This window comes from Halolamina rubra (assembly GCF_000739555.1).
Taxonomy (GTDB): Archaea; Halobacteriota; Halobacteria; order Halobacteriales; family Haloferacaceae; genus Halolamina; species Halolamina rubra.
On record NZ_BBJN01000011.1, the window covers coordinates 1 to 53,640 of the forward strand.

Below are 53,640 nucleotides of genomic sequence, written 5' to 3' on the forward strand. Positions count from 1 at the left end.
CACGTCGACCACGGGAAGACGACACTCGTGCAGGCGCTGAGTGGTTCGTGGACCGACAAGCACAGCGAGGAGATGAAACGCGGGATCTCCATCCGCCTGGGGTACGCCGACGCGACGCTGCGTCGGTGTCCCGAGGAGGAGGAGCCCGAGTGCTACACGGTCGCGGAGCACTGCGACGAGCACGACGTGGACACAGAGATCGTCCGCGAGGTGTCGTTCGTCGACGCGCCGGGCCACGAGACGCTGATGGCGACGATGCTCGCCGGCGCGGCGATCATGGACGGCGCGGTGCTGGTGGTCAGCGCCACCGAGGACGTGCCCCAGGCCCAGACCCAGGAGCACCTCATGGCGCTGGACATCATCGGCATCGAGAACGTCGTCATCGCCCAGAACAAGGTCGACCTCGTCGACCGCGAGCGCGCCCAGGAGAACTACCGCCAGATCCAGGAGTTCGTCGAGGGGACGGTCGCGGAGGACGCGCCGATCGTCCCGATCAGCGCCCAGCAGGAGGTCAACATCGACCTGCTGATCGACGCGCTGGAGCGGGAGATCCCGACGCCGGATCGCGACCCCGACGCCGACTCCCGGATGTTCGTCGCGCGGAGCTTCGACATCAACAAGCCGGGGACGACCGCCGACTCGCTGCTCGGCGGCGTCGTCGGCGGCTCGCTCGCGCAGGGAACCCTGAGCGAGGACGACGAGATCGAACTCCGCCCCGGCCGCGAGGTCGAGGAGGGCGGCCAGAGCGAGTGGCAGCCCATGACGACCGACGTTCGGTCGATCCAGGCCGGCGGCAACCCCGTCGAGGAGGCGAGCCCCGGCGGCCTGCTCGGCGTGGGGACGGGGCTCGACCCGTCCTACACGAAGGGCGACGCGCTGGCGGGACAGGTCGCCGGCGAGCCCGGCACGCTGCCGCCGACGCTCGAGGGGTTCGAGATGGACGTGGAGCTGCTCGACCGCGTCGTCGGCGAGGACGAGGACGAAGTCGAGGAGATCTCGACGGGCGAGCCGCTGATGCTCACCGTCGGCACCGCCACCACCGTCGGCGCCGTCACCAGCGCCCGCGGCGGCGAGTGTGAGGTATCGCTCAAGCGCCCCGTCTGTGCGGAGCCGGGGGCGAAGATCGCGATCAACCGCCGCGTGGGCGCGCGCTGGCGGCTCATCGGCATCGGCACGCTGAAGGAATGAGCGCGACGGCGGTGCTGGACACCAACGCCCTGATGATGCCGGTCGAACTCGACGTGCGCGTGTTCGACGAGCTCGACCGGCTGCTCGGGACGTACGACGCCGTCACCCCCCGAGCGGTCGTCGCGGAGCTGGAGAAGCTCCGGGACGGCAACGGGACGGAAGGCACCGCCGCCGCAGTCGGTCACGATCTGGTCGAGCGCTGTCGGATCGTGGAGACGGACGAACCGTACGCCGACGACGCCGTCGTCGCGGTCGCGGAAGCGACCGAGGGCGAGGTGTACGTGGTGACCAACGACCGCCCGCTGCGTGACCGCCTGCTCGACGCGGGCGTTGACGTAATCGGTTTAAGGGGGCGGAACACACTGGCGATAACTGAAACCTAGCATGTACAAACGGGTACGACTCAAGGACACGGTCGAGGTGCCGCCGCGGAACCTGGCCGACGTGACGGAGGAGCGGGTGCGAGCCCTGCTCCAGGATAAACTCGAGGGACGGATGGACGAGGACGTGGGCAGCGTCGTGAGCGTCGTCGAGGTCCACGACATCGGCGACGGCGCCGTGCTGCCGAACCGACCGGGCGTCTACTACGAGGCGGAGTTCGACGCCATCACCTACGACCCGGACATGCAGGAGGTCGTCGACGGCACGGTCGTCGAGGTCGTCGAGTTCGGCGCGTTCGTCGGGATCGGCCCGATCGACGGGCTGCTCCACGTCTCCCAGATCTCCAACGAATACCTCGCCTACGACGGCGAGAACCAGCAGCTGGCGTCCTCGGACTCCGACCGCACGCTCGGCGTCGACGACGCGGTGCGCGTCCGCATCGTCACCAAGAGCATCGACGAGCGCAACCCCCGGGACTCCAAGATCGGCCTGACGGCCAAGCAGCCCGGGCTCGGCAAGCACGAGTGGCTCGCCGAGGAGTACGACAAGCGCCAGGAGGAGGAAGCGTAGATGGCCGACCCGCGACTGGCGTGTCGGGAGTGCCACTACGTCAACGACCCCGACAGCCAGAGCTGCGACTACTGTGGCTCCTCCAGCCTCACCGAGGACTGGGCGGGCTACGTGATCATCAACCACCCCGAGGAGAGCGACGTGGCCGACGAGATGGAGGTCACCGAGCCGGGGAGCTACGCGCTGAAGGTCCGGTAAGGTGCTCACGCTGCCGCCCGAGCTCCGCGAGGCGTTCAAGGAGCCGTTTGGACCGCTCTACACCGACATTGACGAGCTGCTCGCCGACGCCGGGGAGCCGATCATCGCCGTCGGCGACGTGGTCACCTACCACCTCCGGGAGGCGGGCCACGAGCCCCACGTGGCGGTCGTCGATGGCCTCACCGAGCGCGCCGCGATCTCCGAGGAGATCCGCGCGGGGCTCGAGGGCGCGGGCGAGCACCGCATCGACGTGGTTAACGACCCCGCGGAGCTCTCCCGCGACCTGCTTCTCTCGCTCCGGGAGGCCGTCGACGCCGAGGCGGACACCCTGCTGGTCGTCGAGGGCGAGGAGGATCTCGCGACCCTGCCGGCGGTGCTGGCGGCGCCGCTGGGCGGGAGCGTCGTCTACGGCCAGCCCGGCGAGGGGATGGTGCTGATCGAGGTGACCGAGGCCGCGCGGGCGGAGATGCGGGATCTGCTGGTCCGGTTCGACGGCGACGCCGACGCGGCGCTCGCTGCGCTGGGCGTGTAGCGTCGGTCCGACAGGTCGGGACCGCCGACAGTAGCCCTTCGAAATCCTTTTGCCGTTTTCCGGCGCATCTTCGGGCAACTGACCATGGAGATCGAAATCGTCGACGAGGAGGAGAACCCGATGTTGCACCGTACCGACGTCCGCTTCGAGCTCACCCACGACGAGGCCACGCCCTCGCGCCTGCAGGTCCGCGACAGCCTCGCGGCGAAGCTCGACAAGGACTCCGCGGAGGTCGTCGTGCGCAAGCTCGACACCAAGTTCGGCATGCGGAAGACGATCGGCGACGCGAAAGTGTACGAGTCGCCCGACGACGCCCGTGACGTGGAGCAGGACCACATGCTCGAGCGGAACAAGATCGAGGCCGACGCGGAGGCCGAGGAAGCGGCAGCCGACGGCGAGTAACGCCGGATGCGCGTTCTCGGTGTCGAGGGGACGGCGTGGTGTGCGAGCGCCGCCGTCCACGACACCGAGACCGACGAGACGTTCATCGAGTCCGACGCGTACGAACCCGACAGCGGCGGGATTCACCCGCGCGAGGCCGCCGAGCACATGGGTGACGCGATCCCGCGGGTGATCGAGACGGCGCTCGACTACGCCGACGGGGATATCGACGCCGTCGCGTTCTCGAAGGGCCCCGGACTGGGCCCGTGTCTGCGCGTCGCCGGCACCGCCGCGCGCGCGCTCGCCGGCACGCTCGACGTGCCGCTCGTGGGGGTGAACCACATGGTCGCCCACCTCGAGATCGGGCGCCACGAGTCCGGCTTCGACTCGCCGGTCTGTCTCAACGCCTCCGGCGCCAACGCCCACCTGCTGGGCTACCACGACGGCCGCTACCGCGTGCTGGGCGAGACGATGGACACCGGCGTCGGCAACGCGATCGACAAGTTCACGCGCCACCTCGGCTGGAGTCACCCCGGCGGCCCGAAGGTCGAGGAGGCCGCGAAAGACGGCGAGTACGTCGACCTCCCGTACGTCGTGAAGGGGATGGACTTCTCCTTCTCCGGGCTGACGAGCGCGGCGAAGGACGCCGTCGACGACGGCGAGCCCGTCGAGAACGTCTGTTTCTCGCTGCAGGAGCACGTCTTCGCGATGCTCACGGAGGTCAGCGAGCGCGCGCTCTCGCTGACGGGCAGCGACGAGCTCGTACTCGGCGGCGGCGTCGGGCAGAACGCCCGCCTGCGGGAGATGCTCGCGGAGATGTGCGAGCAGCGCGGCGCCGAGTTCTACGCGCCCGAGCCGCGGTTCCTGCGGGACAACGCCGGGATGATCGCCGTCCTCGGCGCGAAGATGGCCGCCGCGGGCGACACGATCGAGATCGCCGACAGCGCGATCGACCCGAACTTCCGCCCCGACGACGTGCCCGTGACGTGGCGCGAGGACGAGTCAGTCGCGGTCGGCCGCGGCGCGAGTGGCAGTCGGGCGGGCGCGGGGCTCACCGACCCCCGGCGCGGCGCCGAGGCGATCGTCAACCAGCAGGACGGCGTCGTGGTGAAGCGCCGGATCCCCAAGAGCTACCGGCACCCAGAGCTCGACCGGACGCTCCGCCGCGATCGGACCGTGCTGGAGGCGCGCCTGCTCAGCGAGGCCCGGAAGGCGGGCGTGCCGACGCCGCTGGTCCACGACGTCGACGTGCCCGAGGCGACGCTCCGGCTCCAGCACGTCGGCGACGGCGACCTCGCACGCGGGCTCACGACCGAGCGCGCGCGGACGCTCGGCGAACAGCTGGCCCGGCTCCACGGCGCCGGGATCGTCCACGGCGACCCGACGACGAAGAACGTCCGGGTCGGCGACCGACTGTTCCTGATCGACTTCGGGCTGGGCTACCACTCCGGCCACCCGGAGGACCACGCGATGGATCTACACGTGTTCGAGGGCTCCGTCGCGGGGACGGCGACGGACGCGGCGGCGATCAGCCGGGCGTTCGAGGAGGGGTACGCCGCCGTCGGCGAGGAGGCGGTGCTGGAGCGGCTGGCGGAGATTCGGGGACGCGGTCGGTATCAGTAGCGTACCAAAACGATTTATCGCCGCCGACCAACTGTTCACCCATGGTAGACAACGAGAGCGGCAAGCCCCAGTCCGGCGAGCTGTTCGGCGTCCCGTACAACTTCGAGCAACCGAGCATCAGCCGGATGCTCTCGTCGTACTGGCAGCCCGGCGAGGGGATGCTGGTCGAGAAGCCGTTCGGCGTGGGGTACACGCTCAACCTCGCGAACTGGCGCTCGTGGGTCGTGGGGCTCGTCGTCGTCGGCCTGCTCTGGCAGGAGAGTCAGAAGGACCGCGACGGCGAGGCGGGCGGCGACGAGGAGCCCGTCGAAGTCATCGTGGACGACGACTGAGCCGCGGCGACGGTCAGCCGCGGCTCTGTGACGACTGACGCACACGCGAACCGCACCCTTCTTTCCCGAACCACTCCCAGCCCCGGTAGATGCTGCGCTACGTCACCACCAACCCCGGGAAGGTCCGCGAGGCCGAGGAGTACCTCGGCGGCGGCGTCTCCCAACTCGACTACGACTACACCGAGATCCAGAGCGACGACCTCGGCACCATCGCCGCCCGCGGCGCGCGCGAGGCGTACCGCCACGCCGGCGAGCCGACGCTCGTCGACGACGCCGGGCTGTTCGTCCGCGCGCTCGACGGGTTCCCCGGCCCGTACTCCTCCTACGCCGAGGAGACCATCGGCGTCGAGCGCACGTGGGAGCTCGCCCGCGCGGAGGACGACCGAGCGGCGTCGTTCCGCTGCGTGCTGGCGTACTGCGACGGCGAGGGGTTCGACGCCTCGCCCGACCCCGTCGACGTCGACGACCGCGTCGCCGCCGCCGCTGCGGGCGCGGACCCCGACAGCGACGACGAGCGCGAGGCGCTGCCCGTGAAGCTGTTCGAGGGGCGCGTCCGCGGCCGGCTGGTCGAACCCCGCGGCGAGGGCGGGTTCGGCTTCGACCCCATCTTCGAGCACGAGGGGACGACGTTCGCCGAGATGGACGAGGCCGAGAAGAACGCCATCTCCCACCGCGGGCGGGCGCTGGCGAAGTTCGCGGAGTGGCACGCCGACCGGTAATGGAGATCCGTCCGCTCCGGGAGGCGGAGGCCGCCGCGTTCGTCGAGGCGCTGTGGCTCCCCTACGCCGAGTCGCTCGCGGATCACGACCCCTACGGCGGGCTCGTCGACGAGCCCGTGGCGGACGCGACCGAGCACCGACGCGAACGCGTCCGGGGCGACGACACGTTCGACCGGGTCGCGGTCGTCGACGACGAGCTCGTGGGCTACGTGGCAGGCGACCACCGCCCGGCGCCGCCGGTCGTCCGGCACGGCGACACCGCCCACGTCAACGAACTCTTCGTTCGCCCGGCGTATCGCCGGCAGGGGATCGCCGACGCGCTGCTGGCCGACGCCGAGGCCTGGGCCGAGCAACGCGACTGCGTCTACGTCACGCTGCACGTCCACCGGGAGAACGAGTCGGCGCGCGCGCTGTACGAGCAACGGGGGTACGACGTGACGCGCCACGAACTGCGAAAACCACTCGACTGAGCGGCTACGCCCGCGGATCCCGGTCCGGTCCGGGGTACTCGCCGCCGACCACTTCCGGGTAGAGCTTCGCGGGGTCGAACAGGGTCGCGAACGCGTCGGGCGTCCGGACGGCGGTCTCGACGCGGTCGCGAACCATCGTGTTCCCTTTCGCGCCCGTGAGCCGCTCGTCGAAGGAGAGCACGTGCATCGCGCCGCCGTGGAACGCCGACGCCAGCGCGGGGTGGTCGCCCGCGGGCTGCTCGACGGGCTCGCGGAGCTCCTCGATCCGTTCGCGCCAGTCCGCCGCGAGATCCGGGTCCGCGAGGCGCTCGATCACCGCTTCGGCGTCGTCGAGCAGCGGATCGCTCGCGACGAGCGTGAGCCAGGAGTGGCTCCGGACCTGGTCCAGACACGCCCGGGCGGCGCCGTCGGTCAGGAGATCCGCCGCCAGCACGTCGCTGTCGGCGACGATCCGGGCCGGCGTGGGCTCACTCATCCCTGACCTCCGCGAGCGCCTCGCTCACGGCCGTCTCGTCGACCCCGTACTCGGCGGCGCGGGCGAACAGCGACTCCCAGCGTTCGGGCATCGGTCCCACGTCGGCCGCGCGCGGTATCGGTGTTGCGGGTCGACGCCACGGGCGGGTGGAGCCGGCGCCGTCAGTCGATCGTCTGACGCGGCTTTAAGTCGGTCCGACGGCTGGATCCCCGTGGGCGCACACCCGTCGTCCACTGTGCGGTGCGCCCGGCACGGCTCCGGACGGACGACGCCGGCCGTCGATCTCTCCCCACCTCCCCCGGTGACGGCCACGGGCGTCGTCGGTTTTCCCCGGCGTGAGCGTTATCAGCGCCGAACGCCTACTTTCTCTAGATGATGGTCACTACCCACGCGCTGGCGGGGCTGCTGCTGGCGGTTCCGGTCGCGTTCGTCGCGCCGGAGCTCGCCGCCGTCGCCGCCGCCGCGGGGTTCGCGGGCGGGGTGTTCCCGGACCTGGATATGCCGGGCCAGCACCGCCGGACGCTGCACTTCCCGGTATACTTCTCGCTGGCGGCGACCGCGGCCGTCGCCGTCGCGGTGGCGCTCCCGAGCGCCTGGACCGTCGGCGCCGCGCTGTTCCTGGCGGCCGCGGCGCTGCACGCCGTCAGCGACGCCGCGGGCGGCGGGCTCGAGCTCCGCCCCTGGGAGGCGACCGGCGACCGCGCGGTGTACAGCCACTACCACGGGCGCTGGTGGCGGCCGCGCCGCTGGATCCGCTACGACGGGGCGCCGGAGGACGCCGTCGCCACGCTCGCGCTGGCGGTGCCCGGCGTCCTCGTCTACGACGGCCACGTCGAGACGGCCGTCCTCGGCGCCGTCGCCGTCGGGGTCGGGTACGCGGCCGTCCGGCGACCGATGATCGACTGGGCCGAACGGGTGGTCGACCGCCTCCCGCCGGCGCTGCTCGACCGCGTGCCGGGGTCGCTGCTCACGGATCTCCGGTGATGGGGGCTGATCCCCCGGCCGCCCTGATCCTCGCCGACGCGCTTTTCGCTCGCAGGCTCCTCCCTCGCGTATGGACACCGTCGACCTCGACGACGCCTTCGACGCGTTCGAGGAGCGCTGGGCGCCGCGGCTGGTCGCCTCGCTCAACGGGCAGGAACTGAAAGTCGCCAAACTCGAGGGGGAGTTCGTCTGGCACAGCCACCCCGAGGCCGACGAGCTGTTCTGGGTGATCGACGGCGAGCTGACGATCGAGCTCCGCGGCGAGCCCGACCAGCGGCTCTCCGACGGCGAACTCGGCGTCGTCCCCGCGGGCGTCGAACACCGCCCGGTCGCCGACGGGCTGGCGGAGGTCGTGCTGTTCGAGCCGGCGGGCACCGAGAACACCGGTGACGCGGCGGATACCGGCCGCACGAGCGAGGTACAGCGACTGGACGAGTAGCTCAGCGCGGATCGGTCCCGGCCGTCGACGACCGCGGCAGACGATCGAGCGCGAACGCAGCCCCGAGGACGACGGCCGCGACGAGCAGCCCACCCGCGGCTTCGCCGACGGTGTGGGCGCCGGTGGCGATCCGACTCCAGACGAGCGCCGGCGGCACCGCGACCAGCGGCGCGAACCGCCGGTCGGCGGCGACCAGTGCGCCCGCGGGGACGGCGGCGTAGATGACGTGACTCGACGCGTCCCACAGCGGCACGACGACGAGGTGGAGCAGCGAGGTGCCGACGAGCAGCGCGGCGTAGAGCGGCACCAGCGACCCCCAGCCCAGGCGGCGCCACGCGATCGCGATGGCGCCGAAGGCGACGATCAGCCCGAGCGCCGCGAAGAAGTCCTCGCCGCCCGGGACGCCCGTGCCGACCACTCCTGGGCCGCCCTGGTAGACGGCGAAGGCGAGCACCCACGCGCCGACGACGACGCCGACGCGGCGGGCGAGCGGGCCGAGCGCGGGATCGGTACGGCGCTCGTAGCCGACGAGCAGCAGCGTCGCGACGAGGACGAACAGCTCGGGGGCGAAAACCGTGGAGACGGTGGTGGCAACGCTCATACCGGAGGCGTGGAGCGCCCCGAAAAAGGCGTTTCGTCACGGGTCGAGGTCGCCCGTCCAACCGTGCCGGACGCAGCCGCCCGCGACGCCGAAGGCGATCAGGTGAACAACCACGCGGACCAGGTGTCGACCATGGTAACGTACCCGTGTCTACGGGAGTTGAAAACGGGTGGGGAAGGAAACGGTGCAAGCCTAGGCCGGGATTTGAACCCGGGCTCTCGTCCTTACCAAGGACGCGCTTTACCGCTAAGCTACCCAGGCGCGCATCTTCTCTTACCGCGGTTTCGTCTTTAGTGGTTTCGATTCGGCCCGGGGTCAGGCATCCGTTCCCGTGCCCCGCGCCGTCTCCGGTTCGACGACGCCGTCTGCGAAGCCGTGGAGGCGGTCCCGCGTCGACTCGGCCAGCAGCTCCGCCGCCGCCGGGAGCGACCCCTCGTAGGAGTGGGCGATCTGGCCCGCGAACGCGAGCAGCTCCTCCGAGGGCGTGGCGTCGACGGCGGCGGCGCCGGCGACGACCGCGAGCTCGAACACGTCGCCCTCGAGGTTCCGGTCGATCGCGGCGGTCTCCTCGGCCGTCTCGCGGACGGTCTGATCGCGGCCGAACGCCCGGACGGTTTCGACCGCGCGGTCGGCCGCCGGCGTGCGAGCCAGCAGCGAGAACCCCCGCGAGACGAGCACGTCGGCGGCGACGACCGAGAGGTCGGCCTCGATGTCGGCGTCGGGGTCGGTCGCCCACGGCTCCTCGTGGGCCAATTGGCGGGTCAACGAGAGCCCCTCGTAGATGAGCTGTACCCCGGCGGCGAGTTCGCCGAGTGCGGTCACGTCGGTCCCGGCGTCGAACGCGCGGGCGGTCGCGAGCGTCAGCGCGCCCGGCGCCATCGACGCCGTTGCCAGCCGCTGGTCGAGCGTCTCACGGAGGGGATCCGGCTCGATCTCCCCCAGCGCGTTCCGGGCCGAGCGGCGGGCCACGGCGGCGTCGTCCATCGTGTAGGAGAAGCCGCGGCGAAGCCAAAGGCCTTTGGAAAGCACACCAAAGCGCCAGCAACGCCGGAGAGCGCTCCCGGCGTCGCCGGTCCGCTGGACCGCCCGAGAGCGAAGGGTTATGGGCGACCGGATCGGTGTGGGGGTATGGTCGAGTGTGAGTACTGCGGGGCGGCCTTCGACGACGAGGCAGCCTACCTCGAACATCTCGGCGACGAGCACGCCGGGGAGCTCGGGCCGATAGACCAGCGCCGGGTCGAGTCGGCGCGGGACGACGGCGACGAGCGCGTCCCGATCGCGGCGCTGCTCTCCGGCGTCGCGGTGCTGGTCGTGCTCGTCGTCGCCATCTGGTTCTTCTTCCTGACCGGCGGGAACGGCGTCGAGGGCGTCGACGCCGAGCCGACGGGTCTCGAGGACGACCCGCTCGACGAGCACGGTGACGACGAGTGGATCTCACAGGTCGAGACGTTCGAGAGCAACGGCGCCGAGCACCGCTCGGGCGAGGTCGACTACGAGCGCGACCCGCCGCTGTCGGGCCCGCACTGGGACGGCACGGTCGCCGCCGGCTTCTACACCGAGACGCCCCAGCTCGAAGAGCTCGTCCACACGCTGGAACACGGCGCGGTCGTGATCTACTACGACCCGGCGACCCTGAGCGACGAGGAGGAGGCCAGCCTGCGGGCGTGGAGCTCGAACTACCAGGGGACCTGGCAGAGCGTCGTCGTCGCGCCGAACCCCAACGACGACCCGCGCGGCGACTACGTGCTGACGGCCTGGACCCACCGACTCGTGCTGGAGGACTACGACGCGGAGGCCGTCCACGCGTTCGCCTCGGAGTACCTCGGCCGCGGGCCGGAGAACCCCGTTCGGTAGATAGCTACGGTTATTCTCGCACCGAGAGGCCCGGCGCGGGCGGCATCGACCGCTTGTGCGCGCTCCCCTCGACGAGTTCCTCGACGCGCTCGACGTGCTCCTCGGTGACGCCGTCGACGTAGCGCACCGTCGCGGCCGTCGACAGCGGGCCGTCGACGTGCAGCGCCAGCACGGCGTCGAGGTGGTCGTAGTTGAGCCCCATCTCCGCTTCGTCGGTCTGGCCCTCCCACATCTCGGCGGTGGGCGTCTGCATCACCAGTTCGTGCGGGACGCCGACGTGGGCGGCGAGCTGGCGGACCTGCTGCTTGTACAGGTCGCCGATGGGGTTGCAGTCGACGGCCTGGTCGCCGTACTTCGTGAAGTAGCCGGTCATCGCCTCGCTGCGGTTGCCGGTGCCCAGCACGATCCGGTTCTCGACGTTGGCGACGTAGTAGTTCATCACCGCCCGGGTGCGAACGCGGACGTTGCCCGCGGCAGTCCGGTCGTCGACGCCCTCCGGGAACGCCTCGTCGAACTGCTCGGCGATGGGCTCGATCTCGATCACGTCGTAGGGGATCGAGAGCGACTGGGCGACCGCCTCGGCGTCGCTCATCAACTCGTCGTCGCTGACCCGGGCGGGCATGGTGAGTCCGTGGAGGCCCTCCTCGCCCAGCGCCTCGACCGCGAGGTAGGCGGTGAGCGTCGAGTCGATGCCGCCCGACAGCCCCAGCACCGCGCCCTCGGCGCCGGCGGCGTCGACGGTGTCCCGGATGAACGAGACGATCTCCTCGCGGGCGGTTTCGAGTTCGGCCTCCGAGAACCGGAGGTCCAGCGGCGCGTTCTCGGTGAGGACGTCTTCAGGCATACCCGGGCGTTCTGTCGCCGTCGGCAAATAGGCACGCACCGATTCGGGGCACTGGACGCGTGTCCGGTTCCGGCGGCGACGTCGGGGTGGGCGAATCCGAAACCGACTTACCCAGGGACGGTGTTCTCTCGAACACGAGCGCCATAGGCCTCGTGAACGAAAGACCACGAAGGCGGATGTGGTCCAGTGGTAGGACAGTAGCTTCCCAAGCTACCGGCCCGGGTTCAATTCCCGGCATCCGCATTCTGTTTCCTTCTCTTGTGTATTGTCGTGGGGTCCAACCGAGAGATCTGATGACGGGGCCAGAGAGTGTTGAACTGCGGTTCCTTGAGGGGGAAGAGCACTCGAATCGAGGCGACTGTCCAAATATAAGTAGCAACATGTCCCCATTGAAACTGTGGCAGACGATTACGTGCGTCGGACAGCAATCACTCGTCTCGATGTGACGGACGAGCAACGAGACCTTCTCGAAGAGACGATTTCTGCGTGGAAGAGTGGTTGCCAAATCGCCACGGAGATGGCGTGGGGCAACTGTAACGCCAAGAGCGACGTACAGCCCCTCGCCTACGACGACGTGCGAGAACATACCGACCTCGGTAGTCAGCACGCGATCCTCGCCACCCATCAAGCCGCCCAAGCTATTACTGGCTGTATCGAACGCAGGTCCAAAGACAAGCGAGTCAGCAAGCCCACCTTCACCGCGCCCACGGTGAAGTACGATACCCGGACGATGACGCTGTTTGACGACGATACGGTATCGCTCTCCACAACGGAGAGTCGCATTCGGTGTGAACTCGCTCTGCCCGATGCCGACGACGGCTACCAACGGCAGTACCTCGATTCTGACGAGTGGAGCGTCACGGAAAGCACTCTCACCGCTCGTGAGGGCGACTACTTCCTGCATATCGCTTCCGCCGACCCAGGAACGACACCGAGCGGAACACCGCCGAGGACGGAACGGTTCTCGGGGTCGACCTCGGTATCGAAAACCTTGTCGTCACCAGTACTGCCTACTTCTTCAGCGGACGGGAGCTAACCCACGATCTCAATGAGTTCGAGAAGGTCCGTGCGGGTCTCCAGCAGACTGGGACACGAAGCGCGCATCGAACGCTCGAACAATCGAGTGGCCGCGAACTTCGCTATATCCGTGATGTGCTTCATCGGGCGTCGAATGCTATCGTCGCTGAAGCAATCCGGTTCGAGTGTGATGTGATCGCGTTCGAGGACTTGACGCATATCCGCGACCGAACACGCGCATCGTGGGGGCACAAATGGGCGTTCCGAACGCTCTACGACCAAGTGGAGTACAAAGCCGAAGCGGAAGGCATCGCGGTGAAGCAAGTCGGCTCAGCGCACACGTCCACGCGGTGTGCCGAGTGTGGGTTTACGGCGAGCGAGAATCGCCCGAATCGAACCCGCTTCCGGTGTATGAGCTGTGATTCGGAAGCGAATGCGGACTACAACGCGGCGAAGAACATTGGGATGCGGTACGTCCGTCGAGGCCAACAGTCGTCTCGGCGGACGGGCAACAGTCAACTTGCCCTGAAGTCTGGAACGGTGACACCGAGCGGCGGATTTACCGCCCACCCGAAAGGGTTCGAGGCCGAGTTCATGGACAAGCGCCACGCTACCCGAGTGAACCAATCAGGGTGACGGAAGTAGGGTGGTGTAGTTGATTTCCCGGACGGCGCATTTTCTGCATTCCTCAGTAGCCTGGAGTCGCTGCTGTCCACTCCTCGCGGTTGCTTCGCAAGCAACTTGACGTTCGCAGAGACTTCGCCGCCGACGGTCGGATAGCTGACAGCACGCAGTAGAAACACAGAATCGATTCTGAAAAGTCAAAACCCGCAGACTGAAACCGATTATGAAGATTGAGCCCCTCGGCTTCAGGTCTGTCGCACCGTCATAATCGGTTAAAATCCCCGCAAGTACCCCCTGTATTGTGGAGAAAAACTGATTATGAATCGGCATCGTCGCACCCCCGTATCGGCTGAAAACGCAGGCTAAAAGCTGTCTGGCGTCCAACGACGCCTCACCGCCGAGACCGGATCGGCCCTCTATTGGGGTGGAAATTCTTCATAATCGGTTTCCCTCTTGCGATTCGCCGTTTCGGATACTCCATCGGTGTCCCTACGAAACCGCCGAATTTGGGGGTTTTGACCACCGAAGACGCGATCGGTGCCGTCGGCAGCGATGCGTTGAGCAAAATCAGTCATACTTGATTCCCCGTATTCCACAGGGACGCCCCTTGCGGGGGCCGAATCCGATTATGAAACCCGCGAGCCGACCAGGGACTGGCTGCTGAGGTGATATCGAGGGGAATTCTGAGTATGACTCGGCTCTCGTGAGCATGCACACGCCAGTCCCAGTAGAGGCCCCCTCGCCGAAGAGGAGATCTAGTGAGTGATGCCCGATCGAAGCCGGTCGCCCGCCGTTGAGAACGAGCCGCCGAACTCCCCGTTCTTCGGGTATAGGGGGGATATCGTTGAACTCCGTCTTCAGGGCGCTTCTCACCCTCTGAACCCTTCGATCATGGCGGACCGTGAGTTCTTCGACGTTTTCGTCGAGCCCCATACCGACGCTTTCCGAATACACGAAGGTGCCCCATCGCGTACTGGCTCTCGTGCACACCGTCTACCACGTCTCCAGCGTCGACGCCTACCGCACCGCCGAGGCGAAAGTCCGGAACCTCCTCGACGACGAAACGCTCGAACTCGACGGCGTCGCAGTCGTCGTCGACCGACCCGCGGTCATCGACGCCGCGGCGGGGGAGCTACAGGAGACGACCGACGCGCTGGTCGAGATGGGTGCGACGGTGAAGCTCTGCTCGAACGCTGCGCAGGGCGCCGAGGCTGGCGAAGATGATTTCGGCGAGGGCGTCGCGTTCGTCTCCTCTGGTGTGGGCGAGTTGACGCGGTTGCAGGATTCGGGCTGGGCGTATATTCGGCTCTAGCGCCCGTCGGGCGTCGGCGACCCGGGCGGCTGCAGGTCCCGCTCGAACTCGTCGAAGGCGTCCAGATCGTCGGGCAGGTCGTACTCGATCCGTCGTTCCTCTTTGTTGCGCTCCAGTCGATCCTCGATCGGCTCGGCCACGTCCTCCCAGCCCGGTTTCACGCGGACCGACTTCGCGGGCTGGCCGACCGCGACGTGGTGGGCCGGCACGTCGCCGTCGACGACCGCCTTCGCGCCGACGACGGAGTTCTCGCCGAGCTTCGAGCCGGCGCGGACCATCGTGTCGTAGGTGAGCCGGGCGTCGTCCTCGACGATCGTGCGGTAGTTCTCGACCTCGGTCTGGTCGACGATGTCGTGGTCGTGGGAGAGCACCTGCGCGGAATCGGAGATCGAGACGCGGTCGCCGATCTCCAGCGCGCCGCGGTCGTCCAGATGGACGTCGTCGTGGACGACCACGTTGTCGCCCATCGTGATGTTGTGGCCGTAGGTGAACGTGATCCCCTTGAAGAAGCGGCAGTTCTCGCCGACCTCGTCGAACAGGTGGGTCGCGAGCATCTGTCGGAACCGCAGCGCGAACTCGACGTTGTCGGCCATCGGCGTCGCGTCGAACTGGCGCCAGAGCCACTGGAGGTGTTTCGAGCGCTCGAAGCGCTCCTCGTCCTTCTCGGCGTAGTACTCCGACTCCAGCGTCGCGTTACACGGGTCGTACCCCTGGAGGCGCACGCGCTCGGCCGGGGTCACGTCGCCGCCCGCCTGCCAGTCCTCGTAGGCGTCGCGGTCGCCGAACAGATCGACCAGCACGTCCTGCACCACGTCGCAGGTGTCCTCGTCGGACGCGAGTCGCTCGTCGACGGAGTCGATGAAGGCGTCCACCCCCGCCTCGGCGTCCGGTGGGAGGGAGGCGTGACGTTTCGTCATGCCCGGAATCTGGGGAGGCGCGGGCATATGGGTTCGGGTGTTCACATGCCGTGCAACACCCGCCGGCCGGGGGCGTCGATCGGCGGCGCCGAGTCGACGCCGTGCCGGAAACTCAACGAGAGCCAGTCGGTCGGTTGTTCAGGCGAGGAACACGTGTCGCGGCCGGTCCGCGAGCACGTCACGCCCCCACTGGACGGTGTCGCGGAACGCGTCCGAGCGGAAGAACGCCATCGCGTCCTCCTGGGAGACCCACTGGCTCGCGATGAACATGTCGTTCTCGTCGGCGCGGTTCATCATCAGGTCCGTCTCCATGTGGCCATCCATGTCCTCGAGCAGGCCGCCGACGGTGTCGAACTTCTCGACGAACTCCTCGTGGTAGTCGGGCTTGACGGTGTAGAACATCCCCATCGTGCCGAAGCCGGACTCCTCGCCGGCCCGGGAGACGACGCCCGGCAGGTCCGAGAGGAACCCCGCCGCGGTCTCGGCGGCGCTGGCGGTGTCCCAGATGCTCACGACCGCGACGCGGTCGGTGTAGGTCCCCTCGTACACCGCGGTCTTCACGTGGGTGTCGTAGTGCTCGAAGTTGCCCCGGAGCCCGTCGACCTCGTCGGCGACCTCGTCGGCGTCGGCCTCGCTGTACAGCACCGTCGCGTACACGTCCTCGCCGTGGGGCTGGCCCGCGTAGATGTCGAGATCCTCGAGCTGGCCGCGGATGTCGGCCTCGTCGGCGTCCTCCCCGCCGTCGTCGTGATGGCCGTCACCCTCGCCGTGCTCGTCGTCGCCGTGGTGGTCGCCGTCGCCGTGGTGGCTGGCACCCTCGCCGTGGTGGTGGGATTCGTCGGCGCTCTCGGCGTGGTGGCCCTCGGTGTCGGTGGTCGGCACCGTCTCGCCTCGTAGATAGGCGCCGAGGTCCGCGGGCGGGAACCGGCGGCCGACGTAGAACGAGCCGAACTCGCCGTACTTCGAGGTGGCGTCGTCGAAGCGGAGCTCGTAGACGATGTCCTTGATGTCCGTGGCGTCGCCGGCGAACAGCGTCACGCCCCACTCCCAGTCGTCGAGGCCGAGCGAGGAGGAGATGATCTGGTCGACTTTCCCGCCCCACTTCCGGGCGGTCTCGCCGTGGCCGGCCATCAGGTCCGCGCGCTCGTCGAACGGGAGGTCGTACCAGTTGACCTCCTCGCCGCGGCGCTTGTCCATCGGGTAGAAGCAGACGTACTCGTCGTCGGGCAGCTCGGGCTTGATCTTCCCCTCGATGTACTGCTTGAGCCCCTCGTCGACCTCCTCCTCGTCCTCGGCGAAGTAGGCGTCAGAGACGTAGCCCGACACCTCCGTCACTGAGACGTAGGCGGTGGTCTGCTCGGTGTACTCGCCGAGGGCGGTGTGTTCGAACCGCCGCTCAGCCGTCGAGAGGTGGTCGAGCGTCGGCCGGAGATGCAGCACCATCAGGTCGGCCTTGTCGCCGACGACGCTGAACACCGCCGACGTGCCCTCGTCGGCGTCGACGACGGCCTCGTGGTCCTCGAGGTAGTCGACGCCCTCCGAGATCGCGCGCTCCCGTTCCCGGTCGGGGGCGTCGCGCCAGGCGTCCCAGTCCACGTTCCGGAAGTCGTGGAGGACGAACCATCCCTCTTCGGTCTGCGGTGGCTCGGTCATACTCGTCGTTGGGAACCGGGGGGCTTGGGCGTTGCGTGTTACCGCGCTCCCACGCCCGAGCGTGGCGGTCGCGCGCCGGCGGGTCGGCCGCGAACGTGTCGCACGCCCACACGGACGGCCGCGTGCGCGGCTGAGGCGCCGATTGCCGGACCGAAACCCTTTCGACGTGCCCCCTCGGTACGCTGAACGATGCGGAAGAGCGGCCCCCCGAAAGGCCTCATCTCGTACATCGTGCTCGAACTCCTCGAGGAGAAACCCCGCTACGGCTACGAGATCCTCAAGGAGATCGGCGACATCAGCGGCGGACACTGGGAACCCTCCTACGGGTCGGTGTACCCCATCCTCTACAAGTTCGAGGAGAACGGCTGGGCCGAACGGATCGAGCGCGAGGACGAGCCCGACCGGAAGTACTTCGAGCTCACCCCCGAGGGCGAGGAGGAGCTCGCCGAGAAGCGCGTCGACACCGGCGCCAAAGCCCGGGAGTTCGCCGACGTGATCCTCGGGTTCTACCACGTCTACGTCGCCTTCGCGACCGACGAGCGGTTCGACGTGGAACAGCCCGAGGAGCACTGGCGGTTCGACGAGACGTTCTCCCGGTGGATCTGCGAGCAGGTCGTCCGCCACCACGAGTACTACTTCGACGACTTCCAGCGCATCGAGGACACGCCCGAGGAGTTCTACGAGCGGATGGGCGTCGAGGAAGACCCCAACGAGTAGTCGGCGCGCTTAGGTAGTTCCGGCCACACCGGTCGGAGTAACGTGTCCCGACACCGGCCACGGAGGATCCGATGAGCTTCGAGTCCACCTTCGTCGACGTCGTCGGCGGCGACCCGGTCGTCCAGGGGCTCGCCGGCGGGCTGTTCATCGCCCTCCTCAACGCGCTCGGCGCCAGCGTCGTGCTGGTCTGGCGGGACCCGAGCCGGAAGTGGCTCGACGCCTCGCTCGGCTTCGCGGCCGGCGTGATGGTGTCGGCGAGCTACACGAGCCTGCTCGTCCCCGGCATCGAGTTCGCCGCCGCCCCGGCGTACCGGGGGCTCGGCCTCGGACCCGTCGAACTGCGCGGGATCGTCCCCGTCCTGATCGGCTTCGCGCTCGGCGTCGCGCTGCTCGACAGCGGCGAGCGCTGGGCGCCCTCGTTGAGTTTCCTCGTCAGCTCCCGGCTGACCGGGAGCGGCTCGGAGTCTCAGGAGCACGATCCGCGGCTCACCTCCGTCCTCCTGTTCACGCTCGCGATCACGATCCACAACATGCCCGAGGCGCTGGCCGTCGGCGTCGGCTTCGGCAGCGGCGACGTGGCGGAGGGGCTCTCGCTGATGCTGGCGATCGGGATTCAGAACGTCCCCGAGGGGCTGGCGGTGTCGGTCGCGGCGGTCAACGCGGGGCTCGGCCGCCGCTGGTACGCAACGGTCGCCGGGATCCGCGCCGGGCTGGTCGAGATCCCCCTCGCTGTCGTCGGCGCGTGGGCCGTCGTCGTCGCCGCCCCGCTGCTCCCGTACGCGATGGGGTTCGCCGCCGGCGGGATGCTGTACGTCATCGTCGACGACATCGTCCCGGCGACGCAGGAGCACGGCCACGGGCGGGTCGCCTCGCTCGGGCTGATGCTCGGCGCCGCGGTGATGCTCACGCTCGACGTGGTGCTCGGCTGAACCGGCACGCGTCCGCGATCAGTTGAGCAGCTGCGGGCCGAACACAACGAGCAGCAGCGACGCCAGCATCGCCAGCCCGACGCTCGTCGTCACCGCCCGCGTGGCGGCGTGTTTGTCCTCGATCGGGAGCCGCGACACCACCGCCTCGACGCAGGCCCGGAGGATCCGGCCCCCGTCGAGCGGGTAGCCCGGGATGCAGTTGAAGAAGGCGAGGTTGAGGTTGATCCAGCCGGTCCAGAACAGCAGGTTCGCGAGCAGGAACACGCCGCCGCCGAGCGGCTCCAGCGGCCCGGTCACCTCGTAGAAGTTCCGGTTGACCGCGACGAACCCCGCGAAGTTGTACCCCGCGCCGCCGACGGCGCCGATGAAGGGGAGCAGCAGGATCACCAGCGTCGCCCCGATCACCGAGCCGCCGCCGACCGCCGTCTCGCTGCCGCCGGTCAGCAGCCCGAGGAACTCGGCGGCCGGGTAGCTGTCGACGCCGAGGCTACTCGTCTGGATCCCGCCGTAGCTCGCCAGCGGCGAGATGCCGAGGTAGCCGCCGGTCTCGCCCTCGCGGTAGTCCGCGGCGAGGGTCACCGTCTCGGTCCGGCGCTCGCCGTCGACGACGGCGACGACCTCGACCGAGTCGCCCGCCTCGCGCCCGTCGAGTGCGGCGGTCACGTCCGCGGGGGTGTGCGTCGACTGGCCGGCGATGCTGAGCACGGTGAAGGAGTCACGCGCCGGGAACCCCGAGGCGTTGAGCGGGTGGTCGTCGGCCGAGCCGCCGACGCCCGGCAGGTCGGGCGAGGTCGCGCGGACGATCACGCCCATCGGCGCGGTCGTCGTCCGCCCGTCCTCGGTCCGGAGTTCGACGACCGGCCGGTTGCCGACCGCCTCGCGGAACCCGCGCTCGGTGTCGACTTCGGTGCCGTTGACGGCGGTGATCGTGTCGTTCACGTCGATCCCCGCCGCCCCCTCGCGGTCGAACGGCGAGCCGCCGTGGAGCCGGGTGACGAGCAGCGAGCGCTCGACGGTCGTCTCGGTGCCGTCGCCGAGTTGGACGGTCAGCTCGCCCGCGGTGCTCGTCGCGAGGTAGGCGTCGAGCTCGGTCGCGTTCTCGATCTCGCGGTCGCCGGCCATCACGATCCGATCGCCGGGCTCGATGCCGGCGTCGTCGGCCGCGGAGCCGGGGAGGACGCCGCCGACCGCGGCGCCGGAGGCGACGCCGATGGAGCCGACGACCGGGCCGAGCAGCAGGGCGAAGGCGAGGATCGTCACCGCGTAGTTGTTGGTGACGCCGGCGGCGAACATCCGGGCGCGGGCGCCGCGGTCGGCCTCGCGCTGGCTCTCCTCGTCGGGCTCGACGAACGCGCCGATGGGGAGGAAGCCGAGCGTCACCAGCCCCATCGACTCGATGTCGATGTTCCCGACCCGACAGAGCAGGCCGTGGCCGCCCTCGTGGACGACGAGGCCGATCAGCAGGCCGGCGAGGATCTCGGGGGCGACCGACAGCGGGAGGAACTCGTTGACGCCGGGGATCACCAGCACGTTCGCGGGCTCGTTCACCGGCGTCGGCGCCGGCGGGTTCTGGAGGATCGAGCGCCCCTGCCGGAGCAGGAGGACGAACATGCCGACCATGATCACCAGGGTCACCCCTAGCCCGACGTTGGTCCAGGCCCGCCAGAACCGCTTGGGGCCGGCGAGCCAGTCGAGGAACGCCCGGCCGCGCTTGGTGTGGATCGTCGTGATCGGCCCGGAGACGCTGACCGACTCGGGGAGGTAGCCCTGGCCGTCGAGCCAGTACGCCACCAGCGTGTAGGCGGCGACGCCGATAACCACCCACGTCAGCGGGCCGAGAGCGGGGAGAGCCTGAAGCAGCCCGTCGATCATCTGCTCGAGAGTCGGGTCCGCCCGGGCAAATGCGTTCGGGTCCCGGGGCGTCGATCAGCTCTCGCGGCGGAGCCGCGCGACGACGAACGAGCGGTCGAGCTCGCCGAGGAACTCGCCGAGCCGCGGGCCCTGGGTCTTGTCGAAGAACAGCCGGTAGCCGGCGGCGAACAGGTCGGCCGTCTCCAGGCCGTGCTCGTCCGCGAGCTCGTAGATCTCGCCCTGGATCGCCTCGCCGTCGTGGTCCGCCTCGACGAACTCGGCGAGGTCGGACAGCGCCGCTTCCTCGGCGTCGGTCAGCTCCACGTCCGGCAAGTCGGTCTGGAGTCGGTAGTTGTAGGCGTTGTCGCACCGCTCGGCCCACGCGCGGGCCTTCTCGACGCGGTCGAGCGCGTCCTCGATCGCGTCGTCGTCGGCGTCCTCGGGGATGTGCCCCTCGTTGCGGGCCATCTGGACGCGCAGGTCGCGGTCGTCGACCATCCCCAGCACCGCGGCGAACGTGTACGGCAGGCGGATACGGTCCTCGCGGACTTCGTCCACTACGAACGGGTACGCCCGCTCCGCGAACCGCGTCAGCTCCTCGTCGTCGACCTCGCCGAAGTACGCCCGCTCGAAGCGGTCGAAGTCGTCGACGAGCTGGTCGAGCCGCGAGACGTCGAAGTCACGGGCCTTGTTCGGGTCGAGCGCGAAGAAGTACCGCAGCACCTCGGGCTCGAGCAGGTCGAGCACCTCCGGCACCGTGACGACGTTCCCCTCCGAGGAGGAGAGCGGCTCGCCGTTGAGCGTGAACCACTCGTACGTCATCGGGACCGGGGGCTGGATCCCCAGCACGTTCCGGGCGATGTCCTCGCCGGACGGCCAGGACCCCTCGGCGTGGTCCTTCCCGAACGGCTCGAAGTCGACGCCGAGCAGGCTCCACTGCGCGGGCCACTCGAAGCGCCAGGAGAGCTTGCCCTCACGCAGCGTCGCCTCGCCGTGGTGGCCACAGCCCTCGATATCGCGGTCGCCCGCGGTGATCCCGGTGCAGTCGTACTCGACGACGCCGGCGTCGAGGTCCGCGACGGTCACGTCGGCGGTGACGATGCCGCACTCCTCGCAGACGACGCGGAACGGGGAGTAGCTCGCGTCGACGGAGTCCTGGTACGCCGAGAGCACCTCACGCGCGGTGTCGACGTTCTCGAGGATCGTCCGGATCTCGGGCTCGAACTCGCCGGTCTCGTACAGCTCGGTGTTCGAGAGCACCTCGACGGGCACGTCGACCATCTCGGCGGCCTGGGAGAGCAGGTCCGCGAAGTGGGCGCCGTAGGAGTCGTGGCAGTCGCCGAAGGGGTCGGGGATGTCGGTGTACGGCTTGCCGAGGTTCTTCCCGAGCGCGCCGGCGTCGACGGCGCCGAGTTCGACGACGTTCCAGTCGGCGTCGGCCAGCCGCCGGGGGAGCTTCCGCAGCGGGTCGCGGTCGTCTGAGGTGAACACCTGCCGCACCTCGTGGCCGCGCTCGCGGAGCACCTCGGCGACGAAGTGGCCCCGGAGGATCTCGTTGAAGTGGCCGAGGTGGGGGATCCCCGAGGGCGAGACGCCGCCCTTGATCACGATGGGGTCCTCGGGGTCGCGGGCCTCGATCTCGTCGGCGACCGCGTCCGCCCAGAACGCGTGGAACTCGTCCTCGCCGCCGCCCTCGCCGGCGTCGCTGCCGGCGGTCGGGCCCGATGAGGGGCCGACGGCGTCGGCGTCCGGGTCGGGCGTCCGTTCGCTACTCATGCTGGGTCCAGTACGTCGGCTCGTCCGTCTCGCCGGTGGGGACGATGTCGGTGCCGGTGTGCTCGCCGCGCAGGACGGCGTCGACGACGGCCTGGGGGTCGGTGCCGTCGAGGACGATCGTGCGCAGCGAGGAGCGCTGGATCAGCTTCGCCGCCAGCAGGTCGACCGGGGCGGAGGCGCCCGCGCCGCGCTCCATCGGCGCGATCACTTCGACCAGTTCGCTGGGGGTGAGCTGGCCGTACTGCTCGGCGTCGTCGTCCTCCTCGGGGTCGGCGCTGTACACGCCGTCGGCGCTGGTCGCGAACACGAGCAGCTCCGCGTCGACGTACTCCGCGAGCGCGGCCGCGACGGCGTCGGTGGTCTGGCCCGGGGTGACGCCGCCCATGACGGTGGTGTCGCCCCGGCGGATCGCCTCGCCGGCCTCGTCGTAGCTGGTCGCCGGCGTGCGCTGGACGCCGTGGCCCATCGCCGCGATGAGCAGCCGGGCGTTCAGCCGCGTGACGCCGATCCCCAGCTCGTCGAGCTGGAACTCGTTGGCCGCCAGCTCGCGGGCGGCGCCGATGTACTGTCTCGCGACGGTGCCACCGCCGACGACCGCGCCCAGCTCACAGCCCTCGGCCGAGAGCGTCTGCAGGGCGTCGGCGAACCCTTCGACGCGCTCGGGGTCGAGCCCGGGCGCGAGCACGCTACCCCCGATAGAGACGACGACTCGCATTAGGTGAGGTTCCGGCGGTGGCGTTCTTAAGGCCGGTGGTCGGCCGGCGCCGCGAGAAAAGGTCTAAGCCCGTCCCCGCCCGCCACACGGGTATGCAGACTCTCTCCATCGTCGGTTCCGGCGCCGCCGAACTCCGGGACGCGGTCGCCGCCACCCTCGACGGCCGCGTCGCCACGGTCGGCCGAGCGGAGTCGGTCGACGACGCCCCGGACGACGCCGACGGCCGGTTCGAACTGACCGAGGGCGGCGACTGGGCCGCCGCGGGCGGGGACCGATCGTTCGCCGACCTGCTCGACGATCTCGCGGCCGACTACGAGTACGCCGTGATCTCCGGCTTCTCGAAGCTCCGGCTCCCGACGGTCGTGATCGGCGACGAGGACGTGCCGGGCGACGTGCTCCGGCGCGTCGACGACGCGGGCGAGCTCGATCCGGCCGATCTCGCGGCCGAACTGGACGAGCTCGACCCCCACGTCACGCTCGAGTCGCTCGTTCACGAGGCCAAGCAGTCGCCGCTCGCGGAGCGGTCGGGCGCCATCGCGACGTTCACCGGCCGCGTGCGGGCGAAGGACTCCCCGGACGACAGCCGCACGACCCACCTCAAGTTCGAGAAGTACGAGGGCGTCGCCGCGGAGCGCATGGCCGAGATCGCGAGCGAACTCGAGGCGCGCGAGGGCGTGTTCGAGGTGCTGTTCCACCACCGAACCGGCGTCGTCGTCGACGGCGAGGACATCGTGTTCGTCGTCGTGCTTGCGGGCCACCGCCGCGAGGCGTTCCGGACCGTCGAGGACGGGATCGACCGCCTCAAGGACGAGGTGCCGCTGTTCAAGAAGGAGACCACGGAGGACGAGGAGTTCTGGGTTCACGACCGCGCGTGACGCCGCGCCGGCGCGCCGAGGCGACTCGCGGCCCGGTTTCGACGGCCGAACCGGTCGAGATCACGTTCTCGTGAAAGGTGGTCGATAACCGTCTCAAAACTGTTTGTAAAAGGTCTAAGTGGATTTCAGGTACTCGTTAACGACTCGTTTTACGCCGATTTCACGCCTCAATCCGTCTGAAACGGTTCGAATTCCGGTGGACGGTCTGGAATTTATATCCCCCCCAAGGCCGTGGCCCTGAGTGAGGCGAACACCAATGAGCGCAACCCGGAACCCCTCCACCGACGGCGTGACCGCGACCGACGACCTCTCGAAAGAGGAGCGCCTCACGCGCTACCTGCGCGAGAAGGCCGAGGACGGCGAGATGTACTTCAAGTCGAAGTTCATCGCCGACGACGTCGACCTCTCGCCGAAGGAGATCGGCGCGCTGATGGTGAAGCTCAGCGACGCCGCCTCGGATCTCGAGGTCGAGAAGTGGTCGTACACGAGCGCGACCACGTGGCGCGTCGAGACGGCCTAACCGATCCGTACAGCCTCGAAACCACGCCGCCGGGCGCGCGACGCCGGCGGTCCCCGCTGACAGTCCCCGAACGCCCTCCGTTCGGTTCTCCCGTACCAAGCCTTATGCGCGAGCGTCGGTTATCGCGACCGATGGCAGATAGGTCCGGGTCCGACGAGGTCCCCCACCCGGAGGCGCTCGACGCGTGGTTCCACCTGACGGCGGTCCGGCGCGACGGCGAGATGATCCGGTACCACGGCGAGTCGCTGGTCCCGCGATCCCGGCTCGCCGAGGAGCTCCGCCCCGCCTTCGAGGCCGCGGGGTACGACCTCCGGTTTTCGGTCGACGACGCGGGCAACGACGTGCTGATCGCCCGCCCCTTCGGCGCGACCACCGCGTCCGAGACGAACCCCACCACCAACATCGCGCTGCTGTTCGCGACGATCGTGTCGACGATGTTCGTGGGGGCGACCGTCTGGTACTACATCCCGCTCTCGGCGATCGCCGACAACCCGCTGCGGGTGCTGGAGGCGTGGCCGTTCACCGCCGCGGTGCTCGGCGTGCTGCTGACCCACGAGATGGGCCACTACGTCGCCGGGCGCTGGCACGGCGTCGACGTGAGCCTCCCGTACGTGATCCCGTTCTACATCCCGTTCGGCACCATGGGCGCGGTGATCCGGATGCGCAGCCGAATCCCCGACCGCGACGCGCTGCTGGACATCGGCGCCGCCGGCCCGCTCGCGGGGCTGGTCGCGACGATCGTCGTCACCGCCGTCGGCGTCTCGCTGGACCCGATGTCGGTCCCAGAGCGCGTGCTGGCGGGGAGCAGCGAGGCGATCGTCTTCCACAACCCGCCGCTGCTGACCCTGATCGCCGACGCGCTGGGCCAGCCGACGAACTACGGCGACCCCACGAAGGCGGTCCACCCCGTCGTGATGGGCGGCTGGATCGGGATGTTCTTCACCGTGTTGAACCTGCTCCCGGTCGGCCAGCTCGACGGCGGCCACATCACGCGGGCGCTGCTGGGCCGCCGCCAGGAGACCGTCGCGGCGCTGGTTCCCGGCGCGCTGTTCGCGCTCGCGGGCTACCTCTGGTACGTCGAGGATATGGGGATGCAGAACTCGGTCGGCCTCTGGATCCTCTGGGGGTTCATCACGCTGCTCGTCTCCTTCGGCGGCTCCGCCGACCCCGTCGACGAGACGCCACTGGGCTGGAAGCGCACCCTCGTGGCCGCGCTGACGTTCGGGCTCGGCGCGCTCTGTTTCCTCCCGGTGCCGATCGAGATCGCGACCGTCTGAACCGGGCGCAGTCGGTCGGTTCCGACACTCAGTTCTCGCCGTGTGTGTAGCCACGGTCCGGGAGCGCATCGCCGTCCGCGAGCACCCCACTTTCGGTCACCTCGCCGATCACGGTCGCGTCGGTGCCGGTCGCCTCGACGGCCGCGACCGCGGCCGCCGGTTCGGGCGTCGTGAACACGAGTTCGAAGTCCTCGCCGACGTGGGCCGCACACTCCCGGCGGTCGGCCTCGCTCTCGGCGACGGCGTCGACGGCCGGGTGGACCGGGAGGCGGTCCCACTCGATCGCGAACCCGCAGTCGCTGGCGTCGGCCAGCTGGTGGAGCGAGCGCGCGAGCCCGTCGCTGGAGTCCATCATCGCGCTCGCGTGGCCCCGGAGCGCGCGCCCGGCGGCGACGCGGGGGGTGAAGCGGAACAGCTCGTTTCCGGCGTCGGTGTCGCCCGCGGCGAAGCGCCGGAGCGCGGCCGCGGTCCGGCCGAGCTCGCCCGTCACGCAGACCGCGTCGCCGGGGGCGGCACCGTCCCGGTAGATCGGCTCCTCGACGCGCCCGACGGCGGTCGTGGCGGTGGCGAACTCCGAGTGCTGGTCCAGGTCGCCGCCGACGTACTCGGCGTCGACGCGCTCGCAGACCTCGCTCGCGCCCCGGACGAACGCCGAGAGTTCGGCCTCGTCGAACGCGGGGGCGGCGTACACCGCGACCGCGCAGGTCGCGTCGGCGCCCATCGCCGCGAGATCCGAGAGCGAGGCGCCGACCGCGCGCCAGCCGGCGGTTCCGCGGGTGGTTCCCGCGGGGAAGTCGGAGCGCTCGTGAAGCATGTCGGTCGTGATCGCGAGCTCGTCGACGACGGCGGCGTCGTCGCCGGCGCCGGGGAGGGCGGTCGACAGCATCGCCAGCGCGCTTCGCTCGTCCATACGGTCGGCTGGTCGTGAGCGCCGATAAAGGGCCGGCGTCGACGGCCGTCATCGGAGGCTTGAAACGCGCGCCGGGAGTTCTCGGAGCCATGGAAACCGACCAGCTCAAGACGACCCTGGTTGGCTTCGTCGCGGCGATCGCCGTGCTCGCGGCACTGCTGTATCTCGTCGGCGTCGGCGACCTGCTCCGCTACCTCGGCGACGCCGACGCCTCCACCGTGGGGCTGGTCGTCGTCGTCACCGTGGGCTGGCTGTTCGCGTGGGGGATGGCGCTGCACACCGTGCTCGACGTGCTCGGGACGGCGGTGTCGCCGCTCAAAACGTTCCTCGTGTTCGCGGGCGCGACGTTCAACAACAACGTCACCCCGTTCGGCCAGGCCGGGGGCGAGCCCGTCACCGCGCTGCTGATCTCGGAGGTGACCGACACGGAGTACGGCACCGGGCTGGCCGCCATCGCGAGCGTCGACACGCTCAACTTCGTCCCCTCGATCACGCTGGCGCTGCTGGGGATGGGCTACTTCGCGACCGAGACGACGTTCAACACGCGGCTGGAGTCGGCGGCGGTCGTCGTCGTCGGCCTCACCGTCGGCGTCGTCGCCGCCCTCGCGTTCGCGTGGCGGAACCACGAGCGCGTCCAGGCGGCGGTCGTCGGCGTCGCCGCCCGCCTCTCGCGGGTCGCCGGCGAGTACGTCCCGCGCGTGACCGACCCGGGGCGTGCGGCGATCGAGCGCCGCGTCGGCCACTTCTTCGAGGCGATCGAGCGGGTCGCGACCAGCCCGCGTGGGCTCACGCTCGCGCTGGGGTTCTCCGCGCTGGGCTGGTTCCTCCAGATGTCGGGGCTCTGGTTGGCGTTCCAGGCCATCGGCGTCCCGGTGAGCCTGCCGGTGGTGATGTTCGTCGTCCCCATCGGCGCCATCGCGGGGATGACGCCGCTGCCCGGGGGCGCCGGGGGGATCGAGGCGGTGCTCGTCTTCCTGCTCGTCGCGGCGCCGCTGCCGGCGGTGACCGAGTCGGTCGCGCTCGCGGCGGTGGTGATCTACCGCGGCGCGGTGTTCTGGGTGCGATCGCGATCGGCGGCGTGGTGATGGGGACCGTCGGGGCGGGCGCCCGTGCCGGCGCCTGACACCCGGCGTGGACACCGATACGATGGGTTTATCCGGAACAGGGAAGAAATCCTCCCTATGGCAACCCTCTACGACGTTCCGGCAGAGGACCTCCTCGAGGCCCTCGCCGAGGAGCTCGACGGCCGCATCGAGGAGCCCGACTGGGTGGAGTTCACCAAGACCAGCGTCGACCGCGAACTCCCGCCCCAGCAGGAGGACTTCTGGCAGGTCCGCGCCGCCAGCCTCCTGCGGAAGGTGGCGATCCGCGGCCCCGTCGGCGTCGAGCGACTCGCGACGGAGTACGGCGGCTCGAAGTCCGGCACGACGCGCTACCGCGTCTCCGGCAACGAACACACCGGCGGCTCGCGCAAGATCATCCGGACCGCGCTCCAGCAGCTCGAGGACGAGGGCCTCGTGGAGACGGCCAAGGGTGAGGGTCGACGCGTGACCGACGAGGGGCAGAGCCTCCTCGACACCGTCGCGAGCGAGACGCTCGAGGACCTCGACCGGCCGGAGCTCCAGAAGTACGCCTGAGGACGCCGCAACCGTTTTGCGCGGAGAGCAGTAACACACACGTATGAGTGGCAACCCCGACGAGGACCGGCTCGAAGAGCTTCGACAGGAGCGACTCGAGGAGCTGCAGGACCAGGCTGGGGGCGAGGAGGCCCAGCAGGCAGCGAAGGAACAGCAGGAGCGGGCCCAGGCCCAACAGGACGCGCTGCTGAAGCAGCATCTCACCGACGACGCGCGACAGCGGCTCAACGCCGTCGAGATGAGCAAGCCCGAGTTCGCCCAGAAAGTCAAACAGCAGGTGACCGCGCTGGCCCAGAGCGGCCGGATCCAGGGCCAGATCGACGAGGAGAAGATGAAGCAGATCCTCCGCGAGATGAAGCCCGAAGAGAAGAGCTTCGACATCCGCCGGCGCTGATGGAGCTGGCGCTTCTCTACAGCGGCGGGAAGGACTCCTCGCTCGCGGCGCTGACGCTCGATCGCTTCTACGACGTGACGCTCGTGACCGCCCACTTCGGCGTCTCCGACGAGTTCGAGAACGCCCGGGGCGCCGCCGACGCGCTGGGGTTCCCGTTCGACACGGTCGAGCTCGACCGCGAGGTCGCCGAGGAGGCCGTCGACCGCATGCTCGAGGACGGCTACCCCCGCAACGGGATCCAGCGCGTCCACGAGCACGCGCTCGAAGTCGTCGCCGAGCGCGACGTGGTCGCCGTCGCCGACGGCACCCGCCGGGACGACCGCGTGCCGACGGTCTCCCGGGCCACCGCCCAGAGCCTCGAGGACCGCCACGGGATCGACTACCTCTCGCCGCTCGCGGGGTTCGGCCGCGGCGCCGTCGACCGGCTGGTCGAGCAGGAGCTCGACGTGGAGACCGGGCCGAGCGAGGAGATCGCCCGCGCCGACTACGAGGGCGAGCTCCGGGAACTCATCCGCGAGCGCGGCGGCGAGGAGGCCGTCGCGACCGTGTTCCCCGAACACGACCAGACGATCGTCCGCGGGCTGGCCTAACACAGGATTCAAGCGCGGGCGCCCGGAACGCTGGGGCATGTACGACCGGCTGAAGGGGTTCAAGGATTTCTACCCCGACGAGATGGCCGCCCGGCGGGCGGTGATCGACACGACCGAGGGGGTGGCCCGCCGCTACGGGTTCCGGGAGATCGCCACGCCCGCGCTGGAGGACGTCCAGATGTACGTCGACAAGTCCGGCGAGGGGATCGTCGACGAGCTGTACAACTTCACCGACAAGGGCGGGCGGGAGGTGTCGCTCACCCCCGAACTGACGCCGACGGTCGCGCGGATGGTCGTCGCCAAACAGCAGGCGCTCTCGAAGCCGATCAAGTGGTTCTCGACGCGGCCGTTCTGGCGCTACGAGCAGGTCCAGCAGGGCCGGTTCCGCGAGTTCTACCAGACGAACGTCGACATCTTCGGCTCCGAGGCGCCCGAGGCCGACGCCGAGATCCTCGCCTTCGCGGGCGACATGCTGACCGAACTCGGCCTCCCCGCCTCGGAGTTCGAGTTCCGGGTCTCCCACCGGGACATCCTCGGCGAACTCCTGCGCTCGTTCGACGAGGACGTCGACGTGCAGGACGCGATCCGGGCGGTCGACAAGAGCGAGAAGGTCGACCGCGCGGAGTACCTCGGGCTGCTCGCCGACGCCGGGCTCTCGATCGAGGACGCCGAGGCGTTCGACGACCTGCTCGCGGCCGGGAACGAGGACCTCGACGCGCTACTGGCCGAGGTCGACCGCCCGAAACTCACCGACGCGGTCGAGAACCTGCAGGCGGTGCTGGCGGCGACCGAGGACTTCGGCGTCCGCGACCACTGTGCGGTCTCCCTCCGGACGGCCCGCGGGCTCGACTACTACACCGGCGTCGTGTTCGAGTGTTTCGACACCCAGGATCGGGTCTCCCGGGCGATCTTCGGCGGCGGCCGCTACGACGACCTGATCGAGTCCTTCGGCGGCCAGCCCACCCCGGCCGTCGGCGTCGCCCCGGGCGTGATGAACTCGACGCTGCCGCTGCTGCTGCAGGAGGCCGGCGTGTTCCCCGCGGAGGAGCTCTCGACGGACTACTACGTGCTCACGGTCGGCGACACTCGCTCGGTGGCGTCCCGGATCGCCCGCGAGCTCCGGGCGGCGGGGAACGTCGTCGAGACCGACGTCTCCGACCGGAGCTTCGGCGCCCAGATGGGGTACGCCGACTCGATCAACGCCGAGACGGTCGTGATCGTCGGCGAGCAGGACCTCGCGAACGACGAGGTGACGATCAAGGAGATGGAGAGCGGCGACCAGACGACCGCGCCCGTCGACGAGTTCCCGGGCGATCGCGAACAGCCGCGCTACGAGGACTTCGCGTAGGCGCCGCTGTTCGTCGGCGAACAGGTGACGGATCGCTCCACGCGGGGGTCGTCACGCTTCCGCCTCGTACCCCGCGCGGTTGTGGTCAGCGCACGCGGGGGCTGGTCACGTCATCCTACTTGAACTCGGCCCCCAGAGTTATGCCTCGGCCAGATCCATCTCCGGGTATGTCCATCACACTGCCTGCGCTGTCGCTGGCGCTACTCCAACTCCCGATCCCGGAGGACCCGATCGGACAGGCACTGGTGCTGCTGCTCGTCGTCGCCGTCGTCATCGTCGTCGGTCGGGTGGTCCTCAGTATCGCCTGGAAGCTCGTACTGATCGCGTCGGTGATTCTCGGCGCGCTCTGGATCGTGACGACGTTCCTGGGCTGACCCCGTCGTCGTCACTCCAGCGCGCCGTCGAGGAAGTTCCGGATCACGTCGTGGCCGACGGCCGTGAGCACCGACTCGGGGTGGAACTGCACGCACTCGATCGGGTGCTCGCGGTGGCGGACGCCCATCACCAGTTCTTCGCTGTCGCCGTTCTCGGGGCCGTCGACGGTCGTCGCGGTGATCTCGAACGCGTCGGGCACCGCGGTCGCGACGAGGGAGTGGTAGCGCCCGGCCTGGAACCCCTGTTCGAGCCCGCGGTAGACGCCCTCGCCGTCGTGCTCGACGGGGAACGCCTTCCCGTGGATCGGTCGCGGCGCGTGGCCGACCTCGCCGCCGTACTCGTACACCGCGGCTTCGAGGCCGAGACAGACGCCGAGCGTGGGGGTCTCGGGGCTGACCTCCCGGAGCACGTCCATCGTCAGCCCCACGTCGCGCTCGTTCTTCGGGTGGCCCGGACCGGGGCTGATGACGACGGCGTCGGGGTCGACCTCCCGCACGTCCTCGAGCGAGGCCGTGTTCCGGAGGACTTCGACCTCGGCGTCGGGCGCGCCCTCGCCGACGTACTCCACGAGGTTGTACGTGAACGAGTCGAAGTTGTCGACGAACAGCACCGTCGGCGCGTCGCCGTCGTCGGCGCTCGGGGTGCTCATTCGGCACCCCCTTCGATCCGCTCCAGCGCGTCCAGCACGCCGCGGACCTTCTGTTCGGTCTCCGCGTACTCGCTGGCCGGATCGCTGTCGGCGACGACGCCCGCGCCGGCGCGCACTCGCACCGCGTCCGGCTCGTCGCCGTCGCCGTGTTCCACAGTCGCCGTCCGGATCACGATCGCCGTGTCGGCGTCGCCGGTCCAGGAGAAGTAGCCGACGCCGCCGCCGTACACCCCGCGGGGGTTCACCTCCAGCTCGTCGAGCAGCTCCATCGCCCGGACCTTCGGCGCGCCCGTGAGCGTCCCGGCGGGGAACGCGGCTCTGGTGGCGTCGAACCCGTCGAACCCCGGCGCGAGCCGCCCGGTGACGGTCGACTCGATGTGCTGGACGTGGCTGTACTTGAGCACGTTCATGAACTCCTCGACGCGCACGCTGCCCTGCCGAGAGACCTGCCGCACGTCGTTTCTCGCGAGGTCGACCAGCATCGTGTGCTCGGCGCGCTCCTTGTCGTCGGCGAGCAGCTCGCCCGCGAGCCGGCGGTCCTCGACGGGGCTGGCGCCGCGGGCGCAGGTGCCCGCGATGGGGTTCGACACGACACGCTCGCCCGTGACGGAGACCAGCGTCTCCGGGCTGGCGCCGACGACCGAGCGGTCGCCGAAGGAGAGCAGGTACATGTACGGCGAGGGGTTCACCTCCCGCAGCGACTCGTAGAGCCCGAGCGCGTCCAGCTCCCCGGTGATCTCGTGGCTGCGGGAGACCACCCCCTGGTACACGTCGCCGTCGAGGACGTGCTCCTGCATCTCGGCGACCGCCCGCTCGTACTCCTCGCGGGGGCCCGAGTCGGTCGAGTCGCGCTCGAACCCGCCGGTTTCGGGGGCCGTCGTGGCCGCGAGGTCGCCCGCGACGGACTCGGCCTCCGCGACCAGCCGGTCGTAGACGGCGCCGGCGTCGTCGTCGTCGCCGACGATCGGCGTGAACACCAGCTCCACGGTCCCCTCGCGGTCGTCGAACGCGAGCGTCCGGGTCGTCAGGACGAACTGGGCGTCCGGCACGACGGGGTCGGGGCGCTCGACGCCCACCTCCGCAGGTGGAGGTCGTAGACGGCGTCGTAGGCCAGGAAGCCCACCAGCCCCCCGTCCAGTCGCTGGCGGTCGCTCGCGCCGAAGCCGACGCGCTCCACGTCCGGGAGCGCGAGCCGCAGGCGGTCGAGCGTGTCGGGGCCGTCGCCGGTCGCCTCTGGGCCGTCGCCGCAGGCCCCCACCTCGTCGCCCGCCGCGGCGTCGAGCCCCTCGAGGAAGCGCGCCGCGGGGCCGAACCCCTCGACTTCCGTTCGGTCCGGGTAGACCGAGACCAGCGCCTCGGGGTCGTAGCCGACGAAGGAGAAGCGCGCGTGGCGGTCGGCCTCGCCGTCGCCGGCGGCCGGGTCGCTGTGCCCGTCGGCGGGGGCGAACGCGCCCGCGGGATCGCTGGAGGCCACTTTTTCGGCGCTCTCGAGCAGGAACGTGTGGTCGCTGCGGTCGGAGAGCGCCGCGTAGGCCGACAGCGGCTCGGTGGCCACGTCCAGCGTCGCGGTGAGTCGGGCGACTGCGGGCCCGTCGGCGCCGGCGAGCAGCGCCGCGAACTCCTCGCGGGAGCGGTCGAACGCCGGCATCAGGCGGTCCCCGTCGGTCGGGTGGCCTCGCGGACGAACGCGGCCAGCGCGTCGTGGTCCTTCCGCCCCGGTTCGTCGTCGCGCTCGACGCCGCTCGCCACGTCGACGGCGAAGGGGTCGACGGTCTCGACAGCCGCGCCGACGTTCTCGGGTGTGAGCCCGCCAGCGAGCACCAGCGGCGTCGAGAGCGCCTCGCGAAGCTCGCGGGTCGCGGCCCAGTCGTGGGTCTCACCCGTGCCGCCCGCGCCCTCGTCGGTCAGCGAGTCCACGAGCAGCGCGTCGGCGACGCCGTCGAGGTCGCGGGCGCGGTCGGGGTCGTCGGCGCCGAGGGCGACGATCACGTCGACGCCCGCGCGGTCGCGGATCGCGCGGACCTCGTCGGGGCCGAACTCGCCGTGGATCTGGAGCGCGTCGGGGTCGACGCGGTCGGCAACGTCGACGGCCGCGTCGACGCTATCGGGGATCGTGACGGCGACGGTGGTGACCAACGGCGGGACCGACGCGGCGAGGTCGGCCGCGCGTTCGGGAGCCACCTCGCGGGGGGTGTCCACGTCCACGTCGGTGATGAACCCCAGCGCGTCGGCGCCGGCGTCGACCGCCGCGCGAACGTCCGTTTCGGTCCCCAGACCACAGAGCTTCGTCCGCGCCATCACTCGGCCTCGATCGGTTCGCCACAGAGCGCGGCGAACTTCTCGGCGGCGTCGCCGTCGTCGATGGCCGCTGCGGCCCGGTCGACGCCGTCGCGGAGGGTGTCGGCGAGCCCGGCGACGTAGATCGCGGCGCCGGCGTTGGCGAGGATCACGTCCCGTTTCGGCCCGGTCACGTCGCCGCCGACGATCCCGCGGAGGTCCGCGGCGTTCTCCCGGGGGGTGCCGCCCGCGATGGCGTCGACGGGCGCGCTGTCGAGCCCGAGGTCTTCGGGCGTGATCGTGTACTCGGTCACGTCCTCGCCCTCGACCTCCGCGACCGTGGTGGGGCCGTGGAGCGCGATCTCGTCCATCCCGTCGCCGTGCACGACGAGCGCGTGCTCGACGGGCATGTGGGTCAGCGCCTCGGCGATCAGCGGCACCAGCTCCTCGCTGTACACGCCGAGCACCTGTGCGTCGGCGCCCGCGGGGTTGGTCAGCGGCCCGAGCACGTTGAAGATCGTCCGCATCCCGAGCTCCTTGCGCGGGCCGATGACGGCCTTCATCGCGGGGTGGAACACGGGCGCGAGCATGAAGCCGATGTCGTCGCGCTCGATCGCGTTCTCGACCGCCGGCGGCTCGGCCTCCACGTCGGCGCCGGCGACCTCGAGCACGTCGGCGCTCCCGGAGGAGGAGGAGACCGAGTAGTTGCCGTGTTTGGCGACGGCGACGCCCGCGCCGGCGGCGACGATGGCGCTGGTCGTCGAGACGTTGATCGTGCTGTAGTCGTCGCCGCCGGTGCCGCAGGTGTCGACCAGCGGGCCGCCCTCGGGATCGATCGTGCGCGCGGCGTCGCGCATCCCCTGGGCGAAGCCGGCGATCTCGGCCTCGGTCTCGCCTTTGGCCCGGAGCGCGGCCAGCAGCGCGCCGATCTGTGCCTCCGTCGCCTCCTCGAAGACCAGCGTCGCGGCCTCGCGGGCCTCGTCGACGGTCAGGTCCTCGCCCTCTGTCACGCGTTCGATGAGTTCCTGCATGGGTGGGGGTCCGAATGTACGGATCGGGTGTATAGTGTACAACTTTGTTCATCGACTTAAGCCTGTCGCGAGCCGCTGGTCGGCGAGCGCGACGCTGAACCACCTGCCGGAGCCGACTTTCGAAAGCTTCAACTAAGGCCGCGGGGTATCTGGGAGTGCGAAGTAAGCCCGGTCGGTTGGTAGTCTAGTCCGGTTATGACACCTCCTTGACATGGAGGAGGCCGGCGGTTCAAATCCGCCCCAACCCACTTTCTGATTCCTCGCAACGACGAGCGGCAGCGAGGAGTCCGTGGAATCGAAAGTGGTCGCGAAGGATTTGAACCCAGAGGACGAGCGCAGCGAGTCCTTGTGGTTCAGAATCCGCCCCAACCCATCTTCTGACGGCGCAACGACGAGGAGCGTAGCGACGAGTCCGCGCCGTCGAAGTGGTCACGACGATCCAGCGTGGCGGCCTGACGACCACCCCGGAGTTTATCCGACTGTTGAAACAATCGGCCCGTATGGGCGACCAGCCTGTCGACGTCGAGCGGGCGGGCGAGAACGTCGCCGGTGAGACACCCGTCACGGAGCCGGACGCCGTCACCGACGACACGACTGTCCACGACGACGACGTCGAACTCGAGCGGACCATCGGGCTGGTCGGCGGACTGGCGATCGGGATCGGGACCATGATCGGTGCGGGGATCTTCGTCTTCCCGGGTCTGGCGGCCGACAACGCCGGGCTCGCGGCGACGCTCTCGTTCGCGATCGGCGGACTGATCGCGTTGCTCGTGGCGCTGCCGACCTCCGAGCTCGCGACGGCGATGCCCCGAAGCGGCGGCGGCTACTACTTCATCTCCCGGGGGATGGGGACGGCGTACGGCGCGATCGTCGGCCTCGGGCTGTGGCTGGGGCTGATGTTCGCCTCCGCGTTCTACCTGGTCGGACTCGGTCACTACGCGAGCGCCGTGTTCGCCGAACTCGGGATCGGGCTCCCGTTCAGTCCCGTCGTCGGGATCGGCCTGCTGTTCGGCGTCACGCTCACGGCGCTGAGTATCGGCGGGACGGAGAACACGGCGAAGATTCAGAACGTGGTGGTGGGCGTGCTGCTCGTGGTGCTCACCGTCTTCCTCTCGTACGGTATCCTCGACGCGGTGGGCGTGTTCGGTGGCGGAACCGTCCCGGAGCAGTTCTTCTCCAGGGGGTACTTCCCGGTACTGACGACGGCGGCGCTCGTGTTCACGTCGTACCTGGGGTTCGCCCAGGTGGCGACCGTCGCGGGCGAGATCAAGCAGCCGGGTCGGAACCTCCCGCTGGCGATGGTCGGCTCGGTGCTGATCGTCACCGTGTTCTACGTCGTGACGATCTTCGTGGCGACCAGCGCGTTCGGCGCGGACCGGCTGGGGGAGTTCGGGGAGACGGCCATGGTCGAGGTCGCCCGCGAGTTCCTCGGGCTGCCGGGGGCGATCGCGATCCTGGGCGCCGGGCTGTTGGCGACGTTCTCGAGCGCGAACGCGTCGATCCTCAGCGCCTCGCGGGCGGTGTACGCGCTGAGCCGCGACGCCCTGCTCCCGCGGAAAGCGAGCGCGGTCAACCTCCGGTACGGCACGCCCCACGTCGCGTTGCTCGCCGCCGGGGGACCGATCCTCGTCCTCGTCGCGACCGGGAAGGTCGAACTGCTCGCGGAGGTCGCCTCGTTCCTCCACCTGGTCATGTACGGGCTGATCTGCGTCGCCCTGATCGTGTTGCGACGACGGGACCCCGAGTGGTACACGCCCAGCTACCGCGTGCCGGGCTATCCGGTGGTTCCGGTCGCGGGCGCGCTGGCCAGCTTCGGACTGATCGCCTTCATGCAGCTCGAGTCGATCGGGATCGGCACCGTGGTGATGATCGCCTCGTACCTCTGGTACCGTTATTACGCTGGGGACGTCACCCTCAAGGGAGACATCTGATCATGACGGACCGACCCACGATACTCGTCCCGATCCGCGTGCTCGAAGGGGAGTCCGTCCCGGAGGGCGTCCCCGAGCTCCTCGCGCACGCCCACGTCGTCCTCCTGGGCTACCACGTCATCCCGGAGCAGACGGCGCCGGGACAGGCCCAGATGCAGTTCGAGGACCGCGCCACGGACCGGCTCGACGAGTACGAGCGGATGTTCGAGGAGGCGGGGGCGACCGTCGAGCGGCGGCTCGTGTTCACCCACGACGGCCAGAAGACGATCGACCGGATGACGACCGAACACGACACTCTGGCGGCGCTCGTCCCGAACGCGACCGGCCCGGTCGAGAACGTGCTCGTCGCCGTCCGTGGCGCCGTGGGGATCGACCGCCTCGCCCGTGTCGTCGCGGGGCTGTTCAAGCGGACCGACGCGACGGTGACGCTGTACCACGTCGCCGACCCGGACGAGACGGACGAGGACGTCGAGACACTCATGAACGGGCTGCTGAACCGACTGGAGAGCCTGGGGATGGACGCCGCGACGATCGAGACGCGCATCGAGCGCGATCAGGGGCCCCTCGACGCGATCGTCGACGCGGCCGACGCGTTCGACGTCGTCGTCATGGGCGAGTCCGACCCCTCCCTGGCGACGTTCGTGTTCGGGATGCCGGCCGACCAGGTCGCCGACCGGTTCCTCGGCCCCGTCCTGGTGGTGCAGCGCGAACCGGCCGCAGAGCCGGACGAATAGCCGTCGCCTCGGCGACGGGGCGCGGTCGCGCCGGTGCTCGTCGGGCGGGACCGCTGGGGGTAGGCGGCTGTGTACCGTGGAAGCTTTACCCGCGCCCCCGCTCCGTATCCAGTAATGCAGGGCGAGGACTCCGCGACCGATCGGCGCACGTTCCTCTCGGCGGTCGGCGGCGCGGCCGCGGCGGCGATGGCGGGCTGTACCGGCGACGGGACGCCGACCGAGAGCGCGTCGACGACGGTGCCCCCGAGCAGTTCGACCGACGTATCGACGCCCGAGGGCGGCCCCCAGCCGGGCGGCACGCTCCGCGTCGGCTTCGAGTCCGAACTCACGGGGCTGGACCCTCACCGAACCGAGAGCGTCGTCTCGTGGGTCGTCGTGTTCAACGTCTGCGAGACGCTGATCAGCTTCGAGGACGGCGCGCCGGCCGGCCGGCTGGCGACCGACTGGGAGATCGGCGACGACGGCCGAACCTACACGTTCACGCTGACCGAGGACGCCCGCTTCCACCCACCGGTCGATCGCGGGATGACCGCCGAGGACGTGGTGTACTCCTTCGAGCGCATGAACCAGGACGGCGCGATGGGCTCGGACCTCGCCGCCGTCGAGCGCGTCGAGGCGACCGGCGAGTACGAGGTCACGTTCACGCTCGCGGAGACGTTCGCCCCGTTCTTCAACTTCCTCGGCCGGGTCCCGTGGGTAATCGTCCCCGAGGAGGCCGTCGAGGAGCAGGGCGGCGAGCTCGGCGACTTCCAGGAGCCCGTCGGGACGGGTCCGTTCCAGTTCGACGAGTACGAACCCGGCGACCAGCTCACGCTGACGGCGTTCGACGAGTACCGCGCCGACGACACCCCGCTGCTCGACGCCGTCGAGATCACGCCGATCCCGGACGCCGACTCCCGCGTGGCCGCGCTCCGCGGCGGCGACGTGGACATGGTCCGCGGCGTCTCCGGCAGCGACGCCGAGACGCTGCGGGAGGACGCGGAGACGAAGCTCTCCCGCCAGCGCGGCACCCAGTGGGGCCAGCTCCACATCAACTGCAGCGAGCCGCCGTGGGACGAGCCCGCGGTCCGGCGCGCCGTCGCCCACGCGATGGACCGGGGCGCCATCGTCGAGGCCGCCGTCTCGGGCTACGGCCAGGCCGCCTGGCAGCCGTACGCCGAGGAGAGCGTCTGGCACTACGACCTCGGCGACAGCCGGCGCACCCACGACCCCGAGCGCGCCCGGCAGATCCTCGACGACGCCGGCAACCCCCTGGAGGGCGAGACGCTGACGATCAAGACCAACACGCGCTACGGGCTGATGGAGACCACCGCGGAGCTGCTGGTCGCCCAGCTCGCCCAGGCCGGCATCGACGCCGAGACCGAGACGCTCGAGTGGGGCACCCAGCTCTCGGACTTCCTCGGCGGCAACTTCGGCGCGATGGCGTTCTCGGTGCCGTTCAAGATCGACCCCGACCGCCACTACTACGGGTTCGTCCACCCCGAGGGGACGCAGTTCAGCCACTACGGCGAGGACCAGCCCGACGCCGAGCGCATGTACGAGCTCCTCGAGCGGGGGCGCAGCGAGACCGACCAGGACGCCCGCGTCGAGATCTACGCCGAGTTCGAGAAACTGGTCAACGAGCACTGCCCGTGGATCTCGGTCGCGCGCGCCGACGGGCTCGCGGGGCTGCGGACGGACGTGTACGGCGTGCAGCCGTGGCTGCTCCCCTACACGCGGTTCTGGACGATCTGGACGGAGGACTGAGCACGCACGGATGGTCTCACGGCTCCAGGCGTTCCTCCTCCGGCGGCTGCTTTGGGCGCTGCCGGTGCTGGCGCTGGTCTCGGTCGCGATATTCGGGCTGATCAGGCTCGTCCCCGGCGATCCCGCGATCGTGATGCTCGGCGCCGACGCCCCGCCGGAGCAGCTGGCGGCGGTGCGCGCGGAGCTCGGGCTGGACGAGCCCCTCCCCGTGCAGTACGTCGACTACGTCGGCGACGCCGTCCGGGGCGATCTCGGCCACTCCTACGTCGACGACCGCGCGGTGAGCGCGGCGATCGCCTCGCGGCTCCCGACGACGCTGTTTCTAACGCTCGCGGGGTTTCTGGTCTCGCTCTCGATCGCGATCCCCGCCGGCCTGCTGAGCGCGACCAACCGCGGCGAGTGGCTCGACGGCGTCGGCCTCGGCTTCGGCCTGCTGGGCGTCTCGATCCCGAACTTCTGGCTCGGCGTCGTGCTGCTCCTGCTGTTCGGCGTCCGGCTCGACTGGCTCCCCGTCGCGGGCTACGTCTCGCCGCTCGCCGACCCCGTCGAGGGGGTGCGCTACCTGCTCCTGCCGGGGATCACGCTCGGCACCGCGATGGCCGCCGTCGTCACCCGGATGCTGCGCTCGGAGCTGCTGGAGGAGCTGCGCCGGGAGTACCTCGACGCCGTCCGGATGAAGGGCGTCGGCGAGCTGGGGGTGCTGACCCACGCGACGAAGAACGCGTTCATCCCCGTCGTCACCGTGATCGGGATGCAGTTCGGCTACCTGCTCGGCGGGTCGATCGTCGTCGAGACGGTGTTCTCGATCCCCGGGATGGGCCGGCTGCTGATCGACGCGATCGGGAGCCGCGACTACATCATGCTCCAGGGCGTCGTGCTCGTCTACACGACCTTTTTCGTCGCGGTGAACATCGTCGTCGACGGCGCGTACTTCTACCTGAACCCGAAGCTGGGGGGTGAGCGATGAGCGACGCGACCGAGTCGGACGCAGACGAGGGAAAAAAGCGATCCGCGCGGCCGCAGTCGCCGCTGGCCCGCCGCGCCCGGGCGTTCGCGCGCCGGTTCCGCCGGAACCGCCTCGCGATGGGCGGGCTCGTCGTCACTGGCGGGTTCGTCCTGCTCGCGCTGCTGGCGCCGATCCTGGCGCCGTACGACCCCGCGGCCGTCGACGTGCCCGCGCGCCTGCAGGGGCCCAGCCTCGCCCACCCGTTCGGCACCGACCGCTACGGCCGGGACCTGTTCTCACGGGTGCTGTACGGCGCCCGGATCGCGCTCCAGGTCGCCGTTGCGACCCCCCTCGTCGCGGGCGCGTCGGCGTCCCGATCGGGCTGGTCGCGGGCTACGTCGGCGGCCGCGTCGACGACGCGCTGATGCGCCTGATGGACTCGATCTTCGCGTTCCCGGCGATCCTGCTCGGCCTCACCCTCGTCGCGGTGTTCGGCCAGTCGCTGACGAACATCGTCGCCGCGCTCGGGATCGTCTACATCCCGCAGTTCGCCCGCGTCACCCGCGGGAGCGCGGTGTCGGTCGTCGAGGAGGAGCACGTCCGGGTCGCGCGCTCGCTCGGCGCCTCCCACGCCCGGATCGTGCTCGTCCACGTGCTGCCGTTCTGCCTCTCGGCGATCCTCGTGCAGGCGACCGTCACTGCAGCGCTGGCGATCGTGCTCGAGTCCTCGCTCTCCTTCCTCGGCGTCGGCGTCCCCTCGCCCACGCCCTCCTGGGGGTCGATCCTCCGGGTCGGCAAGGGGTACGTCGACAGCGGCGAGTGGTGGTACAGCGTGTTCCCGGGCGTGGCGATCGTCGTCGCCGTCCTCGGGTTCAACCTGCTCGGTGACGGCCTGCGCGACGTGCTCGACCCCCGGACCGACCCCAACAGGTGATCCACGATGACTGACACACCCCTCCTTCAGGTCGAGAACCTCCGCGCCCAGTTCGGCCGCCGCGACCCACTCGTCGCCGTCGACGGGATCAGCTACGACCTCCGCGCGGGCGAGACGCTAGGGATCGTCGGCGAGTCCGGCGCGGGCAAGTCGGTCTCCGTGCGCTCGCTGGTCGGGCTGATCGACGACGGCGAGGTGACCGGCTCCGTCGAGTGGCGCGGCGAGGAGCTCGTCGGCGCCCCCACCCGGGAGCTCCGTGCGGTCCGCGGCTCGGGGATCGCCATGGTGTTCCAGAACGCCGAGGCCGCGTTCGACCCCATCGAGCCCGTCGGGGCACAGATCGTCGAGGCGATCCGGGCGAGCCGCGACCTCCCCAAGGGGGCGGCCCGCGCCGAGGCGGTCGACCTCCTCGAGGAGGTCGGCATCGGCGACCCCGCGGGGCGGTTCGGCGACTACCCCCACGAGTACTCCGGCGGGATGGCCCAGCGCGCGGGGATCGCGATGGCGCTGGCCGGCGAGCCCGACCTGCTGATCGCCGACGAGCCGACGACAGGGCTGGACGTGAGCGTGCAGGCCGGCATCGTCGACCTGTTCCGCGACCTCGTCGCCGAGCGCGACATGTCGCTGCTGCTGATCAGCCACAATCTCGGCGTCGTCTCCCAGCTCTGTGAGCGCATCATGGTGATGTACGCCGGCCGGATCGTCGAGCGCGGCAGCCGGGAACAGCTGCTCGGCTCGCCGCGACACCCCTACACGGGGGCGTTCCTCCGGAGCGTCCCCGACGTGGACGTGCGGCAGGAGCTCGAACCGATCGAGGGGGCGCCGCCGAGCCTCGACGACCCGCCCGCAGGCTGTCGGTTCCACCCGCGCTGCCCCGCGGCGGAGGCCGGCCTCTGCGACGTCGACGCGCCGCCGACGGTCGGCTTCGACGACGGGGACGACCCCGAGCGCCACGAGGCCACCTGCCACGGCTACACCGACGCCCACCCCGGCGGCGACGCGTTCGACCGCGAAGCCGTCGAGTGGATCGAGCCGGCCGAGGACCCGGAGCGGGGTGAGCGATGAGCGACCCGCTGCTCTCGGTGCGGGGGCTGAAGCGCCACTACCCGGTCCGCTCGGGGATCCTCAAGCGGAAGACGGGCGCGGTCCGGGCGGTCGACGGCGTGAGCTTCGACCTCGCGGCCGGCGAGACCCTCGCCGTCGTCGGCGAGTCCGGCTGTGGGAAGTCGACGCTCGCGGAGACGGTGATCGGCCTCGACGAACCCACCGCCGGCGAGGTGACGTTCGACGGCGAGACGGTCTCCGACGGCGTCGACAAGGCGTTCCGCCGGCGGGTGCAGATGGTGTTCCAGGACCCGTTCTCGACGCTGAACGAGCGCATGACCGTCGGCCGGATCGTCGCCGAGCCGCTGGCGATCCACGGTCAGCGCGAGGACGACCGGGCGGCGTACGTCCGGGAGCTGCTCGAAACGGTCGGGCTCGACCCGGCGGACCACTACGACGCGTTCCCGCACGAACTCTCCGGCGGCCAGCGCCAGCGCGTGGGCATCGCGCGGGCGCTCGCGCTCGAGCCCGACCTCCTCGTGCTCGACGAACCCGTCTCCGCGCTGGACGTGAGCGTCCGTGCGGGGATCCTGGAGCTGCTCCGGGAGCTGCAGGCCGAGCGCGGCCTCACCTACCTGCTCATCAGCCACGACGTGAGCGTCGTCCGGCAGGTCGCCGACCGCGTCGCGGTGATGTACCTCGGCGAGTTCGTCGAGCTCGGCGCCCTCGGCGACGTGCTCGACGAGCCGGCCCACCCCTACACCGAGGCGCTGCTGTCGAGCGTGCCGCGAGTGCGTGCCGAGCCCGACCCGGACGAACGGATCCGGCTCCCGGGCTCGCCGCCGGACCCCGCCGACCCGCCGGCTGGCTGTCGCTTCCACCCGCGCTGTCACCTCCGGGACCGGCTCGACGACGACGCGGCGGCGCGCTGTGTCGCCGAGGCCCCCGAACTCACCGAGCGCGAGGACGGCGGGGAGCCCCGACCCGACGCCGACGACGGGCGAACGGTCGCCTGTCACTTCCGGCCGGGGGACGGGGAATAACCAGAGAGCATCTTCACGAGTAGTAATTATTAAGCTCTTGCATCCGCTACGACACGTATGACCGAGCGAGTCGCGACTACGCTGGGACTGTACCCGCTCCCGGACTGGGCGAAAGACGAACTCTCCGACCTGAAAGGCCACCAGAAGTCCGACCTCGTCGACGGCAGCGAGGGGCCCGAGGTGCGCGAGGCGTACGGGCGCGTCCGCGAGGAGCTGATCGACGACCAGCGCGCGGCCGGCCTCGACCGCGTCGTCGAGGGGCAGGGGCGCTGGGACGACTGGCTCGCGCACCCGCTGGCGGTCCACGACGGCGTCGAGACCGGCGGCATCGTGCGCTACTACGACAACAACAACTTCTACCGCGACCCGCGGGTCGTCGACGACCTCGCCGTCGACGGGGGCGACGTGGCCGCCGAGCTCGACGCCGCGACGGGGCTGCTCGAAGACGACGAGCCCCTGCAGGCCGTCCTCCCGGGCCCGTACACGCTCGCACAGCTGGCGACCGACGAGTACTACGGCGACGAGTCCGAGTTCCTCGCCGCTATCGCGGAGTTCCTCGCCGGCGAGGTCGCGGCGTTCCCGGAGCACGAGACGCTGTTCCTGCTCGACCCCTCCCTCGTCACGGAGCCGCCCGCGGACGACGCGAACGAGCGCGTCAGCGACGCCGTCGACACCGTGGCGGCCGCGACCGACGCCGACGTGGTGCTCCAGAGCTACTGGGGCGCCCACGAGGAGAAGACGTACGCCCACCTGATGGACGCCGACGTGGACGCGTTCGGCTTCGACTTCGTCGCCGGCGACCGCGACACCCACCTGTACAACGTCACCGAGTACGGCACGAAGGACGCCGTCTCGCTGGGCCTCGTCGACGGCCAGAACACCGCCGTCGAGAGCCCCGACACCGTCGCGGAGCGCATCGACTGGGTGACCGAGCAGATTCCCAGTCAGACGTTCGACACCGTGTACGCGACGCCGAACACCGAGCTCGCCTACCTCCCCGTCTCGACGTACCGGGAGAAGCTCGCGGTGCTCGGGGAGGCGGTTGAACTGGCCGCGGGGACGGAGGTGAGCGCCTGATGGCCCGCGACGCCGCCAACCGCGAGCAGTTCCGCCCCGACGACCACGAGCACGACCACTTCCTGCTCACGAGCGTCGTCGGCTCCTACCCCAAGCCGACGTGGCTCAACCGCGCCGACGACCTCGTCGACGACCCCGAGGCATCCTTCGACGAGGCCGACCTCGAGGAGGCCCACGACGACGCCTGCCGCCTCATCACCGAGGAGCACGAGCGCACGGGGCTGGACACGGTCGTCGACGGCGAGATGCGCCGCAACGAGATGGTCGAGTTCTTCGCCGAGCGCATTGACGGCTACGAGTTCAACGGGCCCGTCAAAGTGTGGGGCCACAACTACTTCCACAAGCCGAGCGTCGTCGAGGAGGTCGAGTACGACGAGCCGTGGCTCGTCGACGAGTTCGAGTTCACCGACGCCGTCGCCGAGCGCCCCGTCAAGGTGCCGATCACGGGGCCGTACACCCTCGCCAACTGGGCGTTCGACGAGCACTACGGCGACAGCGAGGCGCTGGCCTACGACCTCGCGGACCTGGTGAACGAGGAGATCGAGAAGCTCGTCGAGGCGGGCGCCCGCTACATCCAGATCGACGAGCCCGCGCTGGCGACGACGCCCGACGACCACGCGATCGTCGGCAGCTGTCTGGAGCGCATCGTCGACGGCGTGCCCGACGAGGTCCGCGTGGGCGTCCACGTCTGCTACGGCGACTACTCCCGCATCTACCCCGAACTCAACGAGTTCCCCGTCGACGAGGTCGACCTCGAGCTCTGTAACGACGACTACCAGCAGATCGACACCCTCGCAGACGGCGAGTTCGCGCCCGACCTCGCGCTGGGCGTCGTCGACGTGCACGACGCCGAGGTCGAGAGCGTCGAGGAGATCAAGCAGAACATCGAGCAGGGGCTGAAGGTGGTGCCGCCGGAGAAGCTCACCGTCTCGCCGGACTGCGGGCTGAAGCTGCTGCCCCGCGACGCCGCCTACCGGAAGACCGAGAACCTCGTCACCGCGGCTCGCGAGGTGGAGGCCGAGCTCGACGCCGGCGAGATCGACGTGCCGGTTCGGGGCACTCCGACGGCCGACGACTGAGACGCCGACCTCCTCTTTATTTATCAGGTCGTGGGCAAACACATATACGGCTGATTGGCCAACGGCCCTACGAGCATGGCCGCGATGAGCACACTCGACTGGCTCGGGGTCGTCGGACCGTACGCGATCTTCTTCGTGATGTTGATCGTCTACTACGTCTGGGAGGGGCGCCGCGAACGCGCCCTCAGGGAACGCTACGAGGAGGACCATGCATAGCGGTGCGCTCGCGCCGCTGCAGGGCACCGGCGGCATCGCCGGCGCGGCGGGGATCTGGGTGCTCGGCACGTTCGCGCTCTACCTCGTCGTCCTCGTTGGGATCGGCCTCTGGGCGTCCCGCTTCATGGACTCCGTCGGCGACTACGTCATCGGCGGCCGCGAGATCGGCCCCGTCGTGACGGGGTTCTCCGAGCGCGCCTCCGAGATGAGCGGCTGGCTCACGCTCGGCGTGCCAGCCGACGCCTACGGCACGGGGATCATGGCGTTCCTCAACGGGTTGGGGATGGTGCCGGCCGACCTGTTCGCGTGGGCCGGGATCGCCAAGCGCCTCCGGAAGTACACGGAGATCGTCCGCTCGGTGACGCTGCCGACGTTCTTCGAGACGCGGCTGGGCGACGACACCGGGCGGGTGAAAGCCGTCTCGGCGCTCGTGCTCATGCTGTTCGAGGGCGGCTACGTCGGCGCCCAGATCGTCGCCGCCGGGACGCTGCTGCAGGTGCTGACGGGGATCCAGCCCTGGATCGGCATCATCGTCGGCGGGATCATCGTCATCGGCTACACGTTCCTCGGCGGCTACTTCGCCGTCGCGTGGTCGGACTACTTCCAGGGCGCCATCATCCTGATCGCGTTCATCATCCTCCCGGTGCTCGCGTTCACCGAGATGGGGCTGCCGTTCGAGGCGGTCGCGGCCGCGGCGGGCGGCTCCGCGACCAGCATCACCGCCGGGATGGCCGGCTGGGCCGCCGTCTTCGGCGTGATCAGCTACGCCGCGATCGGGCTGGGCGTCCCCGGCAACCCCCACATCATGGTCCGATTCATGGGGATCGACCGGGTGCGGAACATCCGCCTCGCGGCGATGGTCGCCCAGCTGTTCATGTTCGTCGCGTACGTCGGCGCCGCGCTCGTCGGCCTCTACGCCATCGCGATGTTCGGCGACGGCGCGCTCGCGGATCCCGACAACGCGATGCCGCGACTGACGCTCGACCTGCTGCCGAGCGTCGTCGCCGGCATCGTGCTCGCGGCCGCGCTGGCGGCGATGATGTCCAGCGCGGACTCCCAGCTACTCGTCGCGACGAGCGCGGTCGTGGAGGACGTTTACCACGGGTTCCTCGATCGCGACGCGACACAGCAGGAACTCGTTCGCTATTCCCGCTACGTCACCTTCGGGCTCGGCGCAGCGAGCGTCGCGTTCGCGTTCGTCGCCCAGGACACGCCGATCTACACGCTGGTGCTCGACTACGCGTGGGGCGGCCTCGGCGCCGCGATCGGGCCGACCGTGATCGCGACGCTCTGGTGGAAACGCGTTACGGCGACGGGCTCGCTCGCCAGCATGATCGTCGGCACGGCGACGATGGTGCTGTGGACCCAGCTCTCGAAGGTGCTGGGCTGGCTCGGCGCGATGCCGCCCGAGTCCGCCGCGTTCTGGTACGGGCTGGTGACGGTGTACGGGCTGTTCCCGGCGTTCATCCTCTCGGTAATCACGCTGGTCACGGTGTCGCTGCTGACCGAGCCGCCGGAGAACGTCGACGAACACTTCGACATCTTCGACAAGCCGCTGTCGGCGATCATCGACTCGGAGGGGTCGGCCGGCACGCCCGAGTACGTCGCCGACGGCGGGACGACTGTCGACGGCGTCGGCGCCGCCGAGGCGACCGACACGTCGCCGAAGGTCGTCACCGAGTCAGACAACATCCGCGCCCACGTCGCCGCCTCCGGCTACTGGGCGGACGACGACTGACAGTGGGGGCGCCACCCAGCGACGACCCCCCGGCGCCGGCCGACCACCCGCTGGTGGGCGACCACCACGAGGCGGTCGACCTGCGGGTCATCGAGCCGAGCGTCCCGCGGGAGTCGGTCGACTCCGCAGGCCGGGTCGGCGCGGTGGCGTACCCGTTCCGGGTGTACGAGGCCGAGATAGAGGTCGATCGCCCCCTGCTCGCGCCGCGCAAGGACCGCCGGGTGATCAGCGTCGACCGCTCGCGGCGGCTCGCGGTGCGGGCCGACACCGTCCCCGAGGTCCAGGAACAGCGCGTCGAGGACGTGCTGGTGCTGCCGGGCGAACTGTCGCCCGAGCAGTCCGACGAGAAGGCGCGGGAGGCCGCGTTCCAGTGGACGCTCCGCGGGTCGATCCTCGCCGACGCGCCCGAGATCGAGTTCTCGGCCGTCGTCGACGCCTACAAGCTGTTCTGGCTGGCCGAGCGCCCCGGCGGCGACGTGATCGTCGACAGCGTCCGGGGGGAAGAGCGGCCGTACGAGGGTTAGTCGCTCGACTCGATCACATCGACGACCGGGCCCGCCTCGACGTCGGCCGACTTCTCGTCGCCGCCCTCGCTGGGCGTCGGGAGGAACGGCGCGATCAGGGCCGCGACCGCGAGCAGGAGCGAGCTGTAGCGGACGGCGTCGACGTACCAGTCCTCGGCGACGAGCTCCTCGGGGTTCTCGTAGCCGACGAGCATCGAGCGCTTGCCGATGTCGATCGTCTTCTCGGGGAGGGCGGCGCCGGCGATACCGGTCACGAACGTGAGGGCTCTCAGGAGCATACACGTGACCTAACGGGCCGCGAACAGGTGGTGTTTGCGGTTGCGGCGCCGCTGGTCGGTCGGAGAACGGAGAGGGGTCGGAGCGCTACTCGTACAGCCAGCCTTCGTCGACGCGCTCGTAGTCGACGAGCTCCTCGTCGTCGAAGAACAGGTCGATCTCGCGCTCGTTCGAGCCCGGATCCTCGTGATCCGAGGCGTGGATGACGTTGCGACCCAGATCGAGGCCGAGGTCGCCGCGGATCGTGCCCGCGGGCGACTCGGCGGGGTCGGTCTCGCCGACCATCTTCCGGACCTGTCGGGTGGCGTCGCCGCCCTCCCAGACCATCGCGAACACGGGACCGGACGTGATGAACTCGACGAGGCCGTCGAAGAACGGCTTGTCGGCGTGCTCGCCGTAGTGCTCCTCGGCGAGCTCTTGGTCGATCTGCATGAACTTGCCGGCGACCAGCTTCAGGCCGCGCTCCTCGAAGCGCGAGACGATCTCGCCGATCAGGCCGCGCTGCACGCCGTCGGGCTTGACCATGACGAACGTTCGCTCGCGCTCGCTCATTCCTCGTCCTCCTCGTCGTCGGCCTCGGCGTCGGCTTCCTCGGCGTCTGCTTCGGCCTCCTCAGCCTCGTCCTCGGTTTCGGACGCCTCGTCCGTCTCCTCGGCGTCGGCCTCGGTCTCGGACTCGGCTTCCGCTTCCTCCTCGACCGCCTCGGTCTCGGGCTCCTCGGACTCGGTCGCCTCGACCGCTTCCTCGACGCCGTGGTCGCCGCCCTCCTCGGTCCACTCGAGGTCGCGGGGCTCGCGCCCGAGGTCGGCGTTCTTCTCGCACTTCGCCGAGCAGTAGTGGATCACGCTACCGTTCGTGCGGACGAACATTGTGCCCGTGCCGGGCTCGACGTCGTCGCCACAGTAGTCACAGGATCTGTTCTGGGGCATCAGGCACCTCCGATGGAGTCGGCGTCACGCTGGGTCTCCCGCAGCTGGAGGATGTCGCCCTCGCGGACGGGACCCAGCACGTTCCGCGTGATGATTCGACCCTGGTTCGAGCCGTCCTGAATGCGGCACTTGACCTGCATGGCTTCGCCGTGCATGCCGGTCTTGCCGACGATCTCGATCACCTCGGCCGGCGTCGATTCCGTGCCGCTCTCCTCTTCTGCGCTCATAGGTTATCGGAGTTCCTCGACCTTCTCGGAGATGTCCTCCACGTCGTCCTCGGCGTCGCCGGCGTCCACGATGGCGGCGGCGGCGCTGCCGACCTCGAGGCCGGCGGCGTGACCCAGGTCGTCCTGGGTCTCGACGAAGACGACGGCGATGCCCTTCTCCTCGGCGAGTTCGGGCAGGTGCATGACGATCTCCTCGGGCTGGACGTCCTCGGCGACGAACACGAGCTCCGCGTTGCCGCGCTCGACGGCCTTGGTCGTCTCGTTGGTTCCTTTCTTCACGGTGCCGGTGTCCCGGGCGACCTCGAGCGCGTCGAGCGCGCGGTCGGCGAGGTCGGCGGGGGTCTCGTAGTCGACGTAAACTGGCATTGTTGTAGTACCTCGGTCCTGCCTGCGGGCTCGACTGCCCCACCGGAACTGCGTCCCTGACGGTGGGGAGTATCATCAACCCCGGACAGGCTTCGATCCCCGATTCGCTAGCCCCACGTAAAAGCGTGTTCAAACTGCCGGGACCGTGTCAGCGCCCGACAGGGGAGCCGAAACGGGCAAACCGCCGGCGGGTGAATCCCGCCCCATGAGCCTCTCCTCGCTCGCGGCCGACCTCCGCGCGGAGGCCGAGCGCGCGAACGAGCGCCGCCTGCTCGTGCTCTCGGGCCCGCCCGACGCGACCCGCCGCGCCGCCGTCGACGCCGTCGAGGCCGCCGACCTCCCGCTCCCGGACTGCACCGCCGTCTCCGCCGCCGCCGACTGGCCGTTCGAGCACGTCGGCCCGCGCGAGAGCCGCGAACTGCTCGGCCGGACCCAGGGGGCCATCGTCGTCGACGGCCACGACGAGTGCTCGCCCAACGCGATCGGCCGCACTGTCGGCGCCGTCGACGGCGGCGGGCTCTACGTCCTACTCGCGCCCGATCTCGCCACCTGGCCCCAACGCCGCGACGGGTTCGACGAGAGCCTCGCGGTCCCGCCGTTCGGCGTCGACGACGTGACCGGAACGTTCCGGGAGCGGCTCGTCGCGACGCTCCGAGCCCACCCGGGGGTCGCGATCTGTGAGGTCGACGAGGGGTACGACGACCCCGCGGGTGACGCGGTCGAGGTTCGCGACGACGGTCTCACCGACCCCTGGCCCGCGCGCCCCCGGGAGGCCCCCGAACCGCCGGCGGATGCCGCGTTTGCCGACGGGATCTACCGCGCCTGCCGGACCGCGGATCAGGCCGAAGCGCTCCGCGAACTCGAGGCGCTCCGGGGCGGCGACACGACCGACGATCCCCAGCCGGCCGTCGTCGTCGAGGCCGATCGCGGCCGCGGGAAGTCCAGCGCCGCCGGCCTCGCGGCGGGCGCGCTGGCGCTCGAGGGCCGGGACGTGCTCGTGACCGCGCCCGAGCGCGGCGGCGCCGACGAGGTGTTCGCCCGCGCTCGGGAGCGACTCGCGGCCGCCGACGCGCTCGCCGGCGTCGACGAGGACCGCATCGCCGCCGACTCGGGCGGCCGCGTCCGCTTCGCTCGCCCCCCGAAGGCCGCCGCGCTCCCCGACGATCCGGACGCCGTGATCGTCGACGAGGCCGCCGCGCTCCCGGTCGCGCTGCTCGAACGCTTCCTCGACGGCCCGCCGGCCGCGTTCTGCACGACGGTCCACGGCTACGAGGGCGCGGGCCGGAGCTTCGACGTGCGCTTCCGCGGGAGTCTCGCCGACTCCGGCCGGGAGCTGATCGACGTGCGCCTCGACGAGCCGATCCGCTACGCCGCCGGCGACCCCGTGGAGTCGTGGGCGTTCCGCGCGCTGCTGCTCGACGCCCGGCCGCCCGTCGACCAACTGGTCGCCGACGCCACCCCGGAGACGGTCGAGTACGAGACTCTCACGCCCGAGCGACTGCTCGCCGACGAGCACCTGCTTCGGGAGGCGTTCGGCCTGCTCGTCCTGGCGCACTACCGCACCGAACCCGACGACCTCGCCCGCCTGCTCGACGCGCCGAACCTCACCTGCCGCGCGCTGCTGCACGAGGGCCGGGTGGTCAGCGTCGCCCTGCTCGCTCGCGAGGGCGGCCTGAGCGGGGAGACCCGCGAGCGCGTCTACCGCGGCGACCGGATCCGCGGCAACATGCTCCCGGACGTGTTCACCAGCCAGCTCCGGGATCTCGACGGCGGCGCGCCGGTCGGCTACCGCGTCATGCGCATCGCGACCCACCACGCGGTCCGCTCCGACGGACTCGGCTCCCGGCTCCTCGCCGAGATCGAGTCCGAGTTCCGGGAGCGCGACGGCCGAAAGCGCGCCGGTGAGCGCGTCGCCCACGCCGGCCGGCCGCGCGCCGGCGAGCGCGTCGACTACCTCGGTGTCGGCTACGGCGCCACCCCCGAACTGCTCGAGTTCTGGCGCGAGAACGGCTACCGGACCGTCCACCTCTCGACGACGAAGAACGACACGAGCGGCGAGCACTCCGCGCTGATGGTGCGCCCCCTCACCGACGACGGCGCCGACCTCGCCGCCCGGCACGCTCGGTGGTTCCGCGAGCGCGCGCCGGGTGTGCTGGCGGGCCCGCTCTCGGGCGTCGATCCGGACGTGATCCGCCGGGCGCTCCGGGCGGTCGACGACGGCGCGGTGCCCGACGAACCGGGGCTCTCCGAGCGCGACTGGCGGGTCGTCGTCGACGCCGCCAACGGGATGGGGAGCTACCACGCCGCGCCGGCGGCGTTCACCGAACTCGCGCTGCGGGAGCTGATCCTGGGCGAGGCCGGCCTCGACGCCGACGCCGAACGCCTGCTCGTCGAGAAAGTACTGCAGAACCGCGAGTGGGACGCCGTCGCCGACGATCTCGACAGGGTCTCGACCCGGATGACGATGCGCGCCTTCGGCGACGCCTGCGAGCCGCTCGTCGAGGTCTACGGGACCGATGCCGCGAAAGCCCACCGCGAGTACTGGACGAACTGAGGCGGAACCGTAGCTTCATCGTGATGGCTGCCCAACCTGTCGGTATGCTCCGCAAACTGTACAGCGTGATCTGTGCGGCCGAACTGCTCGCGCCGCGACGGCTGATCGACGCCGCCGAGCGCGTAGCGCTCGAGGATCCAGCCGTGAGCGAGCGACGCTCGTGGGTGGTGCCGGGCGCGCGCCTGGAGGGACTGCTGTTCCTCGTGATGCTGTGGCGAAGCGACCGCTCGTACTCGCGGTTCAAGAAGCTCCTCGGCGCGGCCGGCCTGATCGTTCTCCTGCGGCCGCGCGCCTACGTGGACTACGGCACGAAGGCGTCCTACCGGGACGCGTCGACGGTTGAGTGGCGCCCGTGGGTGTACACCGGGGCGCGGCTGGTCGGGCTGCTCTACGTGCTGATCGGGCTGCGGGAGCTCGGGCGATCCTGACCCACCGGCGGTAGACAGAAGACCGGCGGAACCCACGGACCACCTGTGCCGACCTGTACCGAGGACGACTGCGGCCGCGAGGCGGCCGTCGTCGTCTACGTCCCCTGGGCGGCGGACCGGCCGGTCTGTGCCGCCCACGGGCGCGCGCTGGTCCAGCAGGACGGCGTCGTGGCGGAGCCGCTCACCGACGCCGACGAGTGGGGGTAGTCAGTCGCCGACCGCCCGCGGATCGACGGCCATCATCACCTCGTCGACGTACTCGTCGTCGATGCGGTAGTGGTCCTCCCGGACCGCCTCGATCTCCCAGCCGTGGTCCTCGAGGAAGCTGACGGCGCGCTCGTTGCTCGACGGCACGGAGTTGTAGAGCTTCTCGTACCCGTGTTCGCGCGCCCAGCGCACCCCGCGGTCGAGCAGCAGCCGGCCGATCCCCTCCCCCCGGTAGTCGGGGCGGAGCCCGACCGTGAGCTGGGCGGTGTGGGCCAGCTTCTCCGCCTCCGGGAGGTCGAGGTGGACCCACCCGACGACGTCGTCGCCGACCTCCCCGACGAAGAACAGCCGGGACATCACGTCGTTGTGTCGGATGACCGCCTCGTCGTAGTCCAGCGCGGCGGCGACGGTCTCGGCCTCGATGTAGCTCCCCTCGCTGGCGACGGAGTCGACGACCGACACGAGCGACTCCCGGTCGGCCTCCTCGGCCGTGCGGACGGTGACGGTGTCGCCGTCGACGGCGTGCTCCTCCTGCTCGTCGACGGTGTGGGCGATCTGGAGCTCGTCGCCGACCTTCCGGACGTACCCCTGGCGCCTGAGCACGGTCAGGTGGTGGCCGAACGCGCTCGGGTCGAGGTTGAGCCCGCGCCGGACCT

The 53,640-nt window shown here is 70.2% G+C and carries 59 protein-coding genes, 3 tRNA genes and 3 pseudogenes (1 of these 65 only partly in view); 44 read left to right on the plus strand and 21 right to left on the minus strand.

Going from position 1 to position 53,640, the window contains the following annotated elements:
- From ACP95_RS02890 to ACP95_RS02935, 10 genes are all read left to right on the plus strand, one after another.
- Positions 1-1,188, plus strand: a 1,188-nt coding sequence (locus tag ACP95_RS02890; RefSeq protein WP_049979768.1) for a translation initiation factor IF-2 subunit gamma, incomplete at its 5' end; no start/stop codon positions are given.
- Entirely contained in the window at positions 1,185-1,571 is a 387-nt protein-coding gene (locus ACP95_RS02895; protein WP_049979769.1) for a PIN domain-containing protein, read from the plus strand. The genes ACP95_RS02890 and ACP95_RS02895, both read left to right, overlap by 4 nt.
- 1 nt (position 1,572) lies before the next feature.
- A complete protein-coding gene (locus ACP95_RS02900) occupies positions 1,573-2,139 on the plus strand; it encodes a DNA-directed RNA polymerase (RefSeq protein ID WP_049979770.1) in 567 nt (188 codons plus the stop codon).
- Positions 2,140-2,337 (plus strand): transcription elongation factor subunit Spt4, encoded by a 198-nt coding sequence (spt4, locus tag ACP95_RS02905; protein WP_049979771.1) that lies wholly within the window; start codon positions 2,140-2,142, stop codon positions 2,335-2,337. It begins immediately after the preceding gene.
- A gap of 1 nt (position 2,338) precedes the next feature.
- A complete protein-coding gene (locus tag ACP95_RS02910) occupies positions 2,339-2,869 on the plus strand; it encodes a GTP-dependent dephospho-CoA kinase family protein (RefSeq protein WP_049979772.1) in 531 nt (176 codons plus the stop codon).
- Positions 2,870-2,953: 84 nt separating this feature from the next.
- A complete protein-coding gene (locus tag ACP95_RS02915) occupies positions 2,954-3,271 on the plus strand; it encodes a 30S ribosomal protein S24e (protein ID WP_049979773.1) in 318 nt (105 codons plus the stop codon).
- Positions 3,272-3,277: 6 nt separating this feature from the next.
- The gene (locus ACP95_RS02920) at positions 3,278-4,873 is read left to right on the plus strand and encodes a bifunctional N(6)-L-threonylcarbamoyladenine synthase/serine/threonine protein kinase (protein WP_049979774.1); all 1,596 of its coding nucleotides are present in this window, start codon (positions 3,278-3,280) and stop codon (positions 4,871-4,873) included.
- Between the two features lie 41 nt (positions 4,874-4,914).
- Positions 4,915-5,205 carry a DUF5808 domain-containing protein gene (locus ACP95_RS02925; protein WP_049979775.1) on the plus strand — a complete coding sequence of 97 codons (291 nt, stop codon included), beginning with the start codon at positions 4,915-4,917 and terminating at the stop codon, positions 5,203-5,205.
- Positions 5,206-5,294: 89 nt separating this feature from the next.
- Positions 5,295-5,924: a non-canonical purine NTP pyrophosphatase gene (locus ACP95_RS02930; protein ID WP_049979776.1), complete on the plus strand. Its 630-nt coding sequence runs from the start codon at positions 5,295-5,297 to the stop codon at positions 5,922-5,924.
- The gene (locus ACP95_RS02935; protein ID WP_049979777.1) at positions 5,924-6,394 is read left to right on the plus strand and encodes a GNAT family N-acetyltransferase; all 471 of its coding nucleotides are present in this window, start codon (positions 5,924-5,926) and stop codon (positions 6,392-6,394) included. Before ACP95_RS02930 ends, ACP95_RS02935 begins: the two co-directional genes overlap by 1 nt.
- Positions 6,395-6,398: 4 nt before the next feature.
- Here ACP95_RS02935 and ACP95_RS02940 read toward each other — a convergent pair whose 3' ends face one another.
- Positions 6,399-6,869, minus strand: coding sequence for a DUF7384 family protein (locus ACP95_RS02940; RefSeq protein ID WP_049979778.1), 471 nt, complete (start codon positions 6,867-6,869; stop codon positions 6,399-6,401).
- A gap of 372 nt (positions 6,870-7,241) precedes the next feature.
- Between ACP95_RS02940 and ACP95_RS02945 the strand changes: the two genes are divergently transcribed.
- Positions 7,242-7,853, plus strand: a complete 612-nt coding sequence (locus ACP95_RS02945) for a hypothetical protein (RefSeq protein WP_049979779.1) — start codon at positions 7,242-7,244, stop codon at positions 7,851-7,853.
- Between the two features lie 70 nt (positions 7,854-7,923).
- Positions 7,924-8,292 carry a cupin domain-containing protein gene (locus ACP95_RS02950; RefSeq protein ID WP_049979780.1) on the plus strand — a complete coding sequence of 123 codons (369 nt, stop codon included), beginning with the start codon at positions 7,924-7,926 and terminating at the stop codon, positions 8,290-8,292.
- A gap of 1 nt (position 8,293) precedes the next feature.
- On the opposite strand, the gene ACP95_RS02955 is transcribed toward ACP95_RS02950, so the two are convergent.
- The 3 genes from ACP95_RS02955 to ACP95_RS02965 form a co-directional block, all read right to left on the minus strand.
- The gene (locus ACP95_RS02955; protein ID WP_049979781.1) at positions 8,294-8,893 is read right to left on the minus strand and encodes a hypothetical protein; all 600 of its coding nucleotides are present in this window, start codon (positions 8,891-8,893) and stop codon (positions 8,294-8,296) included.
- A gap of 189 nt (positions 8,894-9,082) precedes the next feature.
- A tRNA-Thr gene (locus ACP95_RS02960) sits at positions 9,083-9,154 on the minus strand.
- A gap of 54 nt (positions 9,155-9,208) precedes the next feature.
- Entirely contained in the window at positions 9,209-9,877 is a 669-nt protein-coding gene (locus tag ACP95_RS02965; protein ID WP_049979782.1) for a DUF7114 family protein, read from the minus strand.
- A 144-nt stretch (positions 9,878-10,021) separates the two neighbouring features.
- Here ACP95_RS02965 and ACP95_RS02970 point away from each other — a divergent pair, with 144 nt between their 5' ends.
- Positions 10,022-10,747, plus strand: coding sequence for a DUF3105 domain-containing protein (locus ACP95_RS02970; RefSeq protein ID WP_049979783.1), 726 nt, complete (start codon positions 10,022-10,024; stop codon positions 10,745-10,747).
- A 10-nt stretch (positions 10,748-10,757) separates the two neighbouring features.
- Here ACP95_RS02970 and ACP95_RS02975 read toward each other — a convergent pair whose 3' ends face one another.
- Positions 10,758-11,591, minus strand: coding sequence for an NAD+ synthase (locus ACP95_RS02975; protein WP_049979784.1), 834 nt, complete (start codon positions 11,589-11,591; stop codon positions 10,758-10,760).
- 172 nt (positions 11,592-11,763) lie between these two features.
- Here ACP95_RS02975 and ACP95_RS02980 point away from each other — a divergent pair.
- The 3 genes and pseudogenes from ACP95_RS02980 to ACP95_RS02990 all read left to right on the plus strand — a co-directional run bounded on the left by ACP95_RS02980 (position 11,764) and on the right by ACP95_RS02990 (position 14,544).
- Positions 11,764-11,834: transfer RNA gene (locus ACP95_RS02980), tRNA-Gly, on the plus strand.
- A gap of 154 nt (positions 11,835-11,988) precedes the next feature.
- Positions 11,989-13,244, plus strand: a pseudogene (locus ACP95_RS02985) (RNA-guided endonuclease InsQ/TnpB family protein).
- Between the two features lie 946 nt (positions 13,245-14,190).
- Complete coding sequence (locus ACP95_RS02990; RefSeq protein ID WP_161782045.1) at positions 14,191-14,544, plus strand: DsrE family protein; 354 nt, start codon at positions 14,191-14,193, stop codon at positions 14,542-14,544.
- Here ACP95_RS02990 and ACP95_RS02995 read toward each other — a convergent pair.
- The gene (locus tag ACP95_RS02995; protein ID WP_049979786.1) at positions 14,541-15,461 is read right to left on the minus strand and encodes an acyltransferase; all 921 of its coding nucleotides are present in this window, start codon (positions 15,459-15,461) and stop codon (positions 14,541-14,543) included. The two genes, ACP95_RS02990 and ACP95_RS02995, sit on opposite strands and share 4 nt — an antisense overlap.
- Positions 15,462-15,599: 138 nt before the next feature.
- Positions 15,600-17,114 carry a heme-binding protein gene (locus tag ACP95_RS03000; protein ID WP_049979787.1) on the minus strand — a complete coding sequence of 505 codons (1,515 nt, stop codon included), beginning with the start codon at positions 17,112-17,114 and terminating at the stop codon, positions 15,600-15,602.
- A gap of 189 nt (positions 17,115-17,303) precedes the next feature.
- Between ACP95_RS03000 and ACP95_RS03005 the strand changes: the two genes are divergently transcribed.
- A complete protein-coding gene (locus ACP95_RS03005; protein ID WP_049979788.1) occupies positions 17,304-17,831 on the plus strand; it encodes a PadR family transcriptional regulator in 528 nt (175 codons plus the stop codon).
- A 71-nt stretch (positions 17,832-17,902) separates the two neighbouring features.
- Entirely contained in the window at positions 17,903-18,760 is an 858-nt protein-coding gene (locus ACP95_RS03010) for a ZIP family metal transporter (RefSeq protein ID WP_049979789.1), read from the plus strand.
- 18 nt (positions 18,761-18,778) lie between these two features.
- On the opposite strand, the gene ACP95_RS03015 is transcribed toward ACP95_RS03010, so the two are convergent.
- From ACP95_RS03015 to pyrH, 3 genes are read right to left on the minus strand one after another with little or no spacing between them, the layout of a single operon-like run.
- Positions 18,779-20,632: a site-2 protease family protein gene (locus tag ACP95_RS03015; protein WP_049979790.1), complete on the minus strand. Its 1,854-nt coding sequence runs from the start codon at positions 20,630-20,632 to the stop codon at positions 18,779-18,781.
- Between the two features lie 54 nt (positions 20,633-20,686).
- Positions 20,687-22,387, minus strand: coding sequence for a lysine--tRNA ligase (lysS, locus tag ACP95_RS03020; RefSeq protein ID WP_049979791.1), 1,701 nt, complete (start codon positions 22,385-22,387; stop codon positions 20,687-20,689).
- The gene (pyrH, locus tag ACP95_RS03025) at positions 22,380-23,102 is read right to left on the minus strand and encodes a UMP kinase (RefSeq protein WP_049979792.1); all 723 of its coding nucleotides are present in this window, start codon (positions 23,100-23,102) and stop codon (positions 22,380-22,382) included. The genes lysS and pyrH overlap by 8 nt, the downstream gene beginning before the upstream one ends.
- A gap of 92 nt (positions 23,103-23,194) precedes the next feature.
- Between pyrH and ACP95_RS03030 the strand changes: the two genes are divergently transcribed.
- The 3 genes from ACP95_RS03030 (at position 23,195) to ACP95_RS03040 (ending at position 25,774) form a co-directional block, all read left to right on the plus strand.
- On the plus strand, positions 23,195-23,977 hold the full coding sequence (locus tag ACP95_RS03030; RefSeq protein ID WP_049979793.1) for a molybdopterin synthase: 783 nt from the start codon (positions 23,195-23,197) through the stop codon (positions 23,975-23,977).
- A 256-nt stretch (positions 23,978-24,233) separates the two neighbouring features.
- Positions 24,234-24,497 carry a DUF7123 family protein gene (locus ACP95_RS03035; protein ID WP_049979794.1) on the plus strand — a complete coding sequence of 88 codons (264 nt, stop codon included), beginning with the start codon at positions 24,234-24,236 and terminating at the stop codon, positions 24,495-24,497.
- Between the two features lie 131 nt (positions 24,498-24,628).
- On the plus strand, positions 24,629-25,774 hold the full coding sequence (locus tag ACP95_RS03040) for a site-2 protease family protein (protein ID WP_049979795.1): 1,146 nt from the start codon (positions 24,629-24,631) through the stop codon (positions 25,772-25,774).
- A gap of 28 nt (positions 25,775-25,802) precedes the next feature.
- On the opposite strand, the gene thiL is transcribed toward ACP95_RS03040, so the two are convergent.
- Positions 25,803-26,684: a thiamine-phosphate kinase gene (gene thiL / locus ACP95_RS03045; RefSeq protein WP_049979796.1), complete on the minus strand. Its 882-nt coding sequence runs from the start codon at positions 26,682-26,684 to the stop codon at positions 25,803-25,805.
- Positions 26,685-26,773: 89 nt separating this feature from the next.
- Here thiL and ACP95_RS03050 point away from each other — a divergent pair.
- From ACP95_RS03050 to ACP95_RS03075, 6 genes and pseudogenes are all read left to right on the plus strand, one after another.
- Positions 26,774-27,807: pseudogene (locus ACP95_RS03050) on the plus strand (lysylphosphatidylglycerol synthase transmembrane domain-containing protein).
- Positions 27,808-27,865: 58 nt separating this feature from the next.
- On the plus strand, positions 27,866-28,321 hold the full coding sequence (locus tag ACP95_RS03055; protein WP_049979797.1) for a 30S ribosomal protein S19e: 456 nt from the start codon (positions 27,866-27,868) through the stop codon (positions 28,319-28,321).
- Between the two features lie 43 nt (positions 28,322-28,364).
- A complete protein-coding gene (locus ACP95_RS03060) occupies positions 28,365-28,715 on the plus strand; it encodes a DNA-binding protein (RefSeq protein WP_049979798.1) in 351 nt (116 codons plus the stop codon).
- Positions 28,715-29,305, plus strand: coding sequence for a DUF7411 family protein (locus ACP95_RS03065; protein ID WP_049979799.1), 591 nt, complete (start codon positions 28,715-28,717; stop codon positions 29,303-29,305). Before ACP95_RS03060 ends, ACP95_RS03065 begins: the two co-directional genes overlap by 1 nt.
- 37 nt (positions 29,306-29,342) lie before the next feature.
- Positions 29,343-30,653, plus strand: a complete 1,311-nt coding sequence (hisS, locus tag ACP95_RS03070; protein ID WP_049979800.1) for a histidine--tRNA ligase — start codon at positions 29,343-29,345, stop codon at positions 30,651-30,653.
- 167 nt (positions 30,654-30,820) lie between these two features.
- Positions 30,821-31,027: a hypothetical protein gene (locus ACP95_RS03075; protein WP_049979801.1), complete on the plus strand. Its 207-nt coding sequence runs from the start codon at positions 30,821-30,823 to the stop codon at positions 31,025-31,027.
- An 11-nt stretch (positions 31,028-31,038) separates the two neighbouring features.
- On the opposite strand, the gene trpG is transcribed toward ACP95_RS03075, so the two are convergent.
- The 4 genes and pseudogenes from trpG to trpD form a co-directional block, all read right to left on the minus strand.
- Entirely contained in the window at positions 31,039-31,677 is a 639-nt protein-coding gene (trpG, locus tag ACP95_RS03080; protein ID WP_049979802.1) for an anthranilate synthase component II, read from the minus strand.
- Positions 31,674-33,325: pseudogene (gene trpE, locus ACP95_RS03085) on the minus strand (anthranilate synthase component I). Before trpE ends, trpG begins: the two are co-directional and overlap by 4 nt.
- The gene (locus tag ACP95_RS03090; RefSeq protein ID WP_049979803.1) at positions 33,325-33,975 is read right to left on the minus strand and encodes a phosphoribosylanthranilate isomerase; all 651 of its coding nucleotides are present in this window, start codon (positions 33,973-33,975) and stop codon (positions 33,325-33,327) included. The pseudogene trpE and the gene ACP95_RS03090 overlap by 1 nt, the downstream one beginning before the upstream one ends.
- Positions 33,975-34,985 carry an anthranilate phosphoribosyltransferase gene (gene trpD / locus ACP95_RS03095; protein ID WP_049979804.1) on the minus strand — a complete coding sequence of 337 codons (1,011 nt, stop codon included), beginning with the start codon at positions 34,983-34,985 and terminating at the stop codon, positions 33,975-33,977. The genes ACP95_RS03090 and trpD overlap by 1 nt, the downstream gene beginning before the upstream one ends.
- Before the next feature lie 173 nt (positions 34,986-35,158).
- Here trpD and ACP95_RS03100 point away from each other — a divergent pair.
- From ACP95_RS03100 to ACP95_RS03160, 14 genes are all read left to right on the plus strand, one after another.
- A tRNA-Val gene (locus ACP95_RS03100) sits at positions 35,159-35,233 on the plus strand.
- Positions 35,234-35,485: 252 nt separating this feature from the next.
- Entirely contained in the window at positions 35,486-36,916 is a 1,431-nt protein-coding gene (locus tag ACP95_RS03105) for an APC family permease (RefSeq protein ID WP_049979805.1), read from the plus strand.
- Positions 36,917-36,918: 2 nt separating this feature from the next.
- Positions 36,919-37,650, plus strand: a complete 732-nt coding sequence (locus ACP95_RS03110; protein WP_049979806.1) for a universal stress protein — start codon at positions 36,919-36,921, stop codon at positions 37,648-37,650.
- Positions 37,651-37,764: 114 nt separating this feature from the next.
- The gene (locus tag ACP95_RS03115) at positions 37,765-39,396 is read left to right on the plus strand and encodes an ABC transporter substrate-binding protein (protein ID WP_049979807.1); all 1,632 of its coding nucleotides are present in this window, start codon (positions 37,765-37,767) and stop codon (positions 39,394-39,396) included.
- 10 nt (positions 39,397-39,406) lie between these two features.
- A complete protein-coding gene (locus ACP95_RS03120; protein ID WP_049979808.1) occupies positions 39,407-40,363 on the plus strand; it encodes an ABC transporter permease in 957 nt (318 codons plus the stop codon).
- A complete protein-coding gene (locus ACP95_RS15970; protein WP_049979809.1) occupies positions 40,360-40,767 on the plus strand; it encodes a hypothetical protein in 408 nt (135 codons plus the stop codon). Before ACP95_RS03120 ends, ACP95_RS15970 begins: the two co-directional genes overlap by 4 nt.
- Positions 40,767-41,276, plus strand: a complete 510-nt coding sequence (locus ACP95_RS15975) for an ABC transporter permease (protein WP_049979810.1) — start codon at positions 40,767-40,769, stop codon at positions 41,274-41,276. The genes ACP95_RS15970 and ACP95_RS15975 overlap by 1 nt, the downstream gene beginning before the upstream one ends.
- A gap of 6 nt (positions 41,277-41,282) precedes the next feature.
- Positions 41,283-42,341, plus strand: coding sequence for an ABC transporter ATP-binding protein (locus tag ACP95_RS03135; protein WP_049979811.1), 1,059 nt, complete (start codon positions 41,283-41,285; stop codon positions 42,339-42,341).
- Positions 42,338-43,363 carry an ABC transporter ATP-binding protein gene (locus tag ACP95_RS03140; RefSeq protein ID WP_049979812.1) on the plus strand — a complete coding sequence of 342 codons (1,026 nt, stop codon included), beginning with the start codon at positions 42,338-42,340 and terminating at the stop codon, positions 43,361-43,363. The genes ACP95_RS03135 and ACP95_RS03140 overlap by 4 nt, the downstream gene beginning before the upstream one ends.
- A 57-nt stretch (positions 43,364-43,420) precedes the next feature.
- Entirely contained in the window at positions 43,421-44,440 is a 1,020-nt protein-coding gene (locus tag ACP95_RS03145) for a 5-methyltetrahydropteroyltriglutamate--homocysteine methyltransferase (RefSeq protein ID WP_049979813.1), read from the plus strand.
- Positions 44,440-45,519, plus strand: a complete 1,080-nt coding sequence (locus ACP95_RS03150; protein WP_049979814.1) for a methionine synthase — start codon at positions 44,440-44,442, stop codon at positions 45,517-45,519. Before ACP95_RS03145 ends, ACP95_RS03150 begins: the two co-directional genes overlap by 1 nt.
- Positions 45,520-45,603: 84 nt before the next feature.
- Positions 45,604-45,735 (plus strand): hypothetical protein, encoded by a 132-nt coding sequence (locus ACP95_RS16430; protein ID WP_272913162.1) that lies wholly within the window; start codon positions 45,604-45,606, stop codon positions 45,733-45,735.
- Positions 45,728-47,473 (plus strand): sodium/proline symporter, encoded by a 1,746-nt coding sequence (locus ACP95_RS03155; protein WP_049979815.1) that lies wholly within the window; start codon positions 45,728-45,730, stop codon positions 47,471-47,473. The genes ACP95_RS16430 and ACP95_RS03155 overlap by 8 nt, the downstream gene beginning before the upstream one ends.
- Positions 47,474-47,475: 2 nt before the next feature.
- Positions 47,476-47,997 (plus strand): hypothetical protein, encoded by a 522-nt coding sequence (locus ACP95_RS03160; RefSeq protein WP_202593757.1) that lies wholly within the window; start codon positions 47,476-47,478, stop codon positions 47,995-47,997.
- Here the strand turns inward: ACP95_RS03160 and ACP95_RS03165 are convergent.
- From ACP95_RS03165 to rpl7ae, 5 genes are all read right to left on the minus strand, one after another.
- A complete protein-coding gene (locus ACP95_RS03165; protein ID WP_049979816.1) occupies positions 47,994-48,275 on the minus strand; it encodes a hypothetical protein in 282 nt (93 codons plus the stop codon). The genes ACP95_RS03160 and ACP95_RS03165 overlap by 4 nt on opposite strands.
- An 85-nt stretch (positions 48,276-48,360) precedes the next feature.
- Positions 48,361-48,825 carry a nucleoside-diphosphate kinase gene (gene ndk, locus ACP95_RS03170; RefSeq protein WP_049979817.1) on the minus strand — a complete coding sequence of 155 codons (465 nt, stop codon included), beginning with the start codon at positions 48,823-48,825 and terminating at the stop codon, positions 48,361-48,363.
- On the minus strand, positions 48,822-49,202 hold the full coding sequence (locus tag ACP95_RS16590) for a 50S ribosomal protein L24e (protein ID WP_049979818.1): 381 nt from the start codon (positions 49,200-49,202) through the stop codon (positions 48,822-48,824). The genes ndk and ACP95_RS16590 overlap by 4 nt, the downstream gene beginning before the upstream one ends.
- Complete coding sequence (locus ACP95_RS03180; RefSeq protein WP_049979819.1) at positions 49,202-49,429, minus strand: 30S ribosomal protein S28e; 228 nt, start codon at positions 49,427-49,429, stop codon at positions 49,202-49,204. Before ACP95_RS03180 ends, ACP95_RS16590 begins: the two co-directional genes overlap by 1 nt.
- Positions 49,430-49,432: 3 nt before the next feature.
- Positions 49,433-49,795 (minus strand): 50S ribosomal protein L7Ae, encoded by a 363-nt coding sequence (rpl7ae, locus tag ACP95_RS03185; RefSeq protein WP_049979820.1) that lies wholly within the window; start codon positions 49,793-49,795, stop codon positions 49,433-49,435.
- Positions 49,796-50,000: 205 nt separating this feature from the next.
- On the opposite strand from rpl7ae, the gene tmcA reads away from it, so the two are divergent.
- From tmcA to ACP95_RS15985, 3 genes are read left to right on the plus strand one after another with little or no spacing between them, the layout of a single operon-like run.
- A complete protein-coding gene (tmcA, locus tag ACP95_RS03190) occupies positions 50,001-52,349 on the plus strand; it encodes a tRNA(Met) cytidine acetyltransferase TmcA (protein WP_049979821.1) in 2,349 nt (782 codons plus the stop codon).
- Positions 52,350-52,393: 44 nt separating this feature from the next.
- On the plus strand, positions 52,394-52,777 hold the full coding sequence (locus ACP95_RS03195; protein WP_049979822.1) for a hypothetical protein: 384 nt from the start codon (positions 52,394-52,396) through the stop codon (positions 52,775-52,777).
- A 45-nt stretch (positions 52,778-52,822) separates the two neighbouring features.
- Positions 52,823-52,984 carry a hypothetical protein gene (locus ACP95_RS15985; RefSeq protein ID WP_202593758.1) on the plus strand — a complete coding sequence of 54 codons (162 nt, stop codon included), beginning with the start codon at positions 52,823-52,825 and terminating at the stop codon, positions 52,982-52,984.
- Here ACP95_RS15985 and ACP95_RS03200 read toward each other — a convergent pair whose 3' ends face one another.
- Positions 52,985-53,640, minus strand: the 3' portion of a protein-coding gene (locus tag ACP95_RS03200) for a GNAT family N-acetyltransferase (protein ID WP_049979823.1). Its footprint extends 91 nt past the window's final position; only the last 656 of its 747 coding nucleotides appear in the window; its start codon lies off the right edge, out of view; the stop codon is at positions 52,985-52,987.

Coding starts and splice junctions, on each gene's coding strand:
- ACP95_RS03030 (WP_049979793.1), top strand. CDS start 23,195: ATGCAGACTCTCTCCATCGTCGGTTCCGGCGCCGCCGAACTCCGGGAC.
- ACP95_RS03140 (WP_049979812.1), top strand. CDS start 42,338: ATGAGCGACCCGCTGCTCTCGGTGCGGGGGCTGAAGCGCCACTACCCG.
- ndk (WP_049979817.1), bottom strand. CDS start 48,825: ATGAGCGAGCGCGAGCGAACGTTCGTCATGGTCAAGCCCGACGGCGTG.
- pyrH (WP_049979792.1), bottom strand. CDS start 23,102: ATGCGAGTCGTCGTCTCTATCGGGGGTAGCGTGCTCGCGCCCGGGCTC.
- ACP95_RS15975 (WP_049979810.1), top strand. CDS start 40,767: ATGCGCCTGATGGACTCGATCTTCGCGTTCCCGGCGATCCTGCTCGGC.
- ACP95_RS02975 (WP_049979784.1), bottom strand. CDS start 11,591: ATGCCTGAAGACGTCCTCACCGAGAACGCGCCGCTGGACCTCCGGTTC.
- ACP95_RS03035 (WP_049979794.1), top strand. CDS start 24,234: ATGAGCGCAACCCGGAACCCCTCCACCGACGGCGTGACCGCGACCGAC.
- ACP95_RS03065 (WP_049979799.1), top strand. CDS start 28,715: ATGGAGCTGGCGCTTCTCTACAGCGGCGGGAAGGACTCCTCGCTCGCG.
- ACP95_RS03015 (WP_049979790.1), bottom strand. CDS start 20,632: ATGATCGACGGGCTGCTTCAGGCTCTCCCCGCTCTCGGCCCGCTGACG.
- ACP95_RS16430 (WP_272913162.1), top strand. CDS start 45,604: ATGAGCACACTCGACTGGCTCGGGGTCGTCGGACCGTACGCGATCTTC.
- ACP95_RS03115 (WP_049979807.1), top strand. CDS start 37,765: ATGCAGGGCGAGGACTCCGCGACCGATCGGCGCACGTTCCTCTCGGCG.
- lysS (WP_049979791.1), bottom strand. CDS start 22,387: ATGAGTAGCGAACGGACGCCCGACCCGGACGCCGACGCCGTCGGCCCC.
- ACP95_RS03010 (WP_049979789.1), top strand. CDS start 17,903: ATGAGCTTCGAGTCCACCTTCGTCGACGTCGTCGGCGGCGACCCGGTC.
- hisS (WP_049979800.1), top strand. CDS start 29,343: ATGTACGACCGGCTGAAGGGGTTCAAGGATTTCTACCCCGACGAGATG.
- spt4 (WP_049979771.1), top strand. CDS start 2,140: ATGGCCGACCCGCGACTGGCGTGTCGGGAGTGCCACTACGTCAACGAC.
- ACP95_RS02995 (WP_049979786.1), bottom strand. CDS start 15,461: ATGACGAAACGTCACGCCTCCCTCCCACCGGACGCCGAGGCGGGGGTG.
- ACP95_RS03135 (WP_049979811.1), top strand. CDS start 41,283: ATGACTGACACACCCCTCCTTCAGGTCGAGAACCTCCGCGCCCAGTTC.
- ACP95_RS03000 (WP_049979787.1), bottom strand. CDS start 17,114: ATGACCGAGCCACCGCAGACCGAAGAGGGATGGTTCGTCCTCCACGAC.
- ACP95_RS02950 (WP_049979780.1), top strand. CDS start 7,924: ATGGACACCGTCGACCTCGACGACGCCTTCGACGCGTTCGAGGAGCGC.
- ACP95_RS03060 (WP_049979798.1), top strand. CDS start 28,365: ATGAGTGGCAACCCCGACGAGGACCGGCTCGAAGAGCTTCGACAGGAG.
- ACP95_RS03105 (WP_049979805.1), top strand. CDS start 35,486: ATGGGCGACCAGCCTGTCGACGTCGAGCGGGCGGGCGAGAACGTCGCC.
- ACP95_RS15970 (WP_049979809.1), top strand. CDS start 40,360: ATGAGCGACGCGACCGAGTCGGACGCAGACGAGGGAAAAAAGCGATCC.
- ACP95_RS02940 (WP_049979778.1), bottom strand. CDS start 6,869: ATGAGTGAGCCCACGCCGGCCCGGATCGTCGCCGACAGCGACGTGCTG.
- ACP95_RS03005 (WP_049979788.1), top strand. CDS start 17,304: ATGCGGAAGAGCGGCCCCCCGAAAGGCCTCATCTCGTACATCGTGCTC.
- ACP95_RS03165 (WP_049979816.1), bottom strand. CDS start 48,275: ATGCTCCTGAGAGCCCTCACGTTCGTGACCGGTATCGCCGGCGCCGCC.
- ACP95_RS03110 (WP_049979806.1), top strand. CDS start 36,919: ATGACGGACCGACCCACGATACTCGTCCCGATCCGCGTGCTCGAAGGG.
- ACP95_RS02930 (WP_049979776.1), top strand. CDS start 5,295: ATGCTGCGCTACGTCACCACCAACCCCGGGAAGGTCCGCGAGGCCGAG.
- ACP95_RS03145 (WP_049979813.1), top strand. CDS start 43,421: ATGACCGAGCGAGTCGCGACTACGCTGGGACTGTACCCGCTCCCGGAC.
- thiL (WP_049979796.1), bottom strand. CDS start 26,684: ATGGACGAGCGAAGCGCGCTGGCGATGCTGTCGACCGCCCTCCCCGGC.
- ACP95_RS02955 (WP_049979781.1), bottom strand. CDS start 8,893: ATGAGCGTTGCCACCACCGTCTCCACGGTTTTCGCCCCCGAGCTGTTC.
- tmcA (WP_049979821.1), top strand. CDS start 50,001: ATGAGCCTCTCCTCGCTCGCGGCCGACCTCCGCGCGGAGGCCGAGCGC.
- ACP95_RS03120 (WP_049979808.1), top strand. CDS start 39,407: ATGGTCTCACGGCTCCAGGCGTTCCTCCTCCGGCGGCTGCTTTGGGCG.
- rpl7ae (WP_049979820.1), bottom strand. CDS start 49,795: ATGCCAGTTTACGTCGACTACGAGACCCCCGCCGACCTCGCCGACCGC.
- ACP95_RS02920 (WP_049979774.1), top strand. CDS start 3,278: ATGCGCGTTCTCGGTGTCGAGGGGACGGCGTGGTGTGCGAGCGCCGCC.
- ACP95_RS02925 (WP_049979775.1), top strand. CDS start 4,915: ATGGTAGACAACGAGAGCGGCAAGCCCCAGTCCGGCGAGCTGTTCGGC.
- ACP95_RS03040 (WP_049979795.1), top strand. CDS start 24,629: ATGGCAGATAGGTCCGGGTCCGACGAGGTCCCCCACCCGGAGGCGCTC.
- trpG (WP_049979802.1), bottom strand. CDS start 31,677: ATGAGCACCCCGAGCGCCGACGACGGCGACGCGCCGACGGTGCTGTTC.
- ACP95_RS02965 (WP_049979782.1), bottom strand. CDS start 9,877: ATGGACGACGCCGCCGTGGCCCGCCGCTCGGCCCGGAACGCGCTGGGG.
- ACP95_RS03150 (WP_049979814.1), top strand. CDS start 44,440: ATGGCCCGCGACGCCGCCAACCGCGAGCAGTTCCGCCCCGACGACCAC.
- ACP95_RS02970 (WP_049979783.1), top strand. CDS start 10,022: ATGGTCGAGTGTGAGTACTGCGGGGCGGCCTTCGACGACGAGGCAGCC.
- ACP95_RS16590 (WP_049979818.1), bottom strand. CDS start 49,202: ATGCCCCAGAACAGATCCTGTGACTACTGTGGCGACGACGTCGAGCCC.
- ACP95_RS03155 (WP_049979815.1), top strand. CDS start 45,728: ATGCATAGCGGTGCGCTCGCGCCGCTGCAGGGCACCGGCGGCATCGCC.
- ACP95_RS03090 (WP_049979803.1), bottom strand. CDS start 33,975: ATGGCGCGGACGAAGCTCTGTGGTCTGGGGACCGAAACGGACGTTCGC.
- ACP95_RS02945 (WP_049979779.1), top strand. CDS start 7,242: ATGATGGTCACTACCCACGCGCTGGCGGGGCTGCTGCTGGCGGTTCCG.
- ACP95_RS03180 (WP_049979819.1), bottom strand. CDS start 49,429: ATGAGCGCAGAAGAGGAGAGCGGCACGGAATCGACGCCGGCCGAGGTG.
- ACP95_RS02895 (WP_049979769.1), top strand. CDS start 1,185: ATGAGCGCGACGGCGGTGCTGGACACCAACGCCCTGATGATGCCGGTC.
- ACP95_RS02900 (WP_049979770.1), top strand. CDS start 1,573: ATGTACAAACGGGTACGACTCAAGGACACGGTCGAGGTGCCGCCGCGG.
- ACP95_RS03195 (WP_049979822.1), top strand. CDS start 52,394: ATGCTCCGCAAACTGTACAGCGTGATCTGTGCGGCCGAACTGCTCGCG.
- ACP95_RS02935 (WP_049979777.1), top strand. CDS start 5,924: ATGGAGATCCGTCCGCTCCGGGAGGCGGAGGCCGCCGCGTTCGTCGAG.
- ACP95_RS02915 (WP_049979773.1), top strand. CDS start 2,954: ATGGAGATCGAAATCGTCGACGAGGAGGAGAACCCGATGTTGCACCGT.
- ACP95_RS03055 (WP_049979797.1), top strand. CDS start 27,866: ATGGCAACCCTCTACGACGTTCCGGCAGAGGACCTCCTCGAGGCCCTC.
- ACP95_RS03075 (WP_049979801.1), top strand. CDS start 30,821: ATGTCCATCACACTGCCTGCGCTGTCGCTGGCGCTACTCCAACTCCCG.
- trpD (WP_049979804.1), bottom strand. CDS start 34,985: ATGCAGGAACTCATCGAACGCGTGACAGAGGGCGAGGACCTGACCGTC.